This window comes from Microcoleus sp. Pol12A5 (assembly GCF_036701435.1).
Taxonomy (GTDB): Bacteria; Cyanobacteriota; Cyanobacteriia; order Cyanobacteriales; family Microcoleaceae; genus Microcoleus.
This window is the reverse complement of sequence record NZ_JAUBQU010000017.1, coordinates 1-57,671: the sequence shown is the minus strand read 5'-3', so window position 1 is coordinate 57,671 and position 57,671 is coordinate 1. Positions and strand designations below refer to the sequence as shown.

Here is a 57,671-nt window from a genome sequence, read left to right as displayed (position 1 = left end):
GCATCATACCATTATAGTTAGTCTAAAATCTTAATTCCCTTGAGTGCTGCGATTTTTTCGGAAATTGTCACTATCAGGAATATGCTGAAAACAGCGTGCTTTCAAGCCGAGGACTTGGGCGTCGCGCGATCGTCTCACCCTGAAAGCTCATAGCAAGATTCATCCGGTCGTCAACAAAATGGTAAACTATTCGTGTCAGTACAAGACATTAAAACCTACCCCTAGACTGGGGGAAAGTCACGCCTAAAATATTGTCAGGAGTTGGACTAAACAGCAAAAAAATTTACTAAAGTTAGTCATACTTAACTTGACTGGTTAACCTTTGTGGGTGGTAGAATTAGAGCGATGCCAAAAACCAAGGCTTAATTATCTGGGAGAGTAAACCGAGCGTGCAAGTCAAAACTGACCAGCCTGTCACAAGGTCGAACGGGAGTCCGCGTTTTGTTAAATAGGTTGAAAATATTGGATGACTCACGGCTAAAATCTTCAACTAAAATTAATTCGATTAGGGTGGGCTACACCCGAATTAACGCCTGTGGACAAGAAGGAGCCGACTCCCTTGGGTGAAGCAGGAAGCAGACCCTTCAGGAGCAATCCCGATTGAATGGTGAGACTTAAATAAGTTTAGCCAAGTTTTGTGTAGCAGATATCACTACGCACACAAAAGTGGAAACGTGGTGATTCCGGGAACCTGAAAAATCAGGATATTAGGACTGCGAAGTCTTAAGAATCTGCGTCTGTTGAGAAAGCGGGAGTGTCAAATAATCGCCACGTATCAACCCGTCGAGGTTCATCGCTAAAATAGTTCAGATCAGCACGCTTGCCCAAAGGCGTCAGGAACCCTTATGCAAAACTCTGTGGCAAAACACTACTTATGGGCTTTAGGTGAAGGGATCAAAGGGTGTAAGCCAGGCGATCTGATCGCTGGTCGCTACTTGGTCAAGCGCGATCGACTTCTTGTCGATACTCAACCCGAACACTTGCCGGAACTGCCCGATGAGATTCCGAGTGTTGTCACTCCTTATCTGAGACTGTTTGCCTATCAGTTGCACGTACCTCAAGTATACGGCCTGGTATCGTCCAAGATGAGCAAGCTATCGGGAGATATTTGGCTACTGGAAAACGGGCCGATTTTGAAGGTGACGGAATCTTTAATGCCGGAATTGGCAGACTCCTGGAAAGGATCGGCAGCGATGCGGCAGCTCAATTGGCTGTGGCAAATTGCCCAGTTGTGGCAGCCGTGTATCTCTCAGGGCGTGGCTTCCACGCTGCTGACTCCGGAACTGCTGCGGGTGGAAGGGCAATTGGTGCGGTTTCTGGAATTGCAGCCCGATCGCAAACCGCCTCATTTGTCGCAGTTGGGCAAATTGTGGCAGCAGTGGCTCGAAGATGCTCACCCGGCTATTGCTAATTTTTTGAGGCAACTTTGCCAGCAAATGGTTGCCGGTCAAGTGCGCCACGGCGAACAATTGATGGGCCAGTTGGATAAAGCTTTGGCAAAGTGCGGCCGATATTACGATCGTCACGTTGAAATTGCCACGGGCACGGATGTAGGCAGATCCCGGGCTCACAACGAAGATGCTTGCTATCCGCCCAGCGGTACGCTGTTCGCAGGAAGCCCGGGTGCGGAAGCTTGCGCGATCGTCTGCGACGGTATCGGCGGACAAGACGGCGGCGAAGTAGCTTCGGCAGAAGCAATTGGTGTGCTGCGCGACAAGTTGCAGCAAATGCCGCTACATCAGGCTAATTGGGACCCGTTGAGCCTGACTTCTAAGCTGGAACGGGCGGCTTGTGCTGCTAACGACAAGATAGCCAGTCGCAACGACAGCGAACACCGCCAAGGCCGCCAGCGGATGGGAACTACCCTAGTTATGGGTTTAGCCCACATTCACGAGATCTATGTCGCCCACGTCGGAGACAGTCGCGCTTACTGGATTACCCGCACCGGCTGCTATCAAGTTACTCTCGATGATAATGTGGCTTGCCGCGAGGTGCGTTTGGGCTACTCTCTCTACCGGGATGCTTTGGAACAAGTGGCCGCCGGAGCTCTGATTCAAGCTTTGGGGATTACTTCGTCCAACACTTTGCACCCGACTGTGCAGCGTTTTCCAGTGGATGAAGACTGCGTTTTGCTGCTGTGTTCCGACGGTTTGAGCGATAAAGACCGGGTTGAGGAATGTTGGGAAGCGGAGATTTTGCCAATTCTCGACGGTAGTATTAATTTGGCTAAGGCGCGCGATCGACTGATTGAGATTGCTAATACTAGAAACGGTCACGATAACGTCACTGTTGCTTTAATTCACTGTCAAGCACATTTGAGGGAAGACGGCAATACTTTGACAGAACTGTCTGTCGCACCTTTAGATACGCCGATCGAACTAATTTCCGACAGCGAGGATATGCCAACGGATTTGAATGGGCCCACAAGCCTTGGCGATGGGAATTTTGAAGGAAAAACGCAGTTGTTACAGCCGGACAAAAGCAAAAGCCCATTTTCGCTGCTGCTGAAAATTTTATTTTTATTAGGCTTGGGGGGTGTATTTGCTTATTTTTTCATCCCTCCGGTGGGTCGCGCGATCGATACTGCCGGGGAGTCGATTTTTGGCAAAGGCGGTTTAATTAATCCTGGAAGCAAGCCAGAAAAAACTGTTGAATCTGTACCTTCTCCGGTCAAATCTTTAGAAATCGGCTCGTTTATAGAGATTAAAAGTTCTGGGGCTGGGGCAGTGGAAAAAGAGAGCGATCGCTTGGATTTGCGAGTTGCAATCGGTGAGTTGACTGTCAAAGGAACAGTCCCAGTCGGCAGCGTTTTGCAGGTGACAAACAAACAGCTTACACCTCAAGGCAATTGGCTGGAATTGAAAGTTTGTTCGATTCCTGAAATAGTGCGCTCGAACTCTCCCAAACCCGAGTCAAATAAAGATTTTTCTACAGTTTCAAAACAGGCACAGAATCCATCTTCCGGTGTGACAACTCCCTCGCCTTCCCCGACAGTTAAGCCAACAGTTGAAGTAGAAAGCGCCAAGCTGCCTCCCGGTGTGACAACTCCCTCGCCTTCCCCCACAGTTAAGCCAACAGTTGAAGTAGAAAGCGCCAAGCTGCAACCGGGGGAAATCGGATGGATTCAAGAACAAGCTGGCTTTTCTAAAGTAGTCTCTAACCTAGCCTTAAACCCAACTCAAAAGGGAAAATGCGTTGATCCTGGCTCAAGTCCCAATGCTAATTAAACTGTTAATGCTTGAGTATGTTGAGCGAAATGGATAGAGTTTAGTATAGAGGAAAATGCAGATTCCTAAACAAAACTAATATTAACGGGTACAATTGCAGCTCAAGGATATGAAAAATTTTTAGATTTTAGATTGGGGAGTTAACAATTACCAATCTAAAATCTAAAAATTTTGAAAAATTTCTAACCTAATTTCTTAGATACCTCTGCCAGTTTAGTCACCATTTGGGATACGGCTTTGTCAACTGCCGCGCTCAAAAGTGAGTCTTCATTGCTGCTGCCAGAATTGCCACCAATACCCCTAACGGAAATATTAGAATCGCTTTGATCCGCTTCTCCAACTGCTTTGGCGGTGGCAAGAATATCTCCTGAAGCTGTACCGATTAACCGCACATCTATTTGAACGGTAGCTTTGGTTTTTTGTGAACCGGCACCGATTCCCATGAAACTGCCGCCGCCGGATTGTTTGTCGATATTAAACTTGGTAATGGTGCCGATGAGCACGGCGTCAACTCCTAATTGTTTGCCAATTTCGGCTGCTGTGCCGGCATCCATCGCGCCGCTGCGATTTTGCTGTTTGAGCACTTGTTCGAGTTTGCTACGATCGACTACTGTATAAGTGCCGTTGTTGACGAGTTCGTTGATTAACAGTTCGCTGATGCCTTTGGCGGCGCCGACTCCCCTGTAGGAAGTGTAATAGCTGTTGGTGGGGCCGTAGTCGAAGTCCATGACTACGAGGCGCTTTTTGGCAGTTGCTTGGGCGAGTTGGGTTCTGGGTTCGGTGGTGGCTGGTGTGGCGATCGCATTGACTGAAACGCCCGCTAGCATTAGGGTAGCGAGGGAAATGCTGGTTAAGCGAGATATGGTAGTTGTTTTCATAAAGCTTACCTCACAGTTGTTTTGTGCCGACTCTAGGATACTTTACGGAACAGCCCGATGTCAGGGTTGGGGATGAGGAGGTTGGAATTGGCGGGTTTTAGTGTTTTTTGACTTTCAACAAACTTAATTTTTGTTAATTAACCGCAGAGCACGCAGAGGACACAGAGAAAGAAAGGAAGAGTTTAATCAAGGTTTCAATCCTTTATAGGGATTTAGGGGTTTTCCTGCCAAAAAATCTCATATCTCTTTACTCTAACGGTGGCAACCACCGCACAGCCATCCAATATTCCTCTTACCCCCCAGATTCCATAAAACCCATCAACCAATTAGCCATCGTCGCCCTGCGAGTCTGTCGGGGCCCGAATTCCCCAATTTTATAGCCTTTAAAGCCCAATTTTTCCTTCAGCAACTGCTTGTTTTCTGGAGGAGTCGATCGAGTCAATTTCACCGTCGCCGGCCTAGAATCGATAAAATCCGGCGGTTCCGGGTAATCTTGACGCCACTCGGGTGCAACTCCTGCACTGTTCCACTTGCCAGTCTCGGCATCCCAGCGGTAGCCCAGATACTGCCAAACTAGCTGATTGACAGCAGCATCGTCGATTTCTTCGTTGAGAATAGCCCAAATAGTTTCGTTATTCAGCGGTGGTAATTCAGACATGAGCGCGATCGAATCGGAAATAAAAAAAGTTTAACTCACATTAAATAATATTATCAGGGACGGGCCGGACAGCCCGTTCCACAAAAAATCATAGGAATTTGTTTGTGGGGTGGACACGCAAGCCCGCCCAAAATGCCACCCCCAAAAAAATTAATTATTCAAAATTCCGTCTTTCTCGGCCATAGACAGCATTAAGTCAATCACGCGACTAGAATAACCCCACTCGTTGTCGTACCAAGAAACAACTTTGAAAAACTTAGAATTCAGTTCAATTCCCGCACCTGCATCGAAAATGCTCGATCGCGCGTCGCCCTGAAAATCTGTCGAAACCACCGCATCCTCAGTATATCCCAGAATGCCTTTGAGTTCGCCCTCCGAAGCTTTTTTCATTGCTTCACAAATTTCTTTATAGCTAGTTTCCTTCGCCGTTTTGAAAGTAAGGTCAACTACAGAAACGTCGGGAGTTGGCACCCGCAAGGCCATTCCAGTCAATTTTCCTTTCAATTCTGGCAACACCAAAGTAACAGCTTTTGCTGCACCGGTGGAAGATGGAATAATATTTTGAGCCGCACCGCGTCCTCCCCGCCAATCTTTTTGGCTGGGCCCGTCTACAGTTGGTTGAGTAGCAGTCATCGCGTGAACTGTAGTCATTAAGCCTTCTTCCAAACCGAAGTTATCGTTAATTACTTTGGCAATTGGTGCTAAACAATTCGTCGTACAGCTAGCATTAGAAACAACCGTATCTTTTGCTGAGTCAAATTTGTGGTGGTTGACGCCTACTAGAAAAGTTGGAACTTTTTCCGGGTCTTTTGTGGGTGCTGAAAGTATTACTCGTTTTGCTCCCGCCGTCAAGTGTTTTGATGCGCCTTCAAAATCTGTAAACAATCCGGTAGATTCTACAACATAGTCTGCACTCGTTTTATCCCAAGGCAATTCTGCCGGATTTCTAATCGCTGTGCAGGGTATAAAATTTCCGTCAATGACAATGCCGTCTGGTTTGCTTTCCACTTCGCCGTCGTAAATGCCGTGGGTAGAGTCGTATTTGAAAAGATAAGCCAGGTTGTCGGGCGAAACTAAGTCGTTAATGCCGACAAATTCGATGTTGGGGTTTTTGATGCCGGCACGCATCACTAGCCGTCCGATGCGACCAAATCCGTTGATGCCGACTTTTAATGCAGCCATGTTTAAACTCCTATGGAAAATATCCTTAGTCGATCGGGCATTAGCGAAGCCTTCGAGGAGGATCGCCTGTTGTGGCTTAGAATTTACCACGCTAACGGATTTTTGCAACTGATTCTTTTCTATCTCTTAAGAATTCTGAATTCTGCCCCGGCTGGGAAGGGCAATTAATCCTGAAATGACCGCTGACTAATGGCTAATGGCTGATTTTTGTCAACTTGTAAAAGTGCTATAATAGACAGAAATTATTTTCAAAATTGCCTTTTTAAAATCAGGCTAAAGTAATAATAAAAAAGTTACCCAAAAGGCGAAACGGATTGGCATTCTCACCAGTGGCGATGGAACCAAAGCCTAAGATGAAAGTTGCCTATTCGCTCAAGGACACGGCATTGCCGTGTCCCTAAACATATGGCGTAGAATCTATGTGTAGCTCAATTTTTCCGAATTGGTATAATCACTAATAACTAATGACTACCCGACGCATCTAGTAATTAGCAATTCCACCGCATCTGAAATAAAACACGACCCACCAAATTTATTGAGCACGGGTCTAATGTTTTCTGCAACTGCTGAAACTTGAGCTGGTGAACAAAAAGCAAGCACATAAATGTTATCCAGCGCCGTCATTGATGAATCACGGGAAACGTGATCCCTAGTGCTTTTTCCAGCAACATCACGGATCACCGAATAACCCGGTACGCCAGCTTTGTCTAAACCGTCTAAAATCTTGCCGAGTTCGACTGAGTGGGCTATGATTTCTACTCTTTTGACTGACTCCATCATCTCACCTCCAAAACATATTTATTCCGTATAGATACAGGGGAATGCCTACAATGATATTAAATGGAAATGTCACTGCTAAGGCAGTTGAAATGTAAAGACTTGGATTCGCTTCGGGAACAGTTAGGCGCATGGCTGCTGGTACTGCTATATAAGAAGCACTCGCGCAAAGTACGGAAAACAGCAAAGTGTCTCCCTGCGGCATTCCGATTAATTTGGCTATTACCAAAGCAATTACTGCGTTGAGTATCGGAATTAGGATTGCAAAGCCGATCAGAAAAACTCCTGCTTCTTGCAAATCTTTAATTCTGCTTGCTGCAACCAGCCCCATGTCTAGTAAGAAAAAAGTCAGAACTCCGTAAAACAAGTCTTGAGTAAACGGACTCATAACTTCCCAACCATGTTCTCCTGTCAGTACGCCCATAATTAGGCTGCCAATCAGCAGAAAAACTGAACTGTTTAGGAATGCTTCTTGCAACACTTCTGGCCAAACTATTTCGCGTTTTCCTTCTTCCCCGCCAAATACACTGACTAGAATGAGACCTACTATAATTGCCGGGGATTCCATTAATGCTAGCGCGGCTACCATATAACCGTCAAAGTCGATCCCCTGTGCTGTGAGGAAGGAGGTGGCGGTAATAAATGTGACCGCGCTGATGGAACCGTAGGTGGCTGCGATCGCCGCGGCATTGTAAGAGTCGAGTTTGATTCTCAGTATGAAAAAAGTATAAATTGGTACTAGCATTGACATCAGCATCGCTGCCAAAATTGTCAGGGCTATTTGCTGGTCAATTCCGCTTTTGGACAGTTCTACGCCACCTTTAAATCCGATGGCAAACAGCAGGTACAGCGAAAAGAGTTTAGGGATGGGCGCTGGAATTTCTAAATCCGATTTGAGAAAAATTGCCAGCATTCCCATGAAAAAAGCTAATATTGGGGGATTTAAGATATTTGACGATACTAAACTCAAATCCACGATCGGTAACTCCCATTTCTTGCGTTTTTAATATTACTTCCCCAGTAATTGTTGCACGAGAATGGATCAATAGACCAATCGAACTTTTTGACTCCGAAGCTCGATCGGGCTAAATACCGCAAAATACGGCAAAGGCGCACAGTGCACACCTTACTCGTTGTAAGGTGTGCACGCGGGCACCTGCAGGTTAAGTATTTTGGTTTAACTAAGCAACTGCCAAATAAGACTCTAGGGCTTCGGAACCACCGATCAACTTGCCGTCGATAAATACTTGCGGCACCGTTGTAGCCCCAGTCATAGCCCGGAGCGATCGGGTTGTGATCTCCCGGCCCAAGACGATTTCTTCATAATCCAAGCCCTTTTGACTAAGCATTGCCTTAGCCTTAGCACAGAAGGGACAGCCCATTTTTGTAAACAGCGACACTAGCTTCGGCTTGGTTGCTGCGGAGTTGATGTAGTTGAGCATTGTCTCGGCATCGGACACTTTGAAAGGGTCGCCCGGTTCATCAGGCTCAATAAACATTTTTTCAACCACACCATCTTTTACCAGCATCGAATAACGCCAAGACCGCTTGCCAAAGCCTAAATCTGTTTTGTCTACCAGCATTCCCATGCCTTGAGTAAACTCGCCGTTACCGTCGGGAATTAACGTCACATTGTCTGATTCTTGGTCTTTTGCCCACTCGTTCATCACAAAAGTGTCGTTGACGGAAATGCAAACGATTTCATCTACGCCGTTTTCTTTAAAAACTTTGGCCAATTCGTTGTAACCGGGGAGGTGCGTTGACGAACAAGTGGGAGTAAAAGCTCCCGGCAGCGAGAAAACTACTACGGTTTTACCTGCAAATATATCATCGGTGGTGACATCGACCCACTCGTTGTCTTTGCGAGTGCGAAAGGTGACTTTGGGTACTCTTTGACCTTCTTGGTTCGTCAGCATGATTTTAAATTTTTGGGTACTTGGGTTCAATTCCTTTGCTTCTTTTAGCGTACTCATAACGAGTATGACTTGTCAAGGGTAGGCGGGTCTTTTTTAGTCAGTTGTCAGTTGACGGTTGTCAGTTGACGGTTGACTGTGGTGAGCTTTCCAGTCAACAGTCAACAGTCAACAGTCAACAGCTAACAATGCCCAATGCCCAATTACCAATCAAACTTCCTCCCCAAATACTCCTCTAACTGCTGATTGTAAGGTCGAAAATAATCCCTCAACCAATTGCGAATCGATTGATTAACCGGCTGGTAAGAACCGGGATTAGCATTTTGGTAGTCAGACAATTGATATTCCGGCAAATCTAAAAATTCTAAAACCTGCTGGACTATAGCCGCCGCACCTGCATAAAAATCTTCACTTTTCAAAATTAACAACTGTTCTCTAGGAAAGAAAGCCAGCCAGTTTTTAATAAATTCTATGTACCTACCGCGAGCTAAATAATTCCCCGGTTCCTCGCCGATGATGTATTCGGGATTTTGATTCAACCGTTCAACTTCATCGCTAATTACTTGATCGAGCGATCGCGCTTCCCAATTTAAGCCAGTCAAGCGGTAAAATTGAGAAATCGCCCGATCGACCGGATTTCGCAAAAGTACAATCAGTTTCGCCTCTGGAAACAGCCTGTAGAGCCGTTCCGGTGCTTCCCAACAGTCAAAATAGCTCGGACTTGCTTCGCCAGTTACAAATTGCTCTCCCTGCGGCATTGGCGGAAAATGAGCCAAATACCAATCAATACCTCTGTCAAAGTGCCACGAAAAAAAATCCATCTCCTTTTTAATCGGAGTCAAAATTTGCGGGTGTTTGGATAAATAAGTATACAGAGAAGTCGTCCCGCACCGCTGAGAACCAATAATTATAAAGTTAGGAACTTTGACTGATTTTAAGTTCCAATTTTGTATAACAGGCAAGATGCCTGTATCTGCTTGTGGAACAGGTATCTTGCCTGTTCTCTTACTAATAAGAGATGCAAAACTTTGTTTGTAACTGACAGTTCGATAAAAATCAATCGCCTCTGGAATTTTACCTTGCCTCGTTAAAGCTTCCCCCAAATTCAGATAAGGCCAAAAAGCCTCCGGTTGAGCTGCAATAACTTCGCGGCACAAGTTCTCAACTTCATCTAGCTTGTTTTGCCTAACAAAAACTTCCCACAAATTGTAATAAAACCACCAAGGAAGATCGGGATTTATTTCTATAGCTTGGAAAAATGCCGCCGCCGCTTCCTCCCAATATTTTTGGTGGCTCAGAACAGCACCTAAATTGTAATAAGACCAGCAATCATCGGGTTTTTGGGCGACAGTTGCGCGAGATGAGGCTAATGCGCGATCCTCTTCGATGGCTGCGCTAACGCACTTTTCTTGCTGCTGCAACAACTCCTCTAATTCCGCCGATTTGCCTGCATGAATCGGAATACTTGTCAATAGCAACTTGTAAATAATTATTGCGCTTTTTGGGCGATCGTACTTGGCTAAATTCTTTCCTAACTGCAAATAAAACTCCCTATTTTCCGGTGTAATTTGCAATTGAGATTGTTCTAACACTAAATTTAAATTCGACTCTGTTTGTCCGAGAGCGTATCCGAACTTCTCGTAAATTCCCGGCAAATCTCCGTCAATTTCAATAGCTTTTAAATACGTAGCGATAGCTTCATCCCACTGTTTTAGCTTAGTTAAAGCATCGCCTAAATTGCAAAAAGACCAAGCAAAATCCGAGTTGAGTGCAATCTCGCAGCGGTAAGCAACAGCAGCCTCTTCCCATTGCTGAAGTTTCAGCAAAGCATCGCCCAGGTTGTGATAAGACCAAGAAAAATCTGGATTTAACTCAACAGCTTTTTTGTAAGCAGCGACAGCTTCCTCCCATTTTTCAAGTTTCTGCAAAACATCGCCCAAACTGTGATAAGACCAAGAAAAATTAGGATTTAATTCAATAGCTTGTTTGTAAGCAGCAACAGCCTCATCAAACTGACCGCTTTCTTGCAGGGAATTACCCAAATGGTGGTAGTCATTGTCCATGCAAAACTCCTGCAACAGTCATTAATTTTTCCAGCGAGTTCAAATTCAACTGCATATCTTTATGTAAGGGTTTGATCGGAGTTTCATCATTAACCAAATCGCCAATTAAATAGTAATGTTCCAAACCGCATAAATTGCTAATCATCCAATAACAATACGGAACGTAAAGGGGAGAAAAAATCTCAATTACCTTAGTTCCTGGACTGCAAAAAACTAGATTAGTCAATCCCCCTCCGTGAGGTGCGACAACTACTTTAGCAGCAGCCAAACACGATGCTTGTTCCGCTACAGACATTGTTTCCAATTTTACACTGCGAAACCCAAATTTTTCTAAGTATTTAATTACTTCTTCATCGTTGACGATTCGCCTATAGGATGCTTGTTGTCGACTGATATAAATTCGCTCTGAATAGTCTGTATTTCTTGGCTGTTGTTCCTTTAAAAATGTCTGTTTTAGGTATTCACACTTCCATTTAGAAACAGCTCCCGAACCGTTATAAGATATTGACGGAACTATTAATTGATCGGCGGTAATGTGTAAATGGCAGCGACTTTCTAAAATTTTATCTTGAGCAATTCCTAAAATCTCTAAAGTTTCTGCTTGATAGGAAGAATCCGAGGCATTGACAACAAACTTATCTATAGTTTCTATCAATCCGCTACGCTGCAAAATATCAAATCGCGTAATCACATCAAACATCCAATGAAAATAAGCAGCTCCACCCCAGCGAGCCGATAAAAAAGCCACATTTCCATCGACGTGTTCAGCGGGAGGCAATTTGTCGGAAGTGATTACCAATTCCGCACAACCCATTGAAATGTCAGCAACAAGTTTATTTTCTGAAGTAATGACGGCGCTAGTCACAACATCTGCCCAAGCTCGTCCGTTTGGCAATACGGCAACAAAAGCTTTTCTGGAATGACTTTGATGTTCCCAGAATCTACGGCTGCTATCGATTGTTTTGGAATCAGATAAATTGATTTGACTCGCAGGATGGATGTCAATGCAGGTGAGGTTAGGATTGGATTCTGCTGGAACGGTCAAATCTTCTGTAAACCCACAGTATTTTTCGAGAATACTTAAGGGTAAATTTTGATTACTGCATTTTTCCCGATCGCTCTCATCGACTTCTCCTTGTTGTTCCAGAGCATAACCTATATTATCGTAAGCTTCAAACAAATCCGGTTTAATTTGCAGGGCTTGAACTAAATTAGTGATTGCACGTTCCCACTGCTGTTTTGCAAGGAAACTCAAACCCAATCCTTCGTAACACCAGCAGGATTTGGGATCGAAATTGATGCCTTTTTCATAAATGGCGATCGCCCTTTCTAATTCCCCTTGATTCCGCAGTGCATCGCCCAACTTTTTGTACAGCCAACTATGCTCAGGTTCTAGCTCAATAGCACGATCAAAAGCCTCGGCTGCTTCCGACCAATTTTCTTGTAATTCCAGAACTTCCCCCAAACTATTGTACAGCCAACAATCATTGGGGTTTAATTCAATAGCTTTTCGGTAAGCCGCCGCCGCTTCTTCCCAATTTTCCAGTGCAACCAAAGCCCTACCTAATCTCTCGTAGGACCAACAGAAATCGGGATTGAGTTCAACTAACTTGCGGTAAGCAACAGCAGCTTCCTCGCACTCAGAAAGCTCCATCAGCACATCGCCTAAATTGTTGTAAGTCCAACAAAAATCTGGATTTAACTCAATAGCATTGCGGTAAGCAGAAGCAGCTTCCTCGTGTTGCTCAATCGCCTGCAAAGTTTCTCCCAAAAAGTGGTAAGCCCAACTAAAATTAGGGTTGAGTGCGATCGCCTGTTGGTAAGCGGCCCGAGCTTCGTCAAATAGTTCTTTCTTTTGCAAACTTTTACCCAACTTGTGGTAAGTTAAGTAGTTGCCCGACTTAATTTTAATAGCTGTTTGATAGCGGGCTATCGCCTCATCCAAATAACCGGAATTTGTCGCAATATCCCCCAACTTTTCCCAACCCAGAGACAACAGAGTTTGCTCTTCGCCCAAACTTTGATTGCCGATTTTTTTGACGATGAGTTGATAGCCTTTGTGTACAACTTCTAACTGACTTCCAAACATCTCCAAAAAAACATCTATGCCAATTTTAGTATCTTGCTCCGGGCTGTCGGGAAACGTAAACTCGTAATCATCAAAAATCATCAATCCCCCAACTTTCACCAACCTCCAAGATAAAATCGCATCTTGCAGAGCACTGGTAGGTTTGTGACAGCCGTCAATGTAAGCAACATCGTAATATTCTGAATTCAAATTAATTAACAAATCTTGAGAGTAACCTTCTAATTCAATTACCCGCTCTGCTGCTCCCGTTTTAACAATATTGCCCTTAAAATGTTGTTGAAAATACAAATCAATACAAGTAATCTTTGCCGTCGGATGAGTTAAAATATTATCCAGCAGCCAGCAAGCAGACATTCCCTGAAAACTGCCGATTTCCACAACTTGAAAATCTGCAATTCCAGTAAATTCCTGCAAATGCCGTTGCCAAATAGGAATATTGTGTGTAAACCAATCTTGGGTAAATTGATAATCTTTCGCCGCACACTCAGCCCAACCCCTCAATTCGGCGGCTTTTTGGTGGCAAATAATTGCTTCTTCTAATTCCCCTAATTGCGGTAAAATATTTCCTAAATCGTTGTAAGACTTAGAATTTGTCGGATCGATTTCAATTTGGTGGCGGTAAGTGGCAATTTGTGCGTATAACTCCTGTTGTTTCGCCCGAACATCATCCAGTTGGGCGACAACTTCCGCAGCATTGGGTTCAATTTGCAGTGCCATGCTATAAAATACGATCGCACCTTCCAACTGCTTCTGTTTTGCTAAACTATTGCCTAAATTTATATAAAATTCCGCTCCATCTAACTCCATTCCCAGCAATTTGTGGTAATTTTTTCCGCTTGCAAGTACCTCAAGAGATTGACAATAAGTTGCGATTGTGCTGTCTAAACCCGATTCGCTCCGCTTCCGCAAAACATATCCCAACCGCTGATTAATTCCCGTCAAATTCGGCTCCATCTGAACCGCGTGCAGGAAAGCAGCCACAGCTTCATCCCAGGATTGTTCGCAGGTGAAGGCTATTCCCAAATTGACATAAAACCAAGGAATATTTGGATTTATTTCAATAGCTTTGCGGTAGCAACTAATAGCTTCGGGCCACAGTTGTTTTTGAGCCCAAGCGTCCCCTAAGCAATTGTATGCCCAGTAGAAATTATCATTAATTGCCAGAGTCTGACGGTAACATTTAATGGCTGCATCAAAGTCCTGTTTTTGCGCGAAAACATTACCTAAACCCACGTAAGCACGAGCGTATTTTGGATTGAGTTCGATGCTTTTGTTGTAACAGGCGATCGCCCGATCGAATTCTCCTCGCTCCGCCCAAGTTTTACCCAAACTGTGGTAAGATTCAAAAGAATCTGGATTAATTTCAATGGCTTGTCGGTAATTGGCGATCGCCTCATCCCACCGCTTCTGGCCAACCAGCATTTCTCCCAAATTGTGATAAGCTGTTGCCAGTTGCGGGTTTAACTTAATTGCTCGCGAATAACACTCAATAGCACGATCGAACTTTCCCAATTCAACCAAACTATTTCCCAGAGTGACGTTTTCCTCAGCAGTTGCCCAATTCGGCTCGATATTAAAAGCTTGATACCAACAGTCTGCCGCCTCTTCTCGCTTCTCTAACTGCGTCCAAATTCTCGCCAACTGCCGATAAACAGCAGCAAAATTCGGCGCTAGCGAAATTGCTTTTTCACAATTTACGATCGCCTTTTCCCACTGTTTCCCCTGAGAATACAAAATGCCGAGATTAGCATAAACTTCCGGCAAATTTGGATTGCGATCGATTGCCGATTCATACCACTGCTTAGCTTGCTCGATTTCCCCTCGCACCTGCATCACCTTTCCCAGCGTCTGGCAAGCTGTCGCCAAATTCGGTTCAATTTTCAACGCTGACTCGCAAGCAGCAACTGCCTCATTCAACTTTCCTTCGGCTAAATAAACTTCTGCTTGCCGACTCAAATCAACCGCTGCCTTTTCCATCTTCTCAATCGAGGGCATAATTAAACTTGCTCCAGACACCAACTAACCCAAACCCACCACTTCAACCATCTTTTTCAGCGAACTCAAGTTCACCAAAATATCCTCGGTCAGGGAATTCTGATACATCAACTGTCTAATAGGATAGCATTCAAAAGCCTCGCCCGTTAAAAAGTAATGTTCCAACTGCAAATATTGACTGATTCCCCAGTAATAATGGCTGATATAGTGAGGCGACACCAACTCAATTACTTTAGTTCCCTGGCAACTAAAAATCGTATTTGTCAAGCCGCTGCCGTGGGCAGCCACTATCACCTCAGCGTGGTAAAAATGAGCAATTTGCTCTGCCAAAGACATCGACTCTGGCAAAATAGAAACAAAGCCAAATTTCTCCAACACCTCAACCACATCTTCCTCGTTCAAAACTCGTCGATATCTTGCTTTGCTACGGCTGATATAAATCCGTTTTGGATAGCTAGAACTAGGTATAATTCCCTTGAGAAACTCGCGCCTCAAAAAATCCATCGCCCACCCAGAAGGCCAGCCCAAGTATCCTGCAAAAGAAGGTACAATCAACTCTGTTGCTTGTATGTGAGGCAAGCGATCGCTCTCCAAGACTTTTTCTTCGGGAATCCCCAAAATTCTCAGACTTTCCCGCTGAAATTGGTGCTGACAACTATTCACCAAAAACCAATCAATTTCCGCAAAATCCCTACCACTGTGCCGCAGCAATTCTATCCTCGGCAAAACGTCAACCATCCAGTGAAAATAGACATTTCCAGACAAACCCGAAAGTACCGCCACGCTGCCGTCAATTTGCTTTAAACCTGGAAATGATTCTAACTGAAAAACAATGTGTTTTCTAACATCATGCTTTTCGCATCCAGGTAAAAACCCCGGATAATCTCTCGACACATCAGCCAACAAATAATTGTCAGGAGTAATTACAGCGATCGCCTTGCAAATCAACCAATAATTTTCCTGCGGCACAATCCAAACTCGCCCGTTGGGAATTGCAGCCACAAAAGTTTTGGGCGACGGCACAGGTATCGGTTGCGAGTTGGACAAACGGCACACTCCCCAACCCAAATGCACCGGATCGAACCACTTAGAAAGTCGCTGCAAACACAGCCCGCAAGTTAACCCGGCACAATCGGAATTTGCCAACTTGGAATTGGATCGCGCAAATTGGGAATTGGGAATATTTTCGACCCTTGCTTCTGGTGCAGATTTCCAAAATATTTCCACATAATTGTCAGCATCCAACTTAGCATTAACCAGCCAATCCCAACTCGATAAATAAATACCGTGAGGAGGTTTTATAGAAGTGCGATCTGGCGAAATAAAACTGTCTTTTTTCCACTGTTTCCGATCACCATACCCGTGCAATTGCAGATCTAAAACCTGTTGATAATAATCAATCGCCCGTTCCCAGCGCCCCTGTTTTTCCAGCAGTTTTGCTAACTCAAAATAAACCTGCGGTAAAGCAGGTTGAATCGTCAAAGCCATGTGGTAAACTGCAATTGCTGCACTGAACCGCTGTTGCTGAGCTAAGGAATTTCCCACGCGCCAGTAAAGCTCTGCATTTTGTGGCTGAATTTGCAAAGCTTTTTGATAATAAGCGGCGGCAGATTCGTATCCGCTGTACTCTGTTAGAGCATTTCCCAAATGCAAGTAAATTTCGGCTAAATTATCGCAAATTTCAGCAATTGGTAATTCGGCATTGGGCGTTGGGCGTAGGGCATTGGGAATAGTTTCTTTTTCTTCCTTCTTCCCTGTTCCTTCTTTCTTCTTCCTTCCAGTTAGTGCTGTGAGAAATCGATCGCACGCAGCGATCGCCTTTGACAATTCATCATCTTCTACCGCCCCAACTCTGCGCCTGTCTCCCAAGCGGCAGTAAGCCTCAACAAAATCAGGCTTCAGAGCTATTGCCCGCTCAAAATAAGGCATGGCTTCAGCAATTTTGCCCAAAACCATCAAAGAAAATCCGGCGTCTGTATAGCCCGAAATATAGTCGGAATTGATCTCGATCGCGCGCTCGAAACAAGCAAGCGCCGCCGAATGTTCCCCCTGTAACTGCCACGCTTTCCCCAAATTGTAGTGAGCCAAAACCATGTCCGGCTCCAACTCAATAGCTGTGAGGTAAGATGCGATCGCCCTTTCCGGACTTTTGTCCAGCAAGGCTTGACCCAAATTATTGTGCAGCGTTGCCCAATCCGGCTTAATCTCCATGGCCCGCTCGTAAAGCTCGATCGCCTCAGCAGTGCGATCGTCCTTTAGCAAAATCACACCCAGATTGCTGTAAGCTTTCACGTAATCCGGCGCCACGGCAATCACCTGTCGGTAGGTATCCATTGCCGCTTCGAGCTGACTATTTTCATCTAAAACCACAGCCAGATTGTATAAAGCATCGAGATAATCCGGTTTTTGGGCTATCGCATTTCGGTAACAGTCGATCGCCCCCAACAAATTACCCTGCTTGTGAAAAATATTTCCCAAGTTATAATGAAGTTCCGCCCAATCTGGTTTCAAATCCAGAGCTTGTCGGTAGTGAAAAACCGCCTCATCCAGCCACGCATAGTCGCTGTAAAGTTGACCCAAATAAGCATGAGCCAGAAAAAACTGCGGCGAAATCTCCAAAGCTTGCACAAAAGCGTCTCTTGCCGCCGTCGGATCGCCTTGAGCTTCGAGAATTTCGCCTAAAGTCGTGTAAGCCGAGGGCGAAAACGGTTGAAGTTCGATCGCCTTTTTGCAAAACTCGATCGCCTCAGTTAACTTCCCCCGGTTCAAATAAATTTGGGCTTGCCGGATATATTCTTCAGTGCTCATTGCTAGCCAGCAGTTGCGGTTTCTTTACCGCTTCAGTAAAACCTAGAAATTTTAAGTTAAAAACTTTGTATTTATATTTTGCCCGATCGGGCGATCGATTAATTTCATCAATAACTGTCGATCAATTTTTTTTAACTGCCCCTGCTTCTGTTCCTGTATTGAATATTTCAACCTCACCCCGCTTGTGGCAGAGTGAGGTTGAAATCCTTTAAAACTATCGGCTTTGTGAGAACAGCCCCGAATTTTCTCCGGTGCCGCCCCACAACAGCCTGTTGTTTTAGAACAACTCGAAGTTGTTCGAGGTAATCGTCAGGCCAGGCTGCAACTGAGCAACAGTTAGAACTCCGTTGCTGCTGTTGAAGTACAACGCACCGTTTGATGGGTCGTAGACCAACTTGTTCGTCGCGGTTGCTCCTGCGTTGGCTGCGTTGAAACCAGAAATGACGACAAACTCGCTCGCCTCGAAGCTGCTGCCCAAACCAGCGAACACACCGCCCTGCTTCAAGCGGATCTTATCTTCACCTGGGGTAAAGTCAGTGATCGTGTCTACCCCATACTCGCCACCGCTGGAGAAGAAGTAGAACGTATCGCTGCCAGCACCGCCGGTCAGGACATCGCTGCCTCTGTCGCCAGAGATAAAGTCATTGCCAGCACCACCATCGACAGTATCGTTGTCTTTACCGCCGTACAGGCTGTCGTTGCCGTCGCCGCCGCCGACAATATCGTTGCCTTGGCCGCCAAAGACTGTATCGCTGCCCGATCCGCCGAGTACGGTGTCGTTGCCTCTGTCGCCAGAAATTAAGTCATTGCCATCACCACCGTCTACGAGGTCATCACCTTTGCCGCCAAAGATGTAGTCATCGCCGGTACCGCCAGCGACCACATCGCTGCCGCTGCCTGAAAGGATGGTATCGTTGCCGTCGCCGCCGCCGATACTGTCATTTCCGCCACCCGATACAATCAGCTCGTTGCCACTGCCACCAGCGATGACATCAGCGCCCCCAAAAGTCAAGATGATATCGCTGCCGGAGCTTCCGTTCAGCCTGTTTTGACCTTCGATGCCGATAACGGTTGAGCCACCGCCACCAGTACCACCTGGTAGTGAACTTGCTGGCTGTGTTGGATTAGTTACCTGTGTCATTTACACTCCTCCTAAAAGATCAATCATTTTTCTACAATACACTTTTCCCTCCAAAGGGATTCAATAAATGAAACCGGACATCGGTTGAGACCCTAATTGACCCGGCTGCTATAAGCTGTCATGTAATTTAAATTGTCAGCAGCGAGCCTCGGAGCGCGAGTTGAATCCTGTATTCGTTGAGCAGCAAATCTCGGTTGTTTCCTGCTTTTGACTCTCGACTCCACCACTGCCTCCTCTAACACGAAAATATTCCACTTAAACGTTTGCGAGTTTACCATAATGACCGTCGATATGGCTAGTCATTATTAAAACAATACCCGGAAGATACACAGAGACGATTTTTAATCGGAGTATGCTCTCAAGATTGAGAAGTTGCACCGGGTCCTTGGCACTGTGGATCGCCGGAGAGTTCGATCGCCCCCAATGGGGCTGGAACTGAGCTGCGATTTCTTTTAAGTACACTGTACCTGACCAGACTTTTGATTTTCGCCAATAGTTCCCCAAAAATCAAAATTTTTTAACTGGCTTTGAAAGCAAGCCCGTGCACGCTGGAGGAGGGATTCAATCAAAAGTGCATCCCAACACAGTCCCGGAAAGACTTTTGAGCCTCATCACCTTCATGTTTCCAACCAAATCCCTCACGCTCAACGCAGGATTTTGGCTAAAAAACCCAGTTTTTCAACCCCAATCAGTCATTTCCACCGTGATCCACATCCATCCGGACAATCAGACAATGCAGCGCTAGTCTTTTGGGGAAGTTGGGATGAAAGGTGAGCCGGTAGATTTGTGACGGTACTGTCACTAGATTTGAGATTTTAGATTTACTCCAGAGATGAATCTGGGAACTGGAACTAAGATATAAAATTGTGGGCTGCTGGCGAATCCTGCGCCAGTTATGAGGTTGGCGCAATTTATAGTTATGAATAATTTACCTGTTGATAATGCTGAAGCCATCAATTTTCTGATTGCATCTATCGGAGCCAAGGTAAAATTCTTACCTCCCTACTCCCCGAATTTATGTCCGATAGAGTTGTAGTGGGCCAAAATCAAAGCGATTTTCCGTTCAGAAGCATATCCACCTTCAAATGTTCTTGATGAAGCGATGACTAAAGCTATTAATGCTTTTACTGAGGAAAATGCTTTGCCATCCTTTTATCGCTCTGGTCTCTGTTGAGAACCAACTAAATAGTTTATTTTGGTAGTAGATTCGATGGCTAATACCTGTGAGTTCAAATATTAAGTTTTTAGCCAAGAGTTGTTTACTAATTGTTGTTAAAGTAGAGCTGAGCCTTAACGATTAGCAAATTATCCGAAATTTGCTTCGGCATTAATTCCGAGAAAATCTCTACTATTTATTCCGAGCGGTGTGCTTCTAGTTGCGCTGGTGATGCGTTGGAATTACTCTGGCTGTCGTACTTGTAGATGTGAGCGTCACTCTCGAAAATATAATTGATGGAAGTAGCTGCATAGTAGCTCAGCGCTAGCAGCGATAATAGATTAAGAACTCTATAAATTGGTTTCTCAGATACTTGGTTCATTTTGACTCCTACTTTTTATGCAAATAACTAATTTGGATACCGTGACGGCACTTTTTTTTAGAAGTTCCCAAACATCTCGCACCTCTAAAAATTTAGCTGGTTCCCGTTATAAACTCCTGATGCCCGATCGCCCAAAATAAGTTTTAGTTGCGATTTTAGACGACAGTTCTTGTTGCCTATTTCATATTGCAGTCTCTGCCTTGAATTGTGTATCTAACTGCGGTAAGAGTTAGGCTATTTGGACGCAAACGAACTCTACAATTTCCCGTTTAGAGCTGCTGCGATTTGAAGAAAGGGAGGTGGAAAAGCTTAAATGGCAAAGATCCTAGCTGTTTTTCAACGCCTGGCCAGGATTTTCCCACATTCGATTAATGGTACCCAGCCACCGGTAGTATAAAAATTCTTAAGCTGGTCAGCGGCAGGCGAAAATATGTCTGAAGTTATATTTTTGCAAGCAACGGGCAATGTTACATTACATATCAATTTTGAGCTTGGTTGAGGTGGCAGATAATTTTTGGGTAAAAATGTTGTGGTCGCTGTCCGATAATTTGAGTCTGACAATTTTGCTTGAACAATTTTGACTGAGCCGCACCATTAAATCACGATGTGACAAAAAAAGTAGGCCTCAGTCGATTGGAGACTTCGGTGTGATACGTTCAGCGAGCGCTGAGTCTATCTGGCTCAGTTGAACAATTGGACATTGGAGATTTATTCCACAGATGGATCTGAGAGCTTGAACAACAGCCTCAAGTTTTGGGCTGCTGCAGACTCCTGTCGGAAACTTGTATAGGTTTTTGGGCGGGGTCAAAAAGCAGAAGGCAGAATTTGATAGCGGTAAAAAAATACTGTTTTAGAATTCAGAATTTTTCTGGGATTCTACCTTCTAGCTGAATTTATCTTTTTCATCAAAAAATATAAATTACTCGCAGCCTGGAGCGATGCACGCCGAATAATTTAGGACGATATAAGCGACTGTTTTGAAGCCAGCTCCTTCCCTAATTTATTATAATTCTTGATCGCATTGGGCTGTTTTTACAACAGACTTTTTGCTGGTAATTTGCAAAAGGGATAGGGGCAGAACAACAGGCCAAAACAAAGGCCCCATTATTAAGGCTATCCAAGATATCACGTCTTTTTTAGATGTCGCTGTATCATTCCAAAAACTTTTGAACCAAACAAGAAAAACGATTAAGGCAATCGAAAAGTAGCTAATCGTTATCATTTTTTTACCTGCCTGCCTATAGATGGGATAGAAGTATTTATAATTATTGTATCTCAGGCCGTGGCTCGCCGATCGCAACTTTATGCCCTGAGCTGCAAGCTGCAAGTGTCTAAAACCCAAAGTTTCACATATCTCCGAGTCCAGAGCCTGCGATGTTGAGCGGACTTACTCCCGCCACGCAGCGGCTTTGGGAACTCAAAGCCTTTCGTTCAGGGCTTTTTGAGGTTTTGTCAAACCTTGAGGCTACCACCCGAATCATAGCTTATGCGATCGAGGTATTTGGTTTTATGTGATTTAAATCACGTATACTGGCAGAATTCGGTCACAAATCGAGCCAAGAAGGATCACACAGCTTAGCCGACTGCCATCACCCTACTCTTTTCTCAAATGCTCGATATTGCAATAGTCGAGTTCAACGAGATTTCATGCAAGCTCTGACTTTAAAATCCGATCGCGCGATCGCTGAACTGTTCTATCAAGTCACTCATTCAGGCAATCTGACTCGCATTGAAAGCCACGGACTGCGCGAACTCTGCCAAAGCGCTCTCAGCGAAGACGCCAGAGATGCCGTCAACCGCCTGCTGCACGCCATCCGCCGCGGATGGGTCAGGATTTCCGATTAGTCCCCTCACACACAAAGTTGAGATGAGTATTTTTACTTTCTCTCCTGTCAAGCTTTGCCAACAATAAAATTTTCGTGAATAGGTCCCTCCATTAACCCTCTGCAAAAAAATTGTACTGCGATCGAAAAGCTTGACCCGGTTTCTTGAAGAAGCCGGGATTTTTGATTTGAAGCAGCCAGTAGATTTGAGATTTGAGATTTGAGATTTGAGATTGACTTCACAGATGAATCTGGAGCTTGAACTTGAGCTTAAAATTTGGGGCGGATGCCCGCTCCTGTCGGAAACTTGTATCGGTTTTTGGGCGGGTTATTAAGTATATCCACGGAACAAAGACCACACCAAAAAACTAGGTAAATGTAGGTAAAACCAGGTTTCTAAACAGGCTAAACGTTTTACTCTGAATTAAGCCTAGCGCTTTCGCTAGCAGTCATTAGTAATCTATTAATAGATAAATATTAATTTATTTGTCACCGTTTCTTAACCAAAAGTAGAGATGTGGGAGTTGCCAGAAGCTAGGAATCGGGACGGGGTTTGTATTTCAAGTAGCAGAGCTATCGAGGAAATATCCGATCCCCATGTCCCGCTGACACAAATCACTCATCAAGAGCTAATCGATCACATTTACTCCCGTAGTTGAATCACATAAATTTTGGACAAATTAGTTAATACTGTCAAAAGTGAGTTCAAAATAAAACACATGATGAGAACCCAAACGCTGTTACCTCAATTTACTATTGCAGAGCTAGTCTTTCAGGTATATCACTCCGGTCTGCTGACTCCCACTCACCGACAACAGCTCAAGACAGCGCTGTTAAATGACTGTCTTACCGAAGAAGATCAAACAGCCATCAACCGCTTGCTCCACGCCGTTCGCCGGGGCTGGCTGAAAGTTGTAGATTAAATTATCGTCAATTTTTTTTGCCACTCTCTTGAAATGAACTGTCATTGAATTTTGGATTTTACACTTCCGCAAGCGCTCAGTCGAACCGTAGAGTCCCGCTCACTCGAACAATTTGAGATTTTAGACTTACTCCACTGATGAATCTGGGAGCTTGAACAAGACTCTAAAATTTTTGCCTCTCCACAACACGAGTCCGGGGCTTATCTCTATTTTTGCGCGCCTGAGATTAACGCAGAATTAAATCCCCTTAAAAAAATCAGGCATTAGCCTAAATGTAGGGTGCACCACAAGCACCCTGCGGTTTTAACTTCTATTTTTTCACCTTATTTAGTCAGAGATTGTGCCGTCAGGCATCATGGCATCTCTCAGATTCGCTTCATCCAAATTTGTCCCGCGCAAAGAAGCTTGATGCAAGTTTGCTCCCCGGAGATTTGCTCCCTTAAGGGAAACTCCGCTCAAATCTGCTTGATGGAGATTTGCACAGCTCAAGTTAACTCCGCTCAAATCGGCTCCCTTTAAATCCGCTTTTTCCAGATTTGCTTCCGTCAAATTTGCCCAGCTCAGATTTGCTTGAGTTAAGTTAGCACGGCTCAGGTCAGCTTGTGTTAAGTTCGCGTCGGTTAAATTTGCTTTACTGAGGTTGATTCCACAAAGTTTCACTTCTGTCAAGTTTGCACCTTGCAAGTTAGCGTTAACTGCATAAACTTGAATCAAAATTGCCCCCTGAAGGTTGGCATCTCTCATGTCTGCACCCCTGAGACTCGCCCCCGTTAAATCGGCGCCGCTGAACACGACACTCCGCAAGATGGCTCCGCTCAAGTTCGCTCCCACTGCGTCGCATTCGCCAAAATTAGCGGACATGAGGTTGGCTTGGGAGAGGTTGGCTTGGCTAATATCTGCTTGATACAGATTAGCTCTGTAGAGGGTGAGACCGATCGAATTTGCACCTTTTAAATTAGCGTGACTCAGGTCAATATCACGCAAATTTGTCCTTGACATCTTGACCCCGGCTAGGTCTACTTTGTGAAAAACCCGTTCTCCGGCTGCATACCGTCTGAGAAGTTCATCTGCATCCATGTCATTTTCCCCAAAATCATTAATAATACCTTTGATATTTCAATAATATTAGGAATGAGTGACCTTTACGTTTCTTGGTCTGAGTACCATCGGAAAATTGAGGATTTGGCTGTAAAAATTGAGGAATCTCAGTGGAAATTCGATCGAATTGTCTGTCTGGCGAGGGGAGGGCTGCGCGTGGGGGATACTCTGTCGCGGATTTTCGGCAAACCTCTGGCGATTTTAGCGGCCTCTTCCTATGGTGGGGCTGACGGAAATGTCCGGGGTGCGATCGAGTTTGCCCGCGATTTGACAATGGTGGGCGATAATTTGGGCAGCCGCATTCTCCTGGTTGACGATTTGGTGGATTCGGGAATTAGTTTGGATCAAGGTATCGCTTGGCTCAAGAGTCGCTACGGCGAGGATATTCAGGAAATTCGGAGTGCTGTGCTTTGGTACAAGGCTTGTTCTGTGGCGAAGCCGGATTATTATGTAGATTATTTGGCTGACAATCCTTGGATTCACCAACCTTTTGAAATGTACGAAAAGATGAGTGCGGCTGATTTGGTGGCGCAAGTGGGGAGTTAGTGTATAAAAGGCTAAAATCAGGTCAATTTTTTATAGGGTTTTGGCGATATCTTGCACTTTTTGGCATAGTCCGCCAGGGGTTAAAAACCCCTGTCTCATAGCTAAAGTTTTCTAAAAAAGGACTGGATATTTCTCAAGGTTGGGCAGTTGGTTGAAACCGACTTTAGCTATGAGACGGGGAATTAATTCCCCGGCGGGCTTGTGGGTAAGCGCCAATCTGCTGATACTATTAGCGAACCGAAAGAATACGATCGCCCAATTCCATACTATCTGCCAAAACTTCCTGCCGCGCCCACCTATCCGCGACCAAAATATCGTCTAAAGCAGGGCTTTCACAGTTATCAGTTTGATGTTTGTCGCAGACCTTCTCAATCAACTTCGGAATATCCAAAAACTGAATCTTCTCCTCCAAAAATAGCGCTACAGCCTGTTCGTTTGCCGCATTCAGCACCGCCGGCATCGAACCGCCCGCACGTCCCGCCGCATAAGCCAACTGCATACAAGGATACTTTTCGTGGTCGGGTTCTCGGAAAGTCAAATCGCCAGCTTTTACTAAATCCAGCCGTTCCCAATCTGTATGAATTCGCTCCGGCCAAGACAAAGCGTAAAGCAGTGGCAATCGCATATCCGGCCATCCCAACTGCGCCAAAACCGAGGTATCTTGCAGCTCAATTAACGAGTGAATTATGCTCTGAGGATGGATGACAATATCAATGTCGTCATAATCCATTCCGAACAAGTAATGAGCCTCAATTACTTCTAATCCTTTATTCATCAAAGTAGCAGAATCGATCGTGATTTTCTGCCCCATCGACCAATTCGGATGTTTCAAAGCATCGGCTACTGTTACTGCCGCTAATTTGTCGATCGGCAAATCTCGAAAAGAACCCCCCGAAGCGGTGAGAATAATTCGTCGCAACCCGCCAACCATAACACCTTGGAGACACTGAAAAATTGCTGAATGTTCAGAGTCAGCAGGCAATATTTTAACGCCGTATTTTTCGATTAAAGGGTTGACAACGGGGCCCCCTGCGATTAATGTTTCTTTATTGGCTAAGGCGATATCTTTGCCTGCTTTGATGGCCGCAATTGTTGGCAGCAAACCGGCACAGCCAACTATGCCCGTGACGACGGCTTGAGCGTCACCGTATTGAGCAACTTCGACAACGCCTGACTCGCCAGCAAGTAAAATAGGTTGAGGGTCGAGATCTGCGATCGCCTCCTTCAATTCCAGTAATTTATCTTCGTCGCAAACCGCGACAATTTCCGGTCGAAACTGGCGAATTTGCTGGGCCAGCAACGTTACATTTCGTCCGGCGGTTAACCCGACAATCCGAAATTGATCGGGGTATTGAGCTACAATATCCAGAGTCTGAGTGCCGATGGAGCCTGTGGAGCCGAGAAGAGTTATTGCTTTCACAATTTTTTAATGTTTTGTGGATTATTCTAATATTACGATTGCGGGGATAAAAATTAGTGGTTAACTATTGCGTGGAAAGCACATTCGATGGAATCATATTTTGAGTGACCACCTAGTGCCAGGTTTCATGCAGAATAGGGAAAATTTTGCTGATGACCGTGAGGACATCAGTGTCTCGATCGCCGAAAATATAGAGGAAGGTCGATCTCAGCTACCGTCGAGTTTGGTTTGGGCGATCGCTACTGCGGCAGCAATTTTCTTTTTGGGTAGCAGTTTACGGCACGCTTTATTCCAATCAACTGCTTTCGATTTGGGAATTTTTGACCAAGCAATTTACTTGATCGGCCAAAACCAAACGCCTTTTTCTTCTTTAATGGGGATTCATATTTTGGGCGATCACGCAGCGGTAATCTATTATCCGCTAGCTTTGCTGTACAAAATTTACCCGGATGTGCATTGGCTGCTGTTGGTACAAGCAGTTGCTTTATCCCTGGGGGCTTGGCCTACATGGAGTTTAGCTCGTTTGGCAGGTTTGAATCAAGAACAATCTCGTGCGATCGCATTGATTTATTTGCTCTATCCGGTGGTATTTAACATCAATTTATTTGATTTTCACCCGGAAGTAATCGCTTTACCCGCACTTTTTGCAGCAATTGTAGCGGCGCGTTTAAATAAAATTGTGTGGTTTTGTACCGCTATTGTGTTAGTTCTCAGTTGCAAGGCGGTTTTGTCCCTAACCGTTGTTGCTATGGGTTTCTGGCTGTTTTTTTGCGAAAAAAAGCAGCGGTGTGGGGCGATCGCACTTTTGCTAGGTGCAGCTTGGTTTTTGATAGCTTCCCAGAAAATTATCCCCTTCTTTAGCGGTAGCGAAGTCGCTGGAGTCGGGCGCTACAGCTATTTAGGCAAATCCGTACTAGAAATCATCATCAATCTCATATTAAAACCCCAGTTAGTATTAGGAAAAATTCTTTCATTCGATACATTCAAATATTTATTTCTCCTCACCTTACCTGTGATTTGGCTGCTATTGCCATTGTCCGGCAAACTACGCCTAAAATATTTAACAGCGCTAACTCCTGCCATCCCTACCCTGCTGATCAATATCCTCTCTGACTTGTCCTTTCAACGCAGCTTAGCCTATCAGTATTCAGTGCCTGTAATTCCATTTTTATTTTTAGCAGTTATCGCAAAGGAAGAAACAAGAAACAGGGAAGAAATAAAAGGCGACAAGGAAGAGGATAAAGCAAATAAGCAACATTTTTTAACATGGAGCAATTTGCCACAATTTAAAAATTTCCGAATTTCTCAACTTTGGCAGGGAATTCAATTACCGAGAATCATGATAATTTGGTCATTACTAATTTTCCTATGTGTGGGCGAGTATAAAGATTTTTATATGTACCTAAATAGACTAGATACCTGGCAAGCTACACGCGAAGCAGTCGCACAAGTTCAACCCCAAAGCAGTATTTTAACAGATAATAGACTTGCCCCTCACTTTACCCACCGCCCAATAGTAAAATTGCTTTCACAAATTTCGCCCCAAACAAATTTAGCGGAATTTCAATACATATTATTAAACCTGCGCCATCCCTGGCCTGATACTGAAAAACTTGGTTCTACGTTAGCAAATAAACTTAAAACTTCTCCCGATTTTAAATTAACTTATCAAAAAAGCGAAGTCCTGCTATTTAAACGCAGGGCTGATTAAACCAATAAAATGCTAACTTTCAAATCCCTAAAATCTCATCCAGTATTTTTAATGATTGTCGTGACAACGATAGTCTTATTTGCCGCCAGCAGCGCGCGGCACGCTTTGTTTCAGTCAACGGCATTCGACTTAGCAATTTTTGACCAAGCAATTTATTTAATCTCCCAAAATCAAACGCCCTTTTCCTCTTTAATGGCCATTAATATTTGGGGCGATCATGCCGCTTTTATTTTCTATCCACTAGCTTTACTTTACAAAATATATCCAGATGTTCACTGGCTTTTTTTAGTGCAAGCTGTTGCCCTAGCTTTAGGCGCTTGGCCGAGTTGGAGTTTGGCACGTCAAGCGGGATTAAACGAACGAAAAGCAATTGCAATTTCCGCCGTATATCTGCTTTATCCCGCAGTATTTAATGTCAATCTCTTCGACTTCCACCCAGAAGTAATTGCTTTACCATCACTGCTAGCAGCAATCTTAGCCGCTAGGCTGAATAAAACCTTGTGGTTTTGTGCTGCGATTGTATTAGTTTTGAGCTGCAAAGCCGTGCTATCTTTAACTGTGGCTGCAATGGGTTTGTGGCTGTTGTGTTTTGACAAAAAACGCAATTGTGGGTTCATAGCTCTCTTTCTAGGCGCGGGTTGGTTCCTGGTAGTTACTCAGGCAGTTATACCGTATTTTAATCAGGGAAGAGAACACGCGGGAATCGGGCGATATCACTATTTGGGAAACTCAGTTTTTGAAATAGCTCTTAATTTAATAGTCAAACCAAATCTAGTTTTAGGGCGTTTGTTTTGTATAGAGACTTTTGAATATTTAGCGTTATTGCTATTACCTTTGATTTGGTGGCTGTCCCCGCGTCATCTGTCATCTTTAATTAGTGCTGTGCCAATGTTGGCGATGAATATTCTTTCCGATATCCCCGCTCAGCGGGATTTAATTCATCAATATTCTGTGCCGATATTGCCGTTTTTATTGGTTGCCGTAATTTCCAGTTTAGCAGCTAGCAATCAGCAAAAGGGAAAAACAATATTTGATAGATTGCCACTTCCTAATTATCCATTGGCTAGAGTCATTGTAATTTGGTCCTTGATTGCTTTCTTAGCTTTAGCTAAATACGGCTATTTTTGGACTATTTATTTAAATGGGTTCGACACTTTGCCCGCTACCAGAGAAGCAATTTCTCTTGTTGAAACCAAAGGCAGTGTTTTAACAAATGCTCAGATTGCTCCGCACTTAGCGCACCGCCCTGTAGTAAGATTAACTCAGGCTCAGGCGCCGCCTGCAAATCTCGCAGAATTTGATTATGTATTGCTCAACCTCAGATATCCTGGCTGGATGAGCGATCGAGATTTTGTGGAAAAGCTAGTAACTCAACTAAAAAACACCCCTCAATTTAAACTAAAATATCAGCGAGACGACATCTACCTATTTACCCAAAACGCTAACAAATAATCATCTTCTCCTCCTTTAACTGGTTCCCCGGCAGAGCCTGGGAATAGATGTCTAGAGGCTCTGCCTCGCTTGCGGAGGAAAATTGGAGGCAGAGCCTCCGGATCTTTGTTACCAGGTAGAGCCTGGGAACCAGTAAATTACCGCTAATCCTTCACTTTCAAAGCCCTTCTTGCCAACTTCACGTAAGTTTTCACAGTTTCATAAGGCATTTCCAAATCCGCAGCAATATCAAACAAAGATTCTCCCAATTCCCGGCGCGCCAAAATCGTCGCCCAAGTTTCAGCAATCTCAGCAGCGCGACTGCCACCTGTACGCTTTCTCAGGGCCATAAACTTCTTTGTCAATTCATCTATTCTCGCCGCCAATACGCTGTGTATCGACACTTCAGGTAGCGCTTCCGTCAACCATTGTGCTCGCGTTTGTCCCAATCCAAAAGTTGTTTTGTGGCCCGTGCCGCAGTAAGGCGCTAACCGCCCCAAAGCATAAAATAATTGTACAAAATCAGGGCGATTGTGAGCCGATCGCCCTAGCGCAAATTCCACAGCCCCAGTGAATCCCGTTACCATGCCTTTTTTGCCCGCCGCTACCTTTTGCGACGCCAATTTGTGGCGGCTAATAATTACATTCTCATCAATCCAATTCAAAAATTCTACTTGGTCAAAATTTACCCCTGAAAAGTTATTCCAGCGGCGCAAATAACTGTGAAAAACATTTTCGGGAACTGGCAAAGGGAAGTGATGGCCTTTGCTGCGAAAGCTTGTAGGAGTCACAAAACTAAGTTTGATGGTGGGCGAAGATGGGGATTCGGCTGTTAATAATTGCTGGTAAGTTGTGGGAGCAAAAGCAATATCCCAAGAGCGAATTAGCAGGGGAGCATTTCGCAAATCTATCTCTTCGGGCAAATTTTGCAGCCACTGACTCAGCCACTGCACTACTGGCTTTGAAAGTCCTGTTAAGTACCAGCGATAAATTCGATCGCCCAAAAGCTGAAATTCTTTGCCACTGGGGAGCAAATCACCTTCCAATCCCGACATAGTAAAGGCTTTTTCTGACTGTTCATCGTGCAAAAGTTTCGATAAATCCGGGTCAGTTTGCTGCACTTGACCTAAAAACCAAGCGTGCAAACCTATAGCATACTGCGCGTACAGATAGCTAGCAGCGCCGGGAGTCAATTCAAACACTAATCCGACTAACTCGGTGTCAGCCGGCCAAATCAGCCCAGAAGGAAGAGATTTTTTGCTGTGGGTGGGGTTCGGGGAAGTTGCCATCAGATGCGGTTCCTATAGCCGTCACAGAAAGAGCGCCGTGCTATCTTATCCAATTTTTATCCCCTTTGGGGGATGATAGTTGAGGGCGATTGATCGCCCAAATCTTTTGATCGGTCCAAAAACCCGGTATGCCACAAGTTTCCCGCACCCTCCGGGATAGACAAAAACCACTAAAAAACCAACAACCTAAAACTCAATCTTTGTCAAGGTTTTCCTCCTTGTAAGTAAACAGAAATATACAAGTGTTTAAAATCCTATTCTGCGCTACAATTGTCAAAAGCTCGTAGCATCCTCAACTCCGATCCTAAACTATGAACACAACAGAAAAATCTAAACTCTCCAACGAAAAAACTTTGGAGGCGATGAAGAATTTCTCCGAAACCTACGCCAAGCGCACCGGAACTTACTTTTGTTCCGAGCCTTCCGTCACTGCTGTCGTGATAGAAGGACTAGCAAAACACAAAGATGAACTAGGTGCTCCCTTATGCCCTTGTCGCCATTATGAAGATAAAGAAGCAGAAGTAAAAGCCGCCTACTGGAACTGTCCGTGCATTCCTATGCGCGAGCGCAAAGAGTGTCACTGTATGTTATTTCTGACGCCAGATAACGATTTTGCGGGAACTACTCAGGAAATAGGAATGGATCAAATTCAAGCTGTCAGAGACACTATGTAATTAGTTAAGTAGGCGGTCGTTAAATGGCAGTAGTTTTGAAAAGAGGTCGTAGTTTTTCCTATTTTTAAGACTTAGCTATTAAAAAACAATCGATCGCCGCCTACTCAAACACACATCCGCCATCGAAAATCCCCAATCCCCAATCGAATGACAGAGGAAATTCCGCTAGAATTTTTCCAAGGTATCGAACAGTTTAACAGCCAAGAATTTTACGCTTGTCACGATACTTTAGAGGCTTTGTGGATGGAAGCCGACGAGCCGGAAAAAAGGTTTTATCAGGGAATATTGCAAATTGCTGTCGCGCTTTATCACTTAGGAAATCAAAACTGGCGCGGTGCAGTAATCTTGCTGGGAGAAGGAATAAATCGGCTCAGTTATTATCAGCCGAGTTATGCCGAAATTGCTGTTGAAGACTTACTCGGAGAAAGTGCTAAACTTTTGAGCGCTTTGCAACAAGCTGGTCCGGAAGAAGTAGCTAAATTTCAACAGTTGTTTGCAGGTACAGAAGTTGCAGGCTTGCAATTGCCGCGAATTATCAAAGTACCAAAAAGTTAAATAAATGTTTGTATTAGGGTGTGCAGTATACTTGGCCTCTACACAGAGGAGGGCTGGCTTTCTTGCCGGCTGCCCAAGTATATTAATTTGCTCTGGAACGAGCCTCTTGCCCGTTCCCGGTTAAGACAGTTGTAGCCACTCAGCAAAATAACCAATTAAATTCGCTGTTGTCTTGCTAGGATAATTGGTTGAGACTATCGGGTCAATCGATCGACATCACGGGAATCTTTCTGACCGTTAAGATAAAATACCTAAGTGGAAATAATGCCCTTCAGCAATTTCAAATATTTTGAGGCTCCAAGCTTATGATGCCCTCCGCTAAACTGCTCAATTCCCGAATATTCAAAGGATTATCGCTGCTGTTGCCCCTGACTCTGGCAGGCGCGATCGCCTCTCCCACTTACCCGCAAGCCGGGCCCCCCCGCACTCTCAGTGTGCGATCGGACATTCAAGAAGCCGACTCCAAAACCGGCATCGTGACAGCCCGCGGCAACGTCCAAATCAACTATCCAGCCCGCCAAATACAAGCAACCGCAGCTCAAGCTCAATATTTCAGCCGCGAGCGCCGGATCATTCTCAGCGGAGATGTTTACGTATTGCAGCAGGGCAACAGCCTGCGCGGCGAAACCATAACATACCTGATCGACGAAGGGCGGTTTATTGCCCTGCCAGACAACCCAGGACAGGTAGAATCGGTCTATCTGGTTGCCCCGGAACAAGATGCAGCAGCCCAAAATGCAGTGGGTTCCCAACGTCCAACTACAGCCCCCCGGTAAAAGCGGCTCGCAGCAGCGAAATTTCGCCTCAGCCAAAACATACTACTTGGGATAGATGCGAAATTTCGTCTTTATAAAACTCACAAACTTGAAAAGGTAAAATTTAAATTAAAGAGTCGATCGCACAAAGCCGCAGTCTGAAATTTAGCTTGTAGAGGTTGCCGGGAGCGAAAATGAAAATTGTACTCGAAAATATTCACAAATCCTACGGAAAACGCAATGTAGTTAGTCGCGTCAACCTTTCGGTAGCCCAAGGAGAAATCGTAGGACTGCTTGGCCCCAACGGTGCCGGCAAAACCACAACATTTTACATAGCAACCGGATTAGAAAAACCCAATCAAGGAACTGTTTGGCTAAACGATTTAGACATCACTAAATTGGCGATGCACCAGCGAGCGCATTTGGGAATTGGCTATCTCGCTCAAGAAGCAAGCATTTTCCGAAACCTGAGCGTGCGGGACAACATTTTGTTAGTCCTAGAACAAACTCAAGTGCCGCGCTGGGAATGGCGCGATCGAGTCGATTTCCTATTGCAAGAATTTCGCTTAGAAAAAATAGCATCGAGTTTGGGAATTCAAATCTCAGGGGGAGAAAGGCGGCGGACTGAACTGGCCAGAGCACTAGCTGCTGGGCGAGACGGGCCGATGTTCCTATTTTTAGACGAACCGTTTGCAGGCGTCGATCCGATCGCCGTAGACGAAATTCAAACCATTATTGCTAAATTGCGCGATCGTAAAATCGGCATCCTCATCACCGATCACAACGTCCGAGAAACCCTCGAAATTACCGATCGAGCCTACATCATGCGAGACGGTCAAATTTTAGCCTCCGGGGCGGAAGAAGAACTCTACAGCAACCCTTTAGTGCGACAGTATTACTTAGGTGACAACTTCGTGCGATAGTCTTTTGAAGGCATTCCCCATGGTCATAATTTTAGATTTGAGATGTTAGATTGAGGAGCAAACTGCAAAAAGCCCAAACTATGAAAATAGCAATATCCAATTCTTTGAATCCCATCAACTGGCTGCCGAGAATTTCAGTAATGGACTGGTACATTACCAAAGAACTAATCGGGCCATTTCTATTTGGCGTCGGACTCTTTACATCCGTCGCCGTCACAGTTGGAGCTTTATTTGAATTAGTCCGCAGAGTAGCAGAATCCGGCCTCCCCTACGGCGCAGCCATAGAAATTTTTCTCCTGCAAATTCCCTACTTTGTAGTATTGGCTTTCCCCATGTCAATGCTGCTAGCAACCTTAATGGCCTACAGCCGAATGTCCAGCGACAGCGAACTCATCGCCCTTCGCAGTTGCGGAGTCAGCGTATACCGATTGATACTGCCTGCTGTGATAATGAGTTTAATTGTTGCAGGATTCACCTTTGCTTTGCAAGAGTTAGTTGTACCTGCCGCCAGCTACAGAGCTACTCTGACTTTAGACAGAGCCCTGAAGCGAGAAAAACCTACATTTCAAGATAAAAATATTATCTACACAGAATTTCGCAAACCAGAAAAAGGTGGCGACGAAATCCTCGCCCGCTTTTTTTATGCAGAACAATTTGACGGCCAGCGAATGAAAGGTTTAACAATTATCGATCGCTCTACCCCAGGCCTCAATCAAATCGTTTCTTCAGAATCCGCTACTTGGAATCCCTCAGAAAATACCTGGGATTTTTTCAACGGAACCGCTTATATAGTAGCTCCTGACGGCTCTTACCGGAATATAGTTAGGTTTCAACACCAGCAATTGCAGCTCCCCCGCACGCCCTTAGATTTAGCGGCTAGAGTGCGGGATTTCAAGGAAATGAACATTGCCCAAGCTTTAGAGCGTTTGGATATCATTAGAAACAGTGGCGACGAACCGCAAATTCGCAAATTAAAGGTGCGAATTCAAGAAAAATATGCTTTTCCTTTCGTCTGCATGGTCTTTGGTTTAGTGGGAGCAGCTTTGGGAACTCAACCGCGCCGCTCCGGTCGAGGAACGAGTTTTGGTATTAGCGTAGTTGTGATTTTCACTTACTACGTATTTTCTTTCATGACCAGTTCTATGGGCGTGAAAGCTGTTTTGACTCCGATTCTGTCGGCTTGGCTGCCGATTATGTTTGGCTTGGGAATCGGGGGATTGTTGTTGGTACGGGCCGCCGCTAGGTAAGTTTTACCGCTAACATTGAGAATGGGTAATTCGGAACTTGTACTGCCCTTCCACCTTCCACTGCCTTCGGCTACCTTCCCTTCGACTACGCTGAGGAGAACCGAAGTCGAAGGCCATGAACCGCCTAGCCTAAGTATTGGGAATTGATAATATCGTTTTCATGACCGAATTTCCTTCATTTTAAGGATTAGAAAAAGTATTGATTTCGCCACCGCCAATGTAGCGTCCTGGAGCCAGGGAGCGGGGTGTAGCAAAAGTTTGAGGTTGAATGGGCTGCACGCCCTGATTTGTATTTTGGGGAACAACTCCAAAGTTAGGTGGATCAGGCAAATTAAGCTGACTCGGTGGAGGTGTTTGAAATTGAGAATTCGCTGAATTAGGAGAGAATTGAGGGCTAATTATCTTGCTTCCCCCAATCCCACTTAGAAAGGGAGATGGACCGACATTGGGAAGTAGAGGTGTTGGCGAAGGTATGGCTACTGGAAGTGCCACAGGTTGAACTTCAGGTGCTAAGCCTGAGCCAGATAAATTAGTTTGGTAGGGATTTTTCGGCAAAGCCACCGTTGCAGCCCCTGCATTAATTTCGGGAAGGTTCGGTATTCGGGAAGTTAACCCCGCCAATGGTTCAGGGACTGTAGCTGTCGGTTGTAAGAATTCTTGAGATTCCTTGCTCACGGTATTTGTCGGAGCCACAAGTGGGGAAAGTGCTGTGGGAACATTCACAGGATTGGCTCCACTTTGAGCTGTAGCGGTCGTTGGGAGCAAATTTGTCGCATTTCCTGCCGCCGGATCGGAAGCCGGTCGATCGAGCAATTTAGCCTCGTCTGCTTTTTTCTCAACCGAAGCCGCCGTTGCCGAAGTGTTAGCAACGACGTATTTTTTCATAGCTGCTTGCAGCGGACTCAAAGGCAGAGAATTTTCGTTTTGTTTACCTGAATTAGCATCACTCGACGCCTGCGATAAAGTTGCTGTCGCTGTACCCCCAGACTCAGGCTCGATCGTTTTTATCCCGGAAGTCAGTCTCCCACTGCTAGATAAACTCAACGCTGATGTTGTGTTTGAACTTGGCAAGCTGGAATTTTGGGGGTTATTGTTTCCGGTCTCGACAGCAGGATTTGCTAAATTTGGCAAGGAGAAAAATCCGCTGCTTCCTACTCGCTTGGGGGCGGAATATGGCTGAGGAGTTTCTAAGCCCCGATCTCGAAGTTCCTCGAATAAACCTTGGCTTTTTACTACTGATGAATTTAATAAGTTCAGTTCAGAAGCAGTAGAGCCATTAAACTGATTGACTAGCACTGGTGAGCTGTCGATTTCAGCCGCAATCGCGGTATCTTCAGCAGATAGTCCCGATAGCGAAGCTGGATTGTTTGTGGCTACTTCTTCTTCGCCATCTATGCTCAACCTTTCTGGGTTTACAGAGACCTCCCAGATAAATAACCCCCCCGCACACAGCACGGCTAACGGAGCCCAAACCGCCGGTTGGGTCCAGTGGCGCAACCGCGCTATTAAATAGCGGACAGATGTAGGAAATCGCTTAAAAATTGACATAGTTTTGCTTCCATCCGAGCGTGCGGATTTAAAACTATTTTTCCTAGTCTACCACATCAATCTTGATTATTTTTGCTATGCCGGGGTAAGTGCGATCGGGAGCATCTCAATTTTGCTTTTACTGTCGGTGTGCGATCGTCCGGCTCGCTATATTTATAGATTTTGCTGTGCGGGACGGACCGCACTCCCAAAAAACGCTTTTTACTTTCTGCAGAGATGCTCCGAGTAAGATCGAAATTTTGATTGAAAGTTGCGAAAGCTCAATGCAATCGGTGAAAATATCCATAAAGCACTGGTATAAATATGTCTTGCTTGCCTTAAATCAAGGGGCATAAGATGATAAAATATTATGGGATGCGGTGTCCGGGCTGCCGAGTCTGTCAGCAGATCGACCTCAAACCAAAATGTCAAGGTAAAATTGGCAATTGCTGAGAACAACACCCAAGGAAAGTTGAGAGGAAATTAATGAAAAAAGTAGTTGAAGTATTAGCAAATCGGGAACAACTAATAGATCGATCGCTGGAAATTGTACTGTCGAAAATCTCAGAAGCCATAGCAGAACGCGGACTTTGTACGATCGCCTTAGCGGGCGGAAGCACACCAGAACCGCTCTACACAGCGATCGCAGCCCAAGACCTGGCTTGGGACAAAATTCACGTTTTCTGGGGCGACGAACGCTACGTTCCCCAAGAACACCCAGACAGCAATCAAAAAATGGCGCGCCTCGCGTGGCTCGATCGAGTGAATATCCCCGCCAGCAACATCCACCCCATGCCCACAGGCGCCGGCGACCCCGCAGCCGACGCTGCAGCGCACCAAACCGAATTGCAGCAGTTCTTCAAAGTATCCGAGGGCGAGTTTCCTGCCTTTGACATCATTTTATTGGGCATAGGAGACGACGCTCACACAGCCTCTCTCTTTCCCGGCACAGCAGCCTTGGAAGTCCGGGATGCCCTAGTAACTGTCGGCAACAAAGACGGTCAACCCCGCATTACCTTTACAGTCCCCTTAATCAACCGGGCCCGGTGCGTCATCTTCATGGTCGCAGGAGCCAGCAAACAACCCGCCCTAGCTCAAATTTTTGCCCCTGCTGCTGACGAAATGACCTATCCAGCCAGATTCGTTCAACCAGAGGGCGAACTTTGGTGGCTGCTCGATGCGGCGGCTGGTGAAACAGTAAAATAGCTGACACAGCAGCAAGCGTGCCAACACACTCAGCATTATCACTAACTCAATCAGGCCCATCACAGCTAACGTCACGGCGTCAGCTCAGTTGCTAGTATTAGCGAAGCAATATAAGAATTGTGGCGGTTAAAGTTAAAATTTGACCATATACACGAGTATTTTTATGAGGCTGATTTGAAAATCTGGCCGATAGCAAGGAGAAATCGATGATTGTCTGTCCCAATTGCAATCACCAGAACCCCGACGGGGCCAGCCAGTGTGAGGCTTGCTACACGCCTTTACCTGTTACCGCAAGTTGCTCGAACTGCGGTGCAGCAGTTCAGACAGATGCAGCATTTTGCGGTCAGTGTGGCTTTAACTTGCGTCCGGGTTCCATAGTTCCCGAAGTTGAGGGGACACTAACGTCCCCCTCGCCTGTAGGCCCCACAGTGGTATCGTCACCGGCGCCGGATTTAGTCCCACCCGATCCCCTGATGGCAATGGAACCTCTAGTTACCCTGAATAAGGGGCTTAACTTGGAAAAAACTCCCGCCAGCATTCCGACGATTCCCGATCCCCCGCCATCGCCCTCGGTTCCTGTTACAACTGAATCGGTGGCAACACCAGTAACTATCTCTCCTCCGGTTCCGGGCCCACAGCCGGCAGGTGTAGCTAAAACTCAACTGCAACAGCAGTCGGCGCGCCTGCTACACGTTCAGACAAATACGCCGATGGAATTGCCTCACAGTCTGTCTGTGGTTCACATAGGCAAGCCAAATGACTTAGTACCGCCGGATATTGATGTTTCGGGATTTGCTAATTCTGAGATAGTTTCTCGGGTACACGCAAATCTCCGGGTGGAGGGAGATGCTTGCTACCTAGAAGATGTAGGCAGTTCCAACGGCACTTACGTCAACAATACTCCGCTACCCAAGGGAAACCGCCACCGGTTGCGACCGGGAGACCGCATCTCTCTGGGCAAAGGAGACCTGGTTACGTTTTTATTTCAAATCTCTTAGAGCGAGTTTGGATTGGGCGATCGAAAGTCTAAAATCTAAAATCGCATCTTGAGGCGCTCTACCAAAACTCAATGCTGCCAATGTGATTAAGCTGACCTTGCTACATCCACTCCAGTCTATACCCGTCCGCAGTTGGATCTTTGAAGACGAGCAGGTCGTCCGGATCGGGCGCTCGACCGAAAACCACGTCGTTCTTTTTAGCGCTGTGGTTTCTCGTCGCCACATCGAATTGCGGCGCAGCGGCATAACTTGGGAACTGATCAATTTAGGTACCAACGGCACTTACCTCGATGGTAAGCCAATTGCTAAGGTTCCCATTGTGGACGGTCTGATCGTTCACTTGGCTCGCTCAGGTCCGAAAATTCAAATCAACGTAGGCCCGAATCAGTCCTCTGTCCAATTAGGACAAATTAGCGTCAAGCCCAGGGAGGCTAAGGAAATTCACGCTCCATCGGGTGGCGTGCACATTAGCACGATTCCTGTTCCCGACCACAAAGAAGTTGGCACTTCCAGGGAAGAGGAGGAGTTAACCGAGGCAGATAATAATCGCCATTATTCGGAAGAAGAATATTAAATCGGCTTCTTTGGACGATCGACATTTTTCACAGGCGGCACTCAGGAGTTTATTTATGAGTACATCACCACAGATTGTTAGGCGCAGCGAACTGCTCAACCGCCGCACGATCAACCGCAGAACGGCGGAAGAGGTCGGCAGGGTAGATCGGGTTTGGCTCGATGCTCACTCCCAGCGGGCGATCGGCTTTACTTGCAAGTCGGGACTTTTGGGCAGCAAAAAAACTTGGTTCGCTTGGGCGCAAGTTGATACGGTGGGGGAAAATGTTTTTGTCACCATTAACCCGGAACTGCCGGAATTGCATCAGCCGGAACAAGCTGTTTGTCCGATCGGCCTTGAGGTGCTCACGGACGCTGGGAATAAGGCAGGTGTAGTGGTGGACTACCTATTTGATGTCCGCACGGGTTCAGTCACCCACTACCTATTTAAATCGAGCGGCTGGCGCGGTGTTTTAGACGACATTTACTTGTTACCTGTGGCAGCTATTTCGACTATCGGCAGCAAGCGGGCGATAGTTTCTGAAGCTGCTGTATCGGAACCAGTGCAGTACGCGGAGGGACTGCACAAAAAAGTCGGTCTGGTAGCAGAGTTTTTACATGAAGATTTCGACAGAACTCTCAAAAATGTGGCAGGTGTGAAGCGGGGCGCTCAAAGTCTGGCGGAAAAATTCCAAGATAAAGCTCTAGAAGTCAGGGATGTAGCTCAAGAAAAAGTTGCAGAGTTGAAGCGGCAAAGGCAAGAGTCTGTCCCGCCCGATCCCAACCCGGAGCCGCCCGAGTCAGATTTGAGCTGAAGTTGGGCCTTCCCGCTCGCCCTGCGACTAATTGCCGATCGCATTCTGAGGCGGTGCGCGCGAGGAAGGTCGATCGGTATTTTGGCTATTAGAGATTGATGCGTTGTCGCTCAAAATTCCAGTGCTGCTCAAAGCATTGTATTTTAAAGGTATCGCATCAATAAGGAAAATGTTAGCAACTCAAAAAGACCTAGGCTGTTTGATACAACCAACAAGTATTTTATCTAGAGACCCCAGGATTAATAATTGGTTAACTTCTTTCTTTATAAACAACGAGTCGTTGAGCAGTGACTGTCGCCCGATCGAGAACTCGAATCAGATCTGCAACCAGCGCGGGTCTGAGTTGAAATTTCTGGTTGAGCAGGGGAAAAAATTGCTGCCGCCTGCGCCAAAAGTTAAGGATCAAAAGTTTGTTCAAATGCTTCAAGCAGCCAAAATTTCATCTTTTACTGAAGATAGAGACAATGCTGGCGCACTGACGGCGCCTTTAAAAATCAAATTTTTTGTGTTTTTATCCCACAGAATCTATCTGGAAGCCTCCCCCTTTGTGTCTGGCGGTGGAGTGTCAAAACATCCGTGATTACCTTAACTCTGTTACATCCTATCCAATCTGTCCCAGTTCAAAGTTGGTGTTTTGAATCAGAACCTGTGGTTAGGATCGGCCGCTCGAACGACAATGATGTAATTATTTACAGCGCTGTAGTTTCCCGCCACCACGTAGAGCTGTGGAATCACGCCAATGGCTGGGAAATTATTAATTTTGGTGCTAACGGCACTTATGTAGATGATAGACCGATCGCTCAGGTGTCAGTTGTGGACGGGATGACAATTCGCTTAGGCAATTCCGGGCCAAAAATCAGGATTCGGGTGGGCGCCACGAATCAACCGGGCAAAATAATTAAGCCACCACAGCGTGAACTCCGCCAAAAGGACGAAGTTTTAAAACACAGGTCAACAGAGTGGCCTGGGGGCGTAGGAATAATGGAAGATGATGAACATGGAGGGCTTACTCACATCGATTTTGAGTGACCCGCAGCTATCTATATATTCCTGCTGGCTAGTTCCCACAAAGCGACCGATGCCCGATTCAAGTGTCTAACTAATATTGTGGTAAGTGATCTGATTTTTGCCTAAATATCCCTATACATTAATTAACAGCTTCTCTAGTAGGATTTCACCCTTCTAAAGATAAGATTGGGGGGAGATCGATCGATATTAGCTCACTTTCGCTGCTTGCCCAGTGGCGATAATCGCAGAGCAACTGGTGCATCAACCGCTGTTTGACACTCAGCAGTACGCTTTTGAGCAAAGCATTCCCGGTTGCTTCTAAAATGGGTTTGGGCGTCACCCAAAACGGCGGCGGTAACTCTACTTGTACTTCCAAATCCGCTTTTCCCTTCAAGTATGCTACCCCGCTGCTTTGGTGAACACAAAGCTGTCCTTTGAGATTGAGAGCAAAGCGATCGTTTATGTAACCCACGCCGCGAATTTCGCACCCGACGGACTCCAAATTGATTGTGCCGTCTGACTGCGCCCACACCCTCATATCTACTGTGGGTTGAATGCTCAGCATCATAAATTGTAACGGTCGCATTTTTAGGCGGAAACAGTCATCGCTTAGCTGTTGTGTGCGACTTTGATCGACAAGGGCATTCACCAGTCGCCTCGGCTGGCGTAGATAATGTTGAATGGGAACCCGTTCCTCTGGTACGGCGATCTCAACGGATTGGGAAGAATTAAAGCGGGTATACATGAGAAAATATCAAAATATAGGGTTCCTAAGCATATCTTAATAAACTATCACCTTTTTTAAGGTGACATACGTAGCGCACTAAGTCGCGTGCCCAGCAATGTCATCCGAGAAATCACCGATAAAAGCTTTCGGGACATTGCTAATTTTTCATCATACTTCCTAGCTGATGAGAGTAAAGCAAACATTTGTAACCTAAAATTGCCTCTAAATGAAAATTTCGTTAGCGAAGCCCTCGAAGAGGATCGCACATCTCGGCCCTGTTGGTACAAATGCAGAAACAGCGGCTCTAGCTTATGTCAATTGGTTGAGCCAAGAAACTAACTTGGAATGCACCCTGTGTCCTTATTCCACCATTTCCCAAGCGCTAGAGGCATCTGCCGTAGGGCAGGTTGATTATTCAGTTGTGCCTGTCGAAAATTCGATCGAAGGCAGCGTGACTGTCACCTTAGATACACTGTGGCGGCTCGATCAACTCCGCATTCAACACGCCTTAGTTTTGCCAATTTCCCACGCGCTAGTGTCTAATGCCAAAAATTTTAACGAGATTCAAAAAGTTTACTCTCATCCGCAAGCGCTAGCTCAGTGTCAGCTATGGTTGGGGCAGTTTATTCCCTCAGCTCAATTAATTCCGACGAATTCTACCACGGAAGCATTGCAATATCTGGAAGATAGAAATGTAGCAGCGATATCTTCGCCAAGAGCGGCTGAACTTTACAATTTGCCAGTGTTAACTCACCCCATTAATGATTATCCCGATAATTACACTCGATTTTGGGTACTCAGCAGGAGTGGGGGAGAAATCGCCAACGTAGAACCAGGGGAGCGCTCATCCATTAAATCTATTACACAATCTGCTTCTAAGTTGATCCTCGATGCTTCACCGTCTAATTGCACCCATACCTCACTAGCTTTTAGCGTACCTGCCAATATGCCGGGAGCACTGGTAAAACCTTTGCAAGTATTTGCCAGTCGCGGTATTAATTTAAGTCGGATTGAATCTAGACCGACTAAACGATCGCTCGGAGAATATATTTTCTTTATGGACGTTGAGGCTAACGCCTGCCAAGCATTTGTTCGAGCCGCACTCGAAGAGTTAAAAAATCACACAGAAACTTTAAAAATCTTTGGTTGCTACAATGTACTGTCAGTAGTATAATTTTATTTTATGTAGTATACTTTTTAAGTCAAGCTTAGGAGGCTGGTGAGATGAATGCTGATGAACTTCTCAAGCGATACGCAGCCGGAGAAAGAAATTTTCATGAAACAAACTTGAAAGAGGCTTCTTTGCGAGAAGCTTTCCTAATTCATATTAATCTAGCCTGCGCGAATCTCAAAGAAATAAATTTTGCTTTGGCAAACTTAAGGGGGGCAAACTTAATAGCTGCCAAGCTCAAGAATGCTTGCCTGGTGATGACAAAACTCAATGGGGCTAACCTGAGCCGAGCCGATCTAAGTTTCGCACGATTAACAGGATCGGACATGATTGAGGCAAACTTGGAAAACGCCAACTTGAGCGACACCAAAATGATTGGTGTTAATTTGAGCGGAGCATCCTTGTACGCCGCAAACCTGATGGAAGCGAATCTCCTAGATGCTTGCTTGGACAATACAAACCTCGAAAAAGCCAATCTAAGTGAGGCAAAACTGCGGGGAGCGAGTCTGAGATCAGCCAACTTGAAAGGCGCTTTTTTGTGTGAAACTAACCTTGAAGGCGCAGATTTGAGAGAAGCTGATTTAAGCGGTGCTAATTTGAGCGGGGCATTTTTATGCGGGGCTAATCTGGAAGGAGCTAAGCTAGATGAGGCAATTTTAAGTGGGGCTATACATTTTTGCGTCAGACAAGTTTGATATCACGCAATATATAACCGGAGAATCCGACAACTAAGGACTAAAAAATATACTATTGACTTGGCTGAAAGTGAAGTCTATTTGCTGCTGTACCTTAGCAAAATGAAGCTGCATCTTGAGTATCTCTTTCTTGGAATTAGCTTGAGCAATCTTACTTTCCAAAGCCAGCAAGTTGCGGTTGAGATTTTCTACTCGCACAGTTTGGTAGTCTAAGTCAATTTTTAGTTCTGCCGCCCGATCGAATTCAACCTGCTTGCGAACCACGGCGAGGCGGACTGAATTTTCATCCTGTGTCTGAAGAGCTAGCAAAGCTCGCTGCTGCCACTGGTTGGCTTGAGATTCAGCTTGATTGTACAGCCATTGAATACGCAGTTGGGCGGAAATCGCACTGCCAACAGCCTGACGCAGTTCTTTGAGAGGTTCCTGAATTTCTAAGATTAATAGTTCCCAAAGATTCATCAGTTCGCTGGTAAATTCTTCGCGTTCTACAGAGGCTACCAGTGCTTCTAACAGCAATAAATTTGGTTTCATCTGCTGCGTAATTGTCTCAAATATTAACTGTGCTTCGGACATTTGCCGATCGTAATTTTTTTCTGAGACTGCACCGGATGAGTGCTTTAATATTTTTTCAGTGCTATCTACCTTAGCTTCTGAATCTGAACTTGAAGCTACAAAGGTCTGTAATTTTTCACGGGCGATCGAATTCAGCCTTTGTCGAAGCAAATCGCAGGCCGCCCGCTGCACCGGCCCTGTTTCAGTTTGACAAATCTTGATGACTATTTTTAAGCCCGCATCGCCGTAATTCCATGTCTCTCTCAAGGCGGCGATTCGATGTTCGCTGACAGAACTAGACAGCCGATGTTTAACTCCTGCTAGTCCGCCGAGCACTACACCGCCCACAGGAGGTGGCAGTTGACCGCCTCTAACTGCATCGTATGGTTTCGGTTGGTCGTGATTGTCTAACACAAGCATTTACTGCTATAAGGAACCTATCCCAACCTGTTTGAAGTTAAGAATTCAACAGATACCAGTTCCCAAAAATAATGGAACTGTAAGCGCGCGCTCCAAACCCTGAGTTCATCAGTCAATCGAAAATCAAAAATCGAAAATCGAAAATCGAATGATTTGTGTGTAATTCTTTCTTCACTTCAGGTCAAACCGATCGTGCTTTTTCCTAGGCAAATTGGCTACTTGAGGGTATCTTTAAGTACCGTCCTCGCTGCCAAGTGATTGCGAGTAGAAGTCAAAATTTCGGTTTCGCGTTCCAATCTCGCAGCAGTATCTTGCAATTCTAAAAGAGTTTGCTGTTCTGTCGCTGCGCCGTAAAGGTAGCTGGCTACCCAGTAGGACAATTCTGTAGGCAAACTGGGAATGTCTTCGGGCAGGTCGATCGGCTGATCCATCAATTTGCTGGAGAGGCGAACTACATCTCTGAGCAGTTGTTCGACATCTTTTCCCAAAGGTCTGAGGTCTTTTTGCGGCGGTTCGTCTTCAATCCATTCTACTAGACCGACTAAATACGGTTTTTCCCGAACGGCGTCAAGCACTCGGAACCGCTGCTGCCCGAGAGTCATAATTTTCATGCGATCGTCGGGCAGGCGCTGGCAGTGAATCACTTCGGCGCAACAGCCAACGGCAGAGACTTTGTTTTGGTTGGGGTCCCACATGAGTACACCGAAACGCCGATCGCCTTCCAGAATCGTATTCATCATGATTCGATAGCGAAACTCGAAGATTTGCAGCGGCAGCGGTCTACCTGGAAATAGAACCACTTCCGGCAACGGAAATAAGGGGAGTTCGCGAACTGCTACAGAGGAAGAGGATGCCATTGTCGGTCAAAAGTGACGGTACTTGCGCTTCTTTTTCTTACTTTAACTGATGAAAGGCAATTCCGGGGCAGGAGCGATCGGGCTTTTGCGACGCGGATTTGAGCGAACGAGCGCGATCGCCTGTGCTGCCAGCTTGACACCGGCGTTATTTCGGCAAAATGCTAAATAACCTTTTTGCTGAACTAAGTGATGCTGGATGCGATGATAGCGACTGCTAAACGAGCGTTTTTGTAGCGATCGCCCCTTAATTAATAATAATTATTTAAGTTCGTGCCGGAGCAGAAATTATTGTTGATTATTAACTAATAACTTATACCTAATAAGTAATAACTAGGGAACTTTATGCAAAAAGAAGGAACAAATGCTCTTCCCTTTGATCCTTCTTTCTGCGTTTGAGATAAGTCAATCTACAGCTTGACTTCGATATCTACGCCGGCTGGCAAATCCAGTTTCATCAAAGCGTCAATTGTTTTGGCTGATGGCTGGTGAATGTCGATAATCCGGCGGTGCGTGCGGGTTTCAAAGTGTTCGCGAGAATCTTTGTCTACGTGGGGGGATCGCAGCAAGCAGTAAATCCGCCGTTTTGTCGGTAGGGGAATCGGGCCGATCGCTGTGGCTGCTGTCCGATTTGCTGTATCTACAATCTTTTCGCAGGATGCGTCTAGAATTCGGCGATCGAAAGCTTTGAGGCGAATGCGAATTTTTTGCTGTTGAATTGTTGCCATTTTTGTTTCTTGAATTTTCGAGGTTCAGTTTATTTTTAGTCATCAGTCATCAGTCATCAGTCATCAGTCATCAGTCATTTGTTTGTTATTAAACATTTAACCCATAACTACTAACAACTGGCCACTAACCTATAACTACTCACTAAATAGCAGAAAAGCCTGATTACATTTGGCGGCTTTTCTGCTATTTAGTCTGTTATCGGATTCCTACTTGAGGATTTTGGAAACAACGCCGGCGCCGACGGTGCGTCCGCCTTCGCGGATAGCGAAGCGCATTCCTTGTTCGATCGCGATCGGGTGAATCAACTCAACAGTCATTTTGATCCGGTCACCGGGCATCACCATTTCTGCTTCACTACCGTCATCAGCGGTGAACTGTGCGATCGTGCCGGTCACGTCAGTGGTACGGACGTAGAATTGAGGGCGATATCCAGAGAAAAATGGCGTGTGCCGGCCACCTTCTTCCTTCTTGAGGATGTACACTTCAGATTCAAACTGAGTGTGAGGCATGATGCTTTTCGGCTTGGCAATCACCATTCCGCGTTCAATATCCGCCTTTAAAATCCCCCGCAGCAGTAGACCCACGTTGTCCCCGGCAATGCCTTCTTCCAGAGACTTGGTGAACATTTCCACACCAGTCACCGTAGTGCTGCGAGTGTCCTTAAGACCCACCAATTCTACTGTTTCGCCGACTTTGATGGTTCCGCGTTCGATCCTGCCAGTGGCTACAGTACCCCGACCAGTAATCGAGAATACGTCTTCAACTGCCATCAAGAAAGGCTTGTCAACTTCGCGTTCAGGGGTGGGGATGTAAGCATCTACTTCTTCCATCAGCTTGTAAATTTTGTCAACCCACTCATTTTCGCCCTTGACAGTCTTGGGATTAGCAAGCATCGCTTCGAGAGCTTTCAATCCCGAACCTGTGACGATGGGGATGTCATCGCCCGGAAAATCGTAAGAGCTCAAAAGTTCGCGAACTTCCAGTTCTACCAATTCCAACAGTTCAGCATCATCCACCATGTCTTCTTTGTTCAAGAAGACAACCAGGCTGGGAACGCCAACTTGCTTAGCTAGCAGGATGTGTTCGCGAGTTTGAGGCATGGGGCCGTCTGCTGCTGACACTACTAGGATGCCGCCGTCCATTTGAGCAGCACCGGTGATCATGTTTTTCACATAGTCAGCGTGTCCGGGGCAATCAACGTGGGCATAGTGCCGACTTGTGGTTTCGTATTCCACGTGAGCAGTATTAATCGTAATACCCCGTGCTTTTTCTTCGGGCGCAGCGTCGATGTCGGCGTAATTCTTAGCCTTTGCTTGACCTAGTGCAGAGAGAGTCATCGTAATCGCGGCGGTCAAAGTTGTTTTGCCGTGGTCAACGTGACCGATCGTGCCGATGTTTACGTGGGGTTTATTCCGTTCAAATTTTGCGCGTGCCATTCTCGATTTGTTCCTTGTTTCTTTTAGCGATTTTAGATTTTAACATTTTAGATTTTAGACTTTGGATTTCATCCAAAATCCAAAATCTAAAATTCAAAATCGTTAGTTACCTTTGTTCTTAGCGATGATGGCTTCAGCCACATTTCGCGGCACTTCTTCGTAATGGCTGAATTCCATTGTGAAGATGCCCCGACCTTGGGTTTTCGAGCGGATGTCAGTGGCGTAGCCAAACATTTCTGCTAGTGGAACTTTTACAGAAACTTTGGCAATTCCCTGATCCGTCTCTTGACCCTCAATCTGACCCCGACGCGAGTTGAGGTCGCCGATGATGTTCCCGATGTAATCTTCGGGAACTTCCACCTCTACTTTCATCATAGGCTCTAGCAGCACAGGCGAAGCCTTCATCACGGCTTCTTTGATCGCCATTGAGCCGGCGATCTTAAATGCCATTTCCGAAGAGTCTACGTCGTGGAAAGACCCGTCTACCATAGTAGCTTTGAGGTCGATCACGGGATATCCTGCTACAATACCCGATTCACAGGCTTCTTTCATCCCTTGTTCTGCCGGGCCGATGTACTCTTTCGGTACAGTGCCGCCGACAATTTTGGAGACAAATTCAAAGCCGCTTCCGACTTCGGTAGGTTCTAGTTCGATCACGACGTGACCGTACTGACCTTTACCGCCACTTTGGCGGATAAATTTACCTTCGGCGCGGACGGCTTTGCGAATGGTTTCGCGGTAGGCTACTTGCGGCTGACCCACGTTGGCTTCTACTTTGAATTCCCGCAGCATTCTGTCTACCAGGATTTCCAGGTGCAGTTCGCCCATGCCGGCGATAACTGTCTGGTTGGTTTCTGGGTCAACGTTGACTCGGAAGGTGGGGTCTTCTTCCGAGAGCGACTGGAGGGCTTTGGAGAGCTTCTCCATGTCTTGTTTGGTTTTGGGTTCGACAGCCACCGAGATGACTGGCTCTGGAATAAACAGGGATTCCAGAATCACTGGAGATCCTTCTTCGGAGAGGGTGTCGCCGGTGAAGGTCTCTTTCAAACCCAAAGCTGCTCCCAAGTCTCCGGCTCGCAGTTCCTCGACTTCTATCCGATCGTCCGCCTTGAGTACAATTAGGCGAGAAACCCGCTCTTTTTTGTCTTTGGTGGAGTTCAGGACGTAGGTTCCTTTTTTGAGGATACCGGAGTAGACGCGAACGAAGGTCAGGCGGCCGTAGGGGTCAGCCATGATTTTGAATGCCAGGGCTGACAGCGGGGCGCTGTCGTCGGCAAACCGCTCTGCTGTGTCGCCGTTGGGCAGGAGTCCTTGTATGGGAGGAACTTCCAAGGGCGATGGCAGATAGTCGATGACTGCATCCAACAAAAGCTGAACGCCTTTGTTTTTGAATGCCGAACCGCACAACATGGGGACGATCGTCCCAGAGATGGTCCCAGTCCGCAAAGCTGCACGAATTTCGTCTTCGGTTAACTCTTCGCCTTCAAGGTATTTCTCCGTGAGGGCGTCGTTGGTTTCTGCTACGGACTCGATCAGCTTGGTGCGGTATTCTGCTGCTAGCTCTTTTACTTCATCGGGGATTTCTACTTCCTCGATATCGGTTCCCATGTCGTTGTTGTAGATATAGGCTTTCATTTGCACTAAGTCTACAATTCCCCGGAAGTTTTCTTCACTGCCGATCGGGATTTGGATGGGTACGGCGTTCGCTCTCATTCGATCGCGAATTTGGGCGTAGACTTTGTAGAAGTTTGCGCCCATCCGATCCATTTTGTTGACGAACACGATCCTTGGTACTTTGTACCGATCGGCTTGTCGCCAAACTGTCTCGGATTGCGGCTGCACTCCCCCTACCGAGCAGAACACTGCGATCACTCCGTCGAGCACTCGCATCGAGCGTTCGACTTCGATCGTGAAGTCTACGTGTCCGGGAGTGTCGATGATGTTGATTTTGTAATCTTTCCAACTGGTGGTGATAGCAGCGGCAGTAATCGTAATTCCCCGCTCCCGCTCTTGCTCCATCCAGTCAGTGACTGCTGTTCCCTCGTGCACTTCACCCATTTTGTGAACCATGCCTGAATAGAACAGAATTCTTTCAGTTGTTGTTGTTTTGCCCGCGTCTATGTGGGCTGCGATGCCGATGTTGCGAGTTTTTTCTAGCGGGACGGTACGTGCCACAGCTACCTCCTTAATCTTGTGTTGCTGTTATAATACTACTATACTACACAGTAACCCTATTTTGCACTCCCCAGCGACTTACAAAAGTCTCTGGAGCTTATTGTTACATTTTAATATTTTTTGCAAGATTTGTTTACAAAAATATTAAGGATGCGACATGGAGGATTTAGAGAGTGCGTGAATTTTGAGTGCGTCAATTTTGATTTTGGGAGTTTTGAGTTTGCTTCACGAATCGCAACTGCGCCAAGAGAAGCAATCTCAACACTCAAAACTTACACTTTCCAATTTCTCACCCGATGCTTTTATACCGCACGATCGCGCTCTTCTCCATGCCCGATTTTGCAGTTAGTACCGGTAGTGAGCAAAAGCCTTGTTAGCTTCGGCCATGCGGTGTGTTTCTTCGCGCTTGCGAATAGCACTGCCTGTTTCGTTAGCTGCATCCATCAGTTCGTTGGCTAGCTTGGCGGCCATCGAGCGGCCGGTGCGGGCGCGGGCAAATCTGATCAGCCAGCGGAGGGCGAGGGTGGTACCGCGATCGGAACGCACTTCCATCGGCACTTGGTAGGTAGCGCCACCTACCCGGCGGGCTTTGACTTCGACCAGAGGTGTCGCGTTTTTGACTGCTTTTTCAAACAAGTCTAACGGTTCAGCCCCTGTCCGTTCTTGGATGGTTTTGAGGGCGTCGTAGACGATGCTGGAGGCAACGGATTTTTTGCCGTGCTGCATGATCCGTCTCACCATCATGCTTACCAACCGGCTGTTGTAGGTTGGATCTGGTGGAACTGGACGTTTTTGAATAACTGTGCGGCGAGACATAGTTCTACTTGGGATTTTTGATTTTGAATGACTGAGTTTGGGGTTTTGGGATCACATCTCGATTTATGACGATCGAGCGTGCAATTGAGCGGCGCGATCGGATTTATTTTTGCTTCCCAACCCCGACGAGCGGACGAGTTCCGTGTTATTTTTTCTCTTTAGGACGCTTGGCCCCGTATTTGGAACGACCCTGCTTGCGGTCTTTCACCCCAGCGGTGTCTAATGTACCCCGAATGATGTGGTATCTAACTCCGGGCAAATCTTTTACCCGACCGCCCCGGATCATTACTACCGAGTGTTCTTGCAAGTTGTGACCGATCCCAGGGATGTAGGCGGTCACTTCAAAACCAGAGGTCAGCCGTACCCGAGCCACCTTCCGCAGCGCCGAGTTAGGTTTTTTCGGGGTGGTCGTGTACACTCTGGTGCAAACTCCGCGGCGCTGGGGGCAACTCTTGAGAGCTGGCGATTTGGTTTTTTTCTGCGTTTGTTCCCGTGCTGAACGGATGAGTTGCTGAATAGTGGGCATGAGTTACGGCATTTCTAGCTTTTTGCTGAATATAGTGATTTGGCTGTATCCGCACTGAAAGTCCCTTCCCCTCTGGGGGGACGGGATGAATGAAAATAGTTATGGGTAAGTGAGGATACCAGACTCTGTATTGTACACGACGCGAGTTTCTTTGGCAAGAAATTTGCGCGACCCGCGCTCAAACTTCCTTTCTTGCTGCCAGTTGTCCGGGGGCGATCGCAACGGGCGAATGGTATGTGACATCCTATAATTTAGGCGCAACTATGATGATTGTCACAGCCGTCAGAAAAATTTATGACGATCGCCATATCGCGCTTTTTCGATCGAATTACCATTGTTTAGGAGAGGCGCATTAACTCCAGCCTGCGATCGCATCACAGTCTATAGCCGATCTACATCACATAAAGTTATCTAAAATTGCCGGATAATAAGAAATCTACATTGAGTTGACGGCAGATGACAACCAAAGCTTATATTCCTGAATATAAAATTTCCGAACTTTACTTGAACATTTGGAAATCCGGTAAGATCGATCGGACTGTGTTCCAACAAATTCAATACGCAATTAATTCTCACAGTTTAAAAAGTTCAGAGGAGCGAAAAATTGTCAGCAGGCTGCTGTATGCAGTACGGCGGGGATGGGTGTCAGTGATGGACTGAGTTACTTGGAAATTTTGAGTCATGGCGAGAGATTGCTGCGTGACTCCCCGGGCGTAGCTGCGTCAATGAGTTTTGAGATTGCCACCCACCTGCCACCCACAGAGCACAACCCACAGGGGGTGCATGAGTTGTAAGCTAAAATATCCTCCATAAAATGAGAGGACTCCCCAATAGATGCACCGCTCTTAAAAGTAAATATTAAGGTAAAAGGACAGGGTATGTTTAATTCTACAGAACTGCTGATTGAGGCTTTCATAGAACAACTTCAGAACGGTTACAGCCGCACTTATGGAGGCTACAAATCAGACTATGCTGACATTATTGCCTGGGTGGGGGCAATGGCGTTAGAAAACATTGCCAACAGCGACGCTCTTTATCACAATGTAGAACACGCCATTTGCATTAGCTTAGTCGGTCAAGAAATCTTGCGGGGAAAACACATTCGCAAGGGCGGAGTTTCCTGCGAAGATTGGCTGCACTTCATCATTTCTTTGCTGTGTCAAGACATCGGATATGTCAAAGGAGTTTGCCGGCAAGACCAAGAATCAGAAGGATTGTATGCTACGGGAAAAGATGGCATGAGAATTGCACTTGCTCCCGGTGCAACCGCGGCTAGCTTAGCTCCTTACCGAGTTGACAGAGCTAAATTGTTCATTGACGAGCGCTTCGGCAACCACAAGCTAATTAATGCGGAGATAATTAAACAGAATATAGAACAGACTCGTTTCTCGGTGCTTGACGGTAACACTGACGATGATGCAGTTAATTACTCTAGTTTAGTGCGCGGTGCTGATTTGATCGGTCAGCTAAGCAACCCGCAATATTTGCAGAAAATTGGCGCGCTGTTTTACGAGTTGGAAGAAAGCGGTGCTACTAAAGTTTTGGGCTATCGACATCCGGGCGATTTGCTGCAAAGCTACTCTAAGTTTTACTGGAGTGGCATTTATCCTCACATCAGCGAATCTCTAGGTTACTTGCAGTTGACGCAGGAAGGCAAACAGATTGTGGCTAGTTTGTACGCTAACATATTCCGGATGGAACACCAACGTGGCGATTCTGAGGTTGCTTGACGGAAGGATAAGGGAAATGCAGCAAGTTTTGAATGCGTGAGATTGCTTTCCTAATAATTTCTTCGCTAACATTCCTTGCAGCGGTATTAAGGGGAAGCGAAAGACGGCGAGTTTTTAATGGGTGAGATTGGTTTCCTAAGAATCACTTTGCTAGCATTACTTGCAACGCGATTTCCCTACCTGAGTTCAATAGTGACCAATTACCAATTACTAATTCCCCCTTACCCAAATGTATTTCATCCAACTCAACTAATTTCCTCCTCAATTTTTGAATGATATCTCGGACACAACCAATTACTCGGCACCAAAGAAGGCCATCCCTCCCGCAGCGCTTCCAAACAAACAGCTCGCACAGTTAATTGACAGTCAAGCAGTTCGACCCCAGCTTTTTCAACTTGCTTTTTGCCAATTTTTAAAATGGATTCATCGCTAAATTCAAAGGTTTTGTGACACTGAATGCAAACCAGGTGGTGGTGGTGGTGCAATTCGGGAAAATTCAGTTCGTAATGTTTGTGCCCTTCTGCTAATTCTAGTTCACGCAAAATTCCAATTCTTGCTAATAAATGCAGGGTTCGGTAGACAGTAGACAAGCCTATTCGTTCTCCTTTATTCTGCAAAGTCCTGTATAACTCTTCCGCACTTAAATGATTGCCTTGTGGCAGATTTTGAAAGACGCTCAAAATAGTTTCTCGCTGGGGAGTTAGGCGGCAACCTCTCTGGTTTAGTTCGACTTTGAGTGAGTTAGCACTGTATAAATTCATATCGCCAAAAATAAAAAACTTGAACGAGGCTTCTAGTGGATTATCTATTATTTATTCGCGCTCTTTTTAAGATTCTCCTAAAGTGTGTTTCCCCTCATAATCCATCTAATTCTCGACTTACCCTTTACTTAAGGGTAATCTGCTAGCCATCTATCCCCCTTCGTAAAAGTCGTACTGAAAAAGTAGTTTTCGGTATTTATGCATAATTTTTATGAAGTTTCTAGCAATGTTGCTGATAAGCATTGGTAAAACAAGTCTTAGGGTCAAAGTCAGTGCAACCGGCATCTTCAGTACAAGCAACGCACGGGCGCACTGTAAATGTGAGGCGGTAGTCGTTACTAAAAAAATCCCCATAACAAGCAATTGGATACAAGCGCTTGATTTGATGCGCTCCTTCTGGCAATGTTACGGACAGACTCCACAAAAATAATCAAAGTGGCAATACATAAATTTTAGAAAAAGACAGTCATGCAGTTATTGTCTCAAGGTTGACCGAAATCTGAACGGCGTTTGTAGGTAAAAATAGGAATTCCACCATCGATGCTTTGGGTACCAACAAGAAGGTAGCGACACCCAGCAAAACTAGGCGGATGCCCAAGAGGGTGGTCATTTTGTCTGCGTCTTCCGATGTGTAGCCACAGAAAGAAGTTCTTGCTTCGAGGGTTGCTTGCCATTTGAGGGAGTGAAAGATGTCGCCGAAGCCGAGAAAGGCTGAGCTGATGAGGTGAATCGCCCTAACCGCGAAGTACGGATCAGTATCGACAATTTTGGCTCCCGCACCCCCGCCCAAGCAGAGTCTGGCTAGGTTTGGCAACAGGATTAAGCCTTGTTCGTACATGGGCAATTCTGGGTTAAAGCGGGAAAGCTCAAATAAGGTATAGGCTCCCGCCCAAAAGACGATGAGGCCGGCGTGGGCGAGGTGGGTACCGAGCAAACGGCCGGAAAGGTTGATTAAGCGGGCGTTGCCGGCCCACCAGGGAAATGATTTTCCTTCGGCTGGGAAGGATTTTTCTGCCATGCTGGTCACGGCCGTTTACCTCTTGAGAAAGATGTCAGGGGAGTTTTAAGCCATTGCAGGTTATTGATATAGATAATCAACAATTTTGGTAGTTTCGTCAAGGGGTATTTGAGAAAAATTTTCACTGATTTGAGTTCAGGTATGTAAATCACTAGGAAAAAACATCGCTATATCAAGATTCTGACTGTTTTTGGCGCTTTAGCGGAATTTGGCTTCTCGTTAGCAAAAATAGTGGCTAAAGGAATACCTCTAAATTTATTGATAAATAATATTATTAAGTAGTATGATGGCTAGAGTATTGTTTAAGTAGCTATCCAATCCTCTCGGAAAAGACAAGGTGGAAAAAGAAATCCGGTACTTTCCGATGGACAAGCTTCTCTAAAAGCAATACTCCGGACAGTTTTTAAGCAGCGAGAGTACCGTAATACAAGACTGAAGGAAGATTAGGATTATTTAAAATCAAATCCGGGTCTAAATCTAACTTGTCAATAAAGGTACAAAGTAGTTGTTTATTGAATTCCAGACGTTTATAAGAACAGATTGAAAACACAAACGACTTGGCAGATTAATAACAAGTAGAGAGTTGATTTGTGGCTAAATTTAAGGCAATAAAACTGGCATAAAAATGAAAATAAAGCCGGGGTAAATGACGAGCTTGACAATCAGACAATCCCGTAATATTATGTCAGGTCGATTGACCAGTATTAAACTTTTGCCTCCGGCCACCAATAGAAATGAGTCAAACCACTAATTAGCTGTTTGAGATTTAACAGTTTTCGACATCGTTCAAATAAAACAGCTTCTAATTCATCTAAGCTTTTAAAACAGCGGTTGGCTATCGGTTCATTTGTCAATGGCCACAGTCTTTCACGGCTGTTGCAGTTGGGGTGAGTGGGAAGGCAGACAATATAAATGTATGCCGTGGGGGATTTTCACGCTTTCACGCTCAGTGCCATCCCGCTCCATCCACTACTAAAACCATTCTTTTTTTCGAGCCTACTTTCCAATGTCGGGCTCTCATCTGCTAAAACTCGCTCGAAAAGCTGGCTATTGACAAACGGTAGTATCCACTCTTTTGGTTTCTCCGCTACTCGGATGTACGAAACCATATAACCATAACCATTGAAACCGCCAGTTAACCACAGCCGTAGCATTACTAAACTCATCCACCCATTCTCGCCTCAACACAGGTTTCAATCAAGCAACGATGTTTGTCCATTGACCACACTTCTACGTCGCTTTCTGGGTTCTGCTTCTTGATTTTCTTGACGAACCGACCCAGATTTTTTTTCCATTCCTGCAAGTTCTGCAGAGATCTGATTCCTCATGTTCCGGGCGAGGAACTCTCAATCGAAACTTCATGGACTTGAGATATTCCCACCCTATGCAGACGACAGACTTTTTCACCCTTGAGTTCACTCATCCAATCGGCAAATGCACGACCATTCCACAGCCCTCCATCTGGGGGTGGCTGCTGTAGGACTTGCCACAATTGAGCTTGTTCCACATCATTCAGCAGAGGGTCACAATCGGTATTTTTGCAACGTTGATCTCCGAGGGATTCTAGTCCTAAATAGTTGTATCCCCGGACTAATACCATTTTTTTAAAGATGTGATAGACTTCTGTCAAAAGTAAAGGCGAGAATTACAATGTCTGGTCGTCCTCATATAAAAATTACAGAATCTGTAGAAGATTTACGAGAAATCCTCAAGCAACAAAAAAGAATACTAGCTTATAATAAAGTTCAAATGCTTTATTTATTTCAGTCAAAACAAGTAGAAACTGTTCGGGAAGTATCCACAGTTTTAGGTAAAAGTGAGCCAACGATTCATCGCTGGCTCTCCCAATATAGAAAGGGCGGTCTGGAAAATTTGTTAAAAAATAGGCAGGTTTTCGGTCGCCCAAAAAAGTTCTCAGTTGAAGTAGCAGCTTCATTGCAACAAGAGTTGCAAGACCCCGAAGGGTTTCAGAGTTATAAAGAAGTTCATCTCTGGCTCTGGTTGATTAAAGGAATAGCCAGTAGTTACTCGGCTGTATATTCTTTAGTAAGAGGTGAATTAAAAAGTAAATTAAAAATTCCAAGACCTCGCAGTATTTCTCAAAAATCTACGGCAATTAATGAATTTAAGAATAACTTGCATCAACAGATAAAAGCTTTACTAAAAAAAGCTTTACCTCAAGTAAACAAATATAAAAAAGTCACTTATTGGTGTAGTGATGAAACTCGCCTAGGGCTGCATACCATTCGTCGGCGCAAGCTGACGATTTTAGGCGTAAAGCCCCGAGGAAAGCATCAATGGAAATTTGAGTGTTTTTGGCTGTATGGGGCAGTATCGATCCCTACTGGAAAAAGTTTTTTTTGGGAGTTTTCGCATTTAGACAAAGTTTGTTTTGAAGCATATTTACAACTTTTGTCAATCCAATATCCTCATGAATTACACATCATTCAAGTTGATAATGCACCCGCTCATAATTTAAGCTCATCTGAATTACCAGACAATATCATTTTACTATTTCAGCCTCCGGCTTGTCCTGAAGTAAATCCCACAGAAAGAGTGTGGGAATATCTCAAAGATTTTTTAGCGAAAGTCGGTGTTTAATAATCTTGATGAACTCCGCACAAAAGTCCAGGAAATTTTGGCATCTTTCACCGAAAGCGTCATTGGTTTTCTCACCGGATGGTCTTGGATTTTACATTCTTTATCTCTATCACATCTTTAAAAAAATGGTATAATTCCTAAATCCAACCGCGACTATAACCTGTCACGGCCATCACTTCTGCGCTCGTGAAGCCGCAAGCTAAGAGCCAAATAATTTGGTAATGATGGGCCTGGGTGGTTGTTTTAGCTTCACGGAAACGAGCAATCAAGTTCTTCTACACTCAGATGGGGCGCGATCGCAATTCGTTTCGGCATTCTTTATCTGACGGGGGTAGTGTTCCTCACTATTATATCACGGTCAATCGACTGGACATGATATAAATTGCTTGGGATCGCTAAAAATCAATTCAATCTGAAAACGAACCTGATAATATTCAACAATTTGCTCAGGTGGTAAGTGAATATCAGTGCTAAATAATAAAGCATTTTTGATTGTTCCTTGGGCTTAACCTCAGAGATGCAAGCCAAAAAGATTTGGAAATTTCAACAACTACTCGCCTACAACCACTGTATAGAACCCATTTGAGATATTTTGACGATCGCCCCTAGAGATGCGATCGGCTCGTGTCACGGGCGATCGGCTAATGTAAAATTACAATCAAAATACTCAGAGCGGATAATGCCATACTC

52 protein-coding genes and 1 pseudogene are annotated in these 57,671 nt (G+C 45.5%); 24 read left to right on the top strand and 29 right to left on the bottom strand.

The genetic code is table 11. From position 1 onward, the window contains the following. Positions 1–857 precede the first annotated feature (857 nt). Positions 858–3,227, top strand: coding sequence for a protein phosphatase 2C domain-containing protein (locus tag QUA45_RS07165; protein ID WP_333220073.1), 2,370 nt, complete (start codon positions 858–860; stop codon positions 3,225–3,227). A 182-nt stretch (positions 3,228–3,409) separates the two neighbouring features. Here the strand turns inward: QUA45_RS07165 and QUA45_RS07160 are convergent, their stop codons facing one another. From QUA45_RS07160 to QUA45_RS07115, 10 genes are all read right to left on the bottom strand, one after another. Beyond that, on the bottom strand, positions 3,410–4,105 hold the full coding sequence (locus tag QUA45_RS07160) for a CsgG/HfaB family protein (protein WP_333096863.1): 696 nt from the start codon (positions 4,103–4,105) through the stop codon (positions 3,410–3,412). 292 nt (positions 4,106–4,397) lie between these two features. Further along, complete coding sequence (locus QUA45_RS07155) at positions 4,398–4,763, bottom strand: DUF1823 family protein (protein WP_333096861.1); 366 nt, start codon at positions 4,761–4,763, stop codon at positions 4,398–4,400. A 150-nt stretch (positions 4,764–4,913) separates the two neighbouring features. Continuing rightward, positions 4,914–5,945, bottom strand: coding sequence for a type I glyceraldehyde-3-phosphate dehydrogenase (gap, locus tag QUA45_RS07150; RefSeq protein ID WP_333096947.1), 1,032 nt, complete (start codon positions 5,943–5,945; stop codon positions 4,914–4,916). 468 nt (positions 5,946–6,413) lie between these two features. Continuing rightward, entirely contained in the window at positions 6,414–6,725 is a 312-nt protein-coding gene (locus QUA45_RS07145) for a P-II family nitrogen regulator (RefSeq protein WP_223300725.1), read from the bottom strand. 1 nt (position 6,726) lies between these two features. Continuing rightward, positions 6,727–7,698, bottom strand: coding sequence for a sodium-dependent bicarbonate transport family permease (locus QUA45_RS07140; protein ID WP_333068249.1), 972 nt, complete (start codon positions 7,696–7,698; stop codon positions 6,727–6,729). Between the two features lie 205 nt (positions 7,699–7,903). Beyond that, positions 7,904–8,638: a glutathione peroxidase gene (locus tag QUA45_RS07135; RefSeq protein WP_333096858.1), complete on the bottom strand. Its 735-nt coding sequence runs from the start codon at positions 8,636–8,638 to the stop codon at positions 7,904–7,906. A gap of 200 nt (positions 8,639–8,838) precedes the next feature. Next, a complete protein-coding gene (locus tag QUA45_RS07130; RefSeq protein WP_333220071.1) occupies positions 8,839–10,698 on the bottom strand; it encodes a tetratricopeptide repeat protein in 1,860 nt (619 codons plus the stop codon). After that, on the bottom strand, positions 10,688–14,782 hold the full coding sequence (locus QUA45_RS07125) for a tetratricopeptide repeat protein (RefSeq protein WP_333220069.1): 4,095 nt from the start codon (positions 14,780–14,782) through the stop codon (positions 10,688–10,690). Before QUA45_RS07125 ends, QUA45_RS07130 begins: the two co-directional genes overlap by 11 nt. Positions 14,783–14,806: 24 nt before the next feature. Further along, complete coding sequence (locus QUA45_RS07120; protein WP_333220067.1) at positions 14,807–17,590, bottom strand: tetratricopeptide repeat protein; 2,784 nt, start codon at positions 17,588–17,590, stop codon at positions 14,807–14,809. Positions 17,591–17,867: 277 nt separating this feature from the next. Beyond that, entirely contained in the window at positions 17,868–18,731 is an 864-nt protein-coding gene (locus tag QUA45_RS07115; protein WP_333096850.1) for a calcium-binding protein, read from the bottom strand. A gap of 895 nt (positions 18,732–19,626) precedes the next feature. Here QUA45_RS07115 and QUA45_RS29130 point away from each other — a divergent pair. Further along, on the top strand, positions 19,627–19,767 hold the full coding sequence (locus tag QUA45_RS29130; RefSeq protein ID WP_445304933.1) for a transposase: 141 nt from the start codon (positions 19,627–19,629) through the stop codon (positions 19,765–19,767). A gap of 316 nt (positions 19,768–20,083) precedes the next feature. Here QUA45_RS29130 and QUA45_RS07110 read toward each other — a convergent pair whose 3' ends face one another. Beyond that, on the bottom strand, positions 20,084–20,269 hold the full coding sequence (locus QUA45_RS07110; RefSeq protein ID WP_333068237.1) for a hypothetical protein: 186 nt from the start codon (positions 20,267–20,269) through the stop codon (positions 20,084–20,086). 1,374 nt (positions 20,270–21,643) lie between these two features. Between QUA45_RS07110 and QUA45_RS07105 the strand changes: the two genes are divergently transcribed. The 3 genes from QUA45_RS07105 (at position 21,644) to QUA45_RS07095 (ending at position 23,015) form a co-directional block, all read left to right on the top strand. Beyond that, positions 21,644–21,784: a hypothetical protein gene (locus tag QUA45_RS07105; RefSeq protein WP_333220065.1), complete on the top strand. Its 141-nt coding sequence runs from the start codon at positions 21,644–21,646 to the stop codon at positions 21,782–21,784. 132 nt (positions 21,785–21,916) lie between these two features. Further along, a complete protein-coding gene (locus QUA45_RS07100; RefSeq protein WP_333068233.1) occupies positions 21,917–22,114 on the top strand; it encodes a hypothetical protein in 198 nt (65 codons plus the stop codon). 700 nt (positions 22,115–22,814) lie between these two features. Further along, the gene (locus QUA45_RS07095) at positions 22,815–23,015 is read left to right on the top strand and encodes a hypothetical protein (protein ID WP_333076016.1); all 201 of its coding nucleotides are present in this window, start codon (positions 22,815–22,817) and stop codon (positions 23,013–23,015) included. 327 nt (positions 23,016–23,342) lie between these two features. Here the strand turns inward: QUA45_RS07095 and QUA45_RS07090 are convergent, their stop codons facing one another. Continuing rightward, positions 23,343–24,092, bottom strand: a complete 750-nt coding sequence (locus tag QUA45_RS07090; protein WP_333075944.1) for a pentapeptide repeat-containing protein — start codon at positions 24,090–24,092, stop codon at positions 23,343–23,345. A gap of 54 nt (positions 24,093–24,146) precedes the next feature. Between QUA45_RS07090 and QUA45_RS07085 the strand changes: the two genes are divergently transcribed. Then, positions 24,147–24,659 (top strand): phosphoribosyltransferase family protein, encoded by a 513-nt coding sequence (locus QUA45_RS07085; RefSeq protein WP_333220063.1) that lies wholly within the window; start codon positions 24,147–24,149, stop codon positions 24,657–24,659. Between the two features lie 229 nt (positions 24,660–24,888). Here the strand turns inward: QUA45_RS07085 and dxr are convergent, their stop codons facing one another. Then, the gene (dxr, locus tag QUA45_RS07080) at positions 24,889–26,079 is read right to left on the bottom strand and encodes a 1-deoxy-D-xylulose-5-phosphate reductoisomerase (RefSeq protein WP_333096844.1); all 1,191 of its coding nucleotides are present in this window, start codon (positions 26,077–26,079) and stop codon (positions 24,889–24,891) included. A gap of 127 nt (positions 26,080–26,206) precedes the next feature. Here dxr and QUA45_RS07075 point away from each other — a divergent pair, with 127 nt between their 5' ends. Further along, positions 26,207–27,790 carry a DUF2079 domain-containing protein gene (locus tag QUA45_RS07075; RefSeq protein WP_333220084.1) on the top strand — a complete coding sequence of 528 codons (1,584 nt, stop codon included), beginning with the start codon at positions 26,207–26,209 and terminating at the stop codon, positions 27,788–27,790. Between the two features lie 9 nt (positions 27,791–27,799). Then, a complete protein-coding gene (locus QUA45_RS07070; RefSeq protein WP_333220061.1) occupies positions 27,800–29,242 on the top strand; it encodes a DUF2079 domain-containing protein in 1,443 nt (480 codons plus the stop codon). Between the two features lie 143 nt (positions 29,243–29,385). Here QUA45_RS07070 and cas6 read toward each other — a convergent pair whose 3' ends face one another. Beyond that, positions 29,386–30,510, bottom strand: coding sequence for a CRISPR-associated endoribonuclease Cas6 (cas6, locus tag QUA45_RS07065; protein WP_333096840.1), 1,125 nt, complete (start codon positions 30,508–30,510; stop codon positions 29,386–29,388). Positions 30,511–30,821: 311 nt separating this feature from the next. On the opposite strand from cas6, the gene QUA45_RS07060 reads away from it, so the two are divergent. The 5 genes from QUA45_RS07060 (at position 30,822) to QUA45_RS07040 (ending at position 34,664) form a co-directional block, all read left to right on the top strand. Further along, a complete protein-coding gene (locus QUA45_RS07060; protein ID WP_333068224.1) occupies positions 30,822–31,184 on the top strand; it encodes a ferredoxin thioredoxin reductase catalytic beta subunit in 363 nt (120 codons plus the stop codon). Between the two features lie 147 nt (positions 31,185–31,331). After that, positions 31,332–31,739 carry a DUF309 domain-containing protein gene (locus QUA45_RS07055; RefSeq protein ID WP_333096838.1) on the top strand — a complete coding sequence of 136 codons (408 nt, stop codon included), beginning with the start codon at positions 31,332–31,334 and terminating at the stop codon, positions 31,737–31,739. 305 nt (positions 31,740–32,044) lie between these two features. Then, positions 32,045–32,515, top strand: coding sequence for an LptA/OstA family protein (locus QUA45_RS07050; RefSeq protein WP_333044586.1), 471 nt, complete (start codon positions 32,045–32,047; stop codon positions 32,513–32,515). A gap of 173 nt (positions 32,516–32,688) precedes the next feature. Then, on the top strand, positions 32,689–33,417 hold the full coding sequence (lptB, locus tag QUA45_RS07045) for an LPS export ABC transporter ATP-binding protein (protein ID WP_333068222.1): 729 nt from the start codon (positions 32,689–32,691) through the stop codon (positions 33,415–33,417). An 80-nt stretch (positions 33,418–33,497) separates the two neighbouring features. Then, the gene (locus QUA45_RS07040) at positions 33,498–34,664 is read left to right on the top strand and encodes an LptF/LptG family permease (RefSeq protein ID WP_333096836.1); all 1,167 of its coding nucleotides are present in this window, start codon (positions 33,498–33,500) and stop codon (positions 34,662–34,664) included. 180 nt (positions 34,665–34,844) lie between these two features. Here QUA45_RS07040 and QUA45_RS07035 read toward each other — a convergent pair whose 3' ends face one another. Continuing rightward, positions 34,845–36,212 (bottom strand): hypothetical protein, encoded by a 1,368-nt coding sequence (locus tag QUA45_RS07035; protein ID WP_333096834.1) that lies wholly within the window; start codon positions 36,210–36,212, stop codon positions 34,845–34,847. 465 nt (positions 36,213–36,677) lie between these two features. Here QUA45_RS07035 and pgl point away from each other — a divergent pair, with 465 nt between their 5' ends. The 6 genes from pgl (at position 36,678) to QUA45_RS07005 (ending at position 40,791) form a co-directional block, all read left to right on the top strand. Continuing rightward, positions 36,678–37,397 (top strand): 6-phosphogluconolactonase, encoded by a 720-nt coding sequence (gene pgl / locus QUA45_RS07030; RefSeq protein ID WP_333096833.1) that lies wholly within the window; start codon positions 36,678–36,680, stop codon positions 37,395–37,397. Positions 37,398–37,603: 206 nt separating this feature from the next. Further along, complete coding sequence (locus QUA45_RS07025; protein ID WP_333096831.1) at positions 37,604–38,395, top strand: FHA domain-containing protein; 792 nt, start codon at positions 37,604–37,606, stop codon at positions 38,393–38,395. A 97-nt stretch (positions 38,396–38,492) separates the two neighbouring features. Beyond that, positions 38,493–38,969 carry an FHA domain-containing protein gene (locus QUA45_RS07020; RefSeq protein WP_445304618.1) on the top strand — a complete coding sequence of 159 codons (477 nt, stop codon included), beginning with the start codon at positions 38,493–38,495 and terminating at the stop codon, positions 38,967–38,969. 55 nt (positions 38,970–39,024) lie between these two features. Then, complete coding sequence (locus tag QUA45_RS07015) at positions 39,025–39,762, top strand: PRC-barrel domain-containing protein (RefSeq protein ID WP_333096829.1); 738 nt, start codon at positions 39,025–39,027, stop codon at positions 39,760–39,762. Between the two features lie 103 nt (positions 39,763–39,865). Further along, positions 39,866–40,342, top strand: coding sequence for a hypothetical protein (locus tag QUA45_RS07010; RefSeq protein ID WP_333220059.1), 477 nt, complete (start codon positions 39,866–39,868; stop codon positions 40,340–40,342). Then, positions 40,339–40,791 carry an FHA domain-containing protein gene (locus tag QUA45_RS07005; RefSeq protein WP_333096826.1) on the top strand — a complete coding sequence of 151 codons (453 nt, stop codon included), beginning with the start codon at positions 40,339–40,341 and terminating at the stop codon, positions 40,789–40,791. Before QUA45_RS07010 ends, QUA45_RS07005 begins: the two co-directional genes overlap by 4 nt. Before the next feature lie 145 nt (positions 40,792–40,936). On the opposite strand, the gene QUA45_RS07000 is transcribed toward QUA45_RS07005, so the two are convergent. Beyond that, positions 40,937–41,515, bottom strand: a complete 579-nt coding sequence (locus tag QUA45_RS07000; RefSeq protein ID WP_333096823.1) for a DUF1997 domain-containing protein — start codon at positions 41,513–41,515, stop codon at positions 40,937–40,939. A 208-nt stretch (positions 41,516–41,723) separates the two neighbouring features. On the opposite strand from QUA45_RS07000, the gene pheA reads away from it, so the two are divergent. Together pheA and QUA45_RS06990 are read left to right on the top strand one after the other, a co-directional pair. Continuing rightward, the gene (gene pheA / locus QUA45_RS06995; protein WP_333096822.1) at positions 41,724–42,671 is read left to right on the top strand and encodes a prephenate dehydratase; all 948 of its coding nucleotides are present in this window, start codon (positions 41,724–41,726) and stop codon (positions 42,669–42,671) included. Positions 42,672–42,721: 50 nt separating this feature from the next. Next, positions 42,722–43,363 (top strand): pentapeptide repeat-containing protein, encoded by a 642-nt coding sequence (locus QUA45_RS06990; RefSeq protein WP_333096820.1) that lies wholly within the window; start codon positions 42,722–42,724, stop codon positions 43,361–43,363. A gap of 33 nt (positions 43,364–43,396) precedes the next feature. Here the strand turns inward: QUA45_RS06990 and QUA45_RS06985 are convergent, their stop codons facing one another. The 8 genes from QUA45_RS06985 to QUA45_RS06950 all read right to left on the bottom strand — a co-directional run bounded on the left by QUA45_RS06985 (position 43,397) and on the right by QUA45_RS06950 (position 51,114). Further along, entirely contained in the window at positions 43,397–44,335 is a 939-nt protein-coding gene (locus QUA45_RS06985; RefSeq protein WP_333220057.1) for a PspA/IM30 family protein, read from the bottom strand. Between the two features lie 215 nt (positions 44,336–44,550). Further along, positions 44,551–45,192, bottom strand: a complete 642-nt coding sequence (locus tag QUA45_RS06980; RefSeq protein ID WP_006632192.1) for an LON peptidase substrate-binding domain-containing protein — start codon at positions 45,190–45,192, stop codon at positions 44,551–44,553. A 407-nt stretch (positions 45,193–45,599) separates the two neighbouring features. Beyond that, complete coding sequence (gene rpsJ / locus QUA45_RS06975; protein WP_006632193.1) at positions 45,600–45,917, bottom strand: 30S ribosomal protein S10; 318 nt, start codon at positions 45,915–45,917, stop codon at positions 45,600–45,602. Positions 45,918–46,124: 207 nt separating this feature from the next. Continuing rightward, positions 46,125–47,354 carry an elongation factor Tu gene (gene tuf / locus QUA45_RS06970; RefSeq protein ID WP_333096818.1) on the bottom strand — a complete coding sequence of 410 codons (1,230 nt, stop codon included), beginning with the start codon at positions 47,352–47,354 and terminating at the stop codon, positions 46,125–46,127. Positions 47,355–47,456: 102 nt separating this feature from the next. Then, complete coding sequence (gene fusA / locus QUA45_RS06965) at positions 47,457–49,529, bottom strand: elongation factor G (RefSeq protein ID WP_333096816.1); 2,073 nt, start codon at positions 49,527–49,529, stop codon at positions 47,457–47,459. Positions 49,530–49,874: 345 nt separating this feature from the next. Then, positions 49,875–50,345, bottom strand: coding sequence for a 30S ribosomal protein S7 (rpsG, locus tag QUA45_RS06960; RefSeq protein ID WP_006632196.1), 471 nt, complete (start codon positions 50,343–50,345; stop codon positions 49,875–49,877). Between the two features lie 145 nt (positions 50,346–50,490). After that, complete coding sequence (gene rpsL, locus QUA45_RS06955; protein WP_006632197.1) at positions 50,491–50,871, bottom strand: 30S ribosomal protein S12; 381 nt, start codon at positions 50,869–50,871, stop codon at positions 50,491–50,493. Positions 50,872–50,970: 99 nt separating this feature from the next. After that, on the bottom strand, positions 50,971–51,114 hold the full coding sequence (locus tag QUA45_RS06950; RefSeq protein WP_190274306.1) for a hypothetical protein: 144 nt from the start codon (positions 51,112–51,114) through the stop codon (positions 50,971–50,973). A 213-nt stretch (positions 51,115–51,327) separates the two neighbouring features. Between QUA45_RS06950 and QUA45_RS06945 the strand changes: the two genes are divergently transcribed. After that, complete coding sequence (locus tag QUA45_RS06945; RefSeq protein ID WP_015174049.1) at positions 51,328–51,531, top strand: hypothetical protein; 204 nt, start codon at positions 51,328–51,330, stop codon at positions 51,529–51,531. A gap of 218 nt (positions 51,532–51,749) precedes the next feature. Continuing rightward, complete coding sequence (locus QUA45_RS06940; RefSeq protein ID WP_015174050.1) at positions 51,750–52,601, top strand: Npun_R2479 family HD domain-containing metalloprotein; 852 nt, start codon at positions 51,750–51,752, stop codon at positions 52,599–52,601. A gap of 245 nt (positions 52,602–52,846) precedes the next feature. On the opposite strand, the gene QUA45_RS06935 is transcribed toward QUA45_RS06940, so the two are convergent. The 5 genes from QUA45_RS06935 to QUA45_RS06915 all read right to left on the bottom strand — a co-directional run bounded on the left by QUA45_RS06935 (position 52,847) and on the right by QUA45_RS06915 (position 55,980). Beyond that, positions 52,847–53,362, bottom strand: coding sequence for a Fur family transcriptional regulator (locus QUA45_RS06935; protein WP_015174051.1), 516 nt, complete (start codon positions 53,360–53,362; stop codon positions 52,847–52,849). A gap of 466 nt (positions 53,363–53,828) precedes the next feature. Beyond that, positions 53,829–54,380 carry a hypothetical protein gene (locus tag QUA45_RS06930; RefSeq protein WP_333096943.1) on the bottom strand — a complete coding sequence of 184 codons (552 nt, stop codon included), beginning with the start codon at positions 54,378–54,380 and terminating at the stop codon, positions 53,829–53,831. Between the two features lie 704 nt (positions 54,381–55,084). Next, positions 55,085–55,234: a hypothetical protein gene (locus tag QUA45_RS06925; RefSeq protein ID WP_333096810.1), complete on the bottom strand. Its 150-nt coding sequence runs from the start codon at positions 55,232–55,234 to the stop codon at positions 55,085–55,087. A gap of 78 nt (positions 55,235–55,312) precedes the next feature. Continuing rightward, a complete protein-coding gene (locus QUA45_RS06920; RefSeq protein WP_333220055.1) occupies positions 55,313–55,546 on the bottom strand; it encodes a hypothetical protein in 234 nt (77 codons plus the stop codon). 158 nt (positions 55,547–55,704) lie between these two features. After that, positions 55,705–55,980, bottom strand: coding sequence for a hypothetical protein (locus QUA45_RS06915; RefSeq protein ID WP_333220053.1), 276 nt, complete (start codon positions 55,978–55,980; stop codon positions 55,705–55,707). A gap of 50 nt (positions 55,981–56,030) precedes the next feature. Here QUA45_RS06915 and QUA45_RS06910 point away from each other — a divergent pair. Beyond that, a pseudogene (locus QUA45_RS06910) lies at positions 56,031–57,102 on the top strand (IS630 family transposase). The last annotated feature ends 569 nt before the right edge of the window (positions 57,103–57,671 follow it).

Bases quoted from the DNA above. Each gene is read 5' to 3' on its own strand.
- QUA45_RS07160 (WP_333096863.1), bottom strand. From the start codon at position 4,105: ATGAAAACAACTACCATATCTCGCTTAACCAGCATTTCCCTCGCTACC.
- QUA45_RS07155 (WP_333096861.1), bottom strand. From the start codon at position 4,763: ATGTCTGAATTACCACCGCTGAATAACGAAACTATTTGGGCTATTCTC.
- gap (WP_333096947.1), bottom strand. From the start codon at position 5,945: ATGGCTGCATTAAAAGTCGGCATCAACGGATTTGGTCGCATCGGACGG.
- QUA45_RS07145 (WP_223300725.1), bottom strand. From the start codon at position 6,725: ATGATGGAGTCAGTCAAAAGAGTAGAAATCATAGCCCACTCAGTCGAA.
- QUA45_RS07135 (WP_333096858.1), bottom strand. From the start codon at position 8,638: ATGCTGACGAACCAAGAAGGTCAAAGAGTACCCAAAGTCACCTTTCGC.
- QUA45_RS07130 (WP_333220071.1), bottom strand. From the start codon at position 10,698: ATGGACAATGACTACCACCATTTGGGTAATTCCCTGCAAGAAAGCGGT.
- QUA45_RS07125 (WP_333220069.1), bottom strand. From the start codon at position 14,782: ATGCCCTCGATTGAGAAGATGGAAAAGGCAGCGGTTGATTTGAGTCGG.
- QUA45_RS07120 (WP_333220067.1), bottom strand. From the start codon at position 17,590: ATGAGCACTGAAGAATATATCCGGCAAGCCCAAATTTATTTGAACCGG.
- QUA45_RS07115 (WP_333096850.1), bottom strand. From the start codon at position 18,731: ATGACACAGGTAACTAATCCAACACAGCCAGCAAGTTCACTACCAGGT.
- QUA45_RS29130 (WP_445304933.1), top strand. From the start codon at position 19,627: ATGAGGTTGGCGCAATTTATAGTTATGAATAATTTACCTGTTGATAAT.
- QUA45_RS07110 (WP_333068237.1), bottom strand. From the start codon at position 20,269: ATGAACCAAGTATCTGAGAAACCAATTTATAGAGTTCTTAATCTATTA.
- QUA45_RS07105 (WP_333220065.1), top strand. From the start codon at position 21,644: ATGTTGAGCGGACTTACTCCCGCCACGCAGCGGCTTTGGGAACTCAAA.
- QUA45_RS07100 (WP_333068233.1), top strand. From the start codon at position 21,917: ATGCAAGCTCTGACTTTAAAATCCGATCGCGCGATCGCTGAACTGTTC.
- QUA45_RS07095 (WP_333076016.1), top strand. From the start codon at position 22,815: ATGAGAACCCAAACGCTGTTACCTCAATTTACTATTGCAGAGCTAGTC.
- QUA45_RS07090 (WP_333075944.1), bottom strand. From the start codon at position 24,092: ATGGATGCAGATGAACTTCTCAGACGGTATGCAGCCGGAGAACGGGTT.
- QUA45_RS07085 (WP_333220063.1), top strand. From the start codon at position 24,147: ATGAGTGACCTTTACGTTTCTTGGTCTGAGTACCATCGGAAAATTGAG.
- QUA45_RS07075 (WP_333220084.1), top strand. From the start codon at position 26,207: ATGCAGAATAGGGAAAATTTTGCTGATGACCGTGAGGACATCAGTGTC.
- QUA45_RS07070 (WP_333220061.1), top strand. From the start codon at position 27,800: ATGCTAACTTTCAAATCCCTAAAATCTCATCCAGTATTTTTAATGATT.
- cas6 (WP_333096840.1), bottom strand. From the start codon at position 30,510: ATGGCAACTTCCCCGAACCCCACCCACAGCAAAAAATCTCTTCCTTCT.
- QUA45_RS07060 (WP_333068224.1), top strand. From the start codon at position 30,822: ATGAACACAACAGAAAAATCTAAACTCTCCAACGAAAAAACTTTGGAG.
- QUA45_RS07055 (WP_333096838.1), top strand. From the start codon at position 31,332: ATGACAGAGGAAATTCCGCTAGAATTTTTCCAAGGTATCGAACAGTTT.
- QUA45_RS07050 (WP_333044586.1), top strand. From the start codon at position 32,045: ATGATGCCCTCCGCTAAACTGCTCAATTCCCGAATATTCAAAGGATTA.
- lptB (WP_333068222.1), top strand. From the start codon at position 32,689: ATGAAAATTGTACTCGAAAATATTCACAAATCCTACGGAAAACGCAAT.
- QUA45_RS07040 (WP_333096836.1), top strand. From the start codon at position 33,498: ATGAAAATAGCAATATCCAATTCTTTGAATCCCATCAACTGGCTGCCG.
- QUA45_RS07035 (WP_333096834.1), bottom strand. From the start codon at position 36,212: ATGTCAATTTTTAAGCGATTTCCTACATCTGTCCGCTATTTAATAGCG.
- pgl (WP_333096833.1), top strand. From the start codon at position 36,678: ATGAAAAAAGTAGTTGAAGTATTAGCAAATCGGGAACAACTAATAGAT.
- QUA45_RS07025 (WP_333096831.1), top strand. From the start codon at position 37,604: ATGATTGTCTGTCCCAATTGCAATCACCAGAACCCCGACGGGGCCAGC.
- QUA45_RS07015 (WP_333096829.1), top strand. From the start codon at position 39,025: ATGAGTACATCACCACAGATTGTTAGGCGCAGCGAACTGCTCAACCGC.
- QUA45_RS07000 (WP_333096823.1), bottom strand. From the start codon at position 41,515: ATGTATACCCGCTTTAATTCTTCCCAATCCGTTGAGATCGCCGTACCA.
- pheA (WP_333096822.1), top strand. From the start codon at position 41,724: ATGAAAATTTCGTTAGCGAAGCCCTCGAAGAGGATCGCACATCTCGGC.
- QUA45_RS06990 (WP_333096820.1), top strand. From the start codon at position 42,722: ATGAATGCTGATGAACTTCTCAAGCGATACGCAGCCGGAGAAAGAAAT.
- QUA45_RS06985 (WP_333220057.1), bottom strand. From the start codon at position 44,335: ATGCTTGTGTTAGACAATCACGACCAACCGAAACCATACGATGCAGTT.
- QUA45_RS06980 (WP_006632192.1), bottom strand. From the start codon at position 45,192: ATGGCATCCTCTTCCTCTGTAGCAGTTCGCGAACTCCCCTTATTTCCG.
- rpsJ (WP_006632193.1), bottom strand. From the start codon at position 45,917: ATGGCAACAATTCAACAGCAAAAAATTCGCATTCGCCTCAAAGCTTTC.
- tuf (WP_333096818.1), bottom strand. From the start codon at position 47,354: ATGGCACGCGCAAAATTTGAACGGAATAAACCCCACGTAAACATCGGC.
- rpsG (WP_006632196.1), bottom strand. From the start codon at position 50,345: ATGTCTCGCCGCACAGTTATTCAAAAACGTCCAGTTCCACCAGATCCA.
- rpsL (WP_006632197.1), bottom strand. From the start codon at position 50,871: ATGCCCACTATTCAGCAACTCATCCGTTCAGCACGGGAACAAACGCAG.
- QUA45_RS06950 (WP_190274306.1), bottom strand. From the start codon at position 51,114: ATGTCACATACCATTCGCCCGTTGCGATCGCCCCCGGACAACTGGCAG.
- QUA45_RS06945 (WP_015174049.1), top strand. From the start codon at position 51,328: ATGACAACCAAAGCTTATATTCCTGAATATAAAATTTCCGAACTTTAC.
- QUA45_RS06940 (WP_015174050.1), top strand. From the start codon at position 51,750: ATGTTTAATTCTACAGAACTGCTGATTGAGGCTTTCATAGAACAACTT.
- QUA45_RS06935 (WP_015174051.1), bottom strand. From the start codon at position 53,362: ATGAATTTATACAGTGCTAACTCACTCAAAGTCGAACTAAACCAGAGA.
- QUA45_RS06930 (WP_333096943.1), bottom strand. From the start codon at position 54,380: ATGGCAGAAAAATCCTTCCCAGCCGAAGGAAAATCATTTCCCTGGTGG.
- QUA45_RS06920 (WP_333220055.1), bottom strand. From the start codon at position 55,546: ATGAGTTTAGTAATGCTACGGCTGTGGTTAACTGGCGGTTTCAATGGT.
- QUA45_RS06915 (WP_333220053.1), bottom strand. From the start codon at position 55,980: ATGGTATTAGTCCGGGGATACAACTATTTAGGACTAGAATCCCTCGGA.